Here is a 56,484-nt window from a genome sequence, read left to right as displayed (position 1 = left end):
CTATTGAGATATCAAACAACACACGCACACCCCACTCACCCCATTTTCGTGGGGCCCGCGAGGAGCTGATGTTCGCCGGAAGTTCACTCGACCTCTCGGCGCGAGTCACTAGCTTAGCAACCCTTTCCGACCCGGTCAAGTTGACTCACCGTGTTCCGTGCCACTCTTTACCGGATGCTCACCCGGGGTTCGTGCACGATCTTCACGGCGGCCACTTTCGGCCGCGGCTGGAAGTCGAATTTCTTCGGCTTCGCGAACCAACGAACAAAAACACTACGCGACCCCGCATCCCTGGTCAAGCCACTTAGGCACCCGCGTGCTCACCGCCACAATGCAAAGCGCCTGCGGCCCTTATCGAGGGCAGCAGGCGCTAAGTAGGCGTGTTCAGCAGCAGTTCACCGCGTGCTTAACTTGCAACTTTCACCATGGCGGCATTCTTCTTGCCGCGCCGCAGCAGCAGGTAGCCACCGGCAAGCAGGGTGTACGCGCCTAGCTCGGTCTCAAGAACGTCGACGTCGCCCGCAATCTTTTCGCCGTTAACCGAGAGGCCCCCTTCCTTGAGCGCCCTCCGCACTGCGCCGTTCGAGTTCAAAAGCTCGGTAGCTGTAAAGGCCTCGACGATGTTCGCCGTCGCGGGAAGCTCCACACACGGAAGCTCCCCTGCGATCACGGCAACCGTCGGACCATCGAGCTCACGCACATCTCCGCGCCCAAACAGCACCGATGCCGCCGACTTCGCCTGGGCCGTGGCCTGCTCGCCGTGAACGAGGGTCGTCATATCGTCCGCGAGAAGCTTTTGCGCCGCACGTTCATGCGGGCGCTCGGCCGTTGCCGACTCGACCGCTGCAATTTCTTCCTCGGGACGGAACGTAAAGTACCGCAGGTACTTGAGCACGTCGCGGTCGTCAGCTCCGAGCCAGAACTGGTGGAAGGCATACGGACTCGTGAGCTCGGGATCGAGCCACACGGCGCCGCCCTCGCTCTTACCGAACTTCGTTCCATCGGCCTTCGTCACGAGCGGGGTCGTGAGGGCATGCGTTTGCACGCCCTCGACCTTGCGGATCAGTTCTGCACCGCCAACGATGTTGCCCCACTGGTCATTTCCGCCGTACTGAAGCGTCACGCCGTAGCGTCGGTACAGCTCAAGGAAGTCCATCGCTTGGAGAATCTGGTACGAGAACTCGAGGTAGCTGAGGCCCTCTTCGGAGTTCAGTCGTTTCGCGACGATTTCCTTCGACAGCATCGTGCCCATGCGGAACTGCGAGCCGTAATCGCGAAGGAAACTCAGGACGTTGAGATCCTTGGTCCAGTCGTAGTTATTGACCATCGTGACCCCGAATTCGCCATCGGGATCGAGGAAGCGCTCAATCTGGCCGCGGAGCGACTCAACCCAGGTCGCCACGATGTCGGCCGAGTTCATTTTGCGCTCGCCCGACATGCGGGGATCACCCACGAGCCCCGTAGCGCCGCCGACGAGGGCGAACGGCTTGTTGCCCGCGAGCTGAAAGCGGCGCATGGTGAGGATCTGTGTGAGGTGCCCAACGTGGAGGGAGGACGCGGTCGGGTCAAAACCGCAATAGAGCTTGATCGGGCCCTCGTTTGCTGCGGTGCGGATCGCCTCGATCCCGGTCGAATTCACCAGCAGGCCACGCCATTCAAGCTCGTCAACGATGTTGACCATCGTGCCTCTCCATTCCTTTCGTCAGGGCGGCTCTCACACACCGCGCATCTTCTCCACAGTAGCGCACGCCCCCTAGAGAGGCTTCGCGAACTCCCGCAGTCCGCTCGAGGTCACTTTTGCGTGTCGAAGCTGGGCCGCGACGCTTTTTCGCCCCGTTCCCCCTTTCGAGGAACGCGAGTCGATCGATCCGAGGGTTGTGAGAACGCCGCGCACCTCGGGCTTGAGATAAGGCGAGACCGACGCGAGATCCTCGTCGCTCAAGTCCCACAGCTCTTCGCCTCGCGATTCTGCGAGTTGGACGCATCCGCCGGAAATCTCGTGAGCCTCGCGGAAGGGAACTCCCTGGCGCACGAGCCATTCGGCGATATCTGTTGCCAGGGCAAAACCGCGCGGCGCGAGATACGCCATTCGTTCGGTGTTGAAGGAGAGGGTACGCACCATGCCCGCGAATGCCGGCAGGAGCAACTCGAGCTGGTCGGTCTGATCGAACATCGGCTCCTTGTCTTCCTGCAGGTCGCGGTTGTAGGCAAGGGGCATCGCTTTGAGCGTTGCGAGCAGCCCGGCGAGATCGCCGATGAAGCGACCGGCCTTGCCGCGCGTAAGCTCGGCGACGTCGGGGTTCTTCTTTTGCGGCATGATCGATGATCCGGTCGAATAGGCGTCGTCCAGGGTCACGAAGTCGAATTCCTTCGTGTTCCACACGATGATCTCTTCAGACAGTCGCGAAAGGTCGACTCCGAGCATCGTGAGACACCACGAGTACTCGGCGTACACATCGCGCGCGGACGTGCCGTCAATCGAGTTTTCGCTCGCCGCATCAAAACCGAGTTCGACCGCGACTGCCTCGGGGTCAAGCCCGAGTGACGATCCCGCGAGGGCACCCGAGCCGTAGGGCGAGATCGCTGCGCGCGCGTCCAGGTCACGTAGCCTCTCGACGTCGCGCATGAGCGGCCATGCGTGGGCGAGAAGGTGGTGCGCGAGTAACACGGGCTGGGCGTGTTGAAGGTGGGTGCGGCCCGGCATGGGAGCCTCGGGGTATTCCGACGCTTGCTCGATGAGCGCGTCCACGACATCGAGCGTGAGTGCCGCAATCACTCGGGCGTGGTCGCGAATATACATGCGGCCAAGGGTCGCGACTTGGTCGTTGCGTGAACGGCCCGCGCGAAGTTTCCCTCCGAGGGCCGGGCCGGCGATTTCAAGAAGGCCCCGCTCGAGGGCGGAATGCACGTCCTCATCGCTCACGTGTGGCGTAAACTCCCTGGTTTCAACTCGTCGCCCGAGCTCGTCGAGGGCCGCGAGCATGTCGCGAAGCTCGCTCTCACTCAAGAGCCCCGCGCGTGCAAGGACGCGCGCGTGCGCCTTCGAGCCGCGCACATCGTACGGCGCGAGGCGCCAGTCGAAATCGGTGGACTTGGACAGGGCAGCCATGACATCGGCGGGACCGGAGGCGAAGCGTCCGCCCCACAGGGCAACGCGCTCGACGGATTCCTCCGGCGCATCTGTACGCCTGTGTTCCTCGTGTGTATCGCTCACGTGTCTCACTCCTCGCTAGCGCCGACGTTAGCCTCGAGGGAGGGTGCGTTGCCGAATTTTTCATCGCGAGCCGTTGCCTGCTTCGAGCCGAGACCGTAGATCTCAATGAAGCCTTTCGCATGCGATTGGTCGAAGGTGTCGCCTTCGTCGTAGGTCGCGAGATTGAAGTCGTAGAGACTGCTGTCGCTGCGGCGACCGGTTACCGTCGCGCGGCCGCCGTGCAAGCGCATGCGAATCTCGCCACTCACGTAGCGCTGGGTGTCGTCGATGAAGGCCTCGAGTGAGCGCTTGAGGGGGCTAAACCACTGGCCGTCGTATACGAGATCAGTCCAGCGGTCCTGCACCTCTCGCTTGAAGCGCCCCTGCTCGCGCTCGAGGGTCACACGCTCGAGTTCGCGATGCGCCTCGATGAGCGCCATCGCTCCCGGGGCCTCATAAATCTCGCGCGACTTGATACCTACGAGACGGTCCTCGACGATGTCGATGCGGCCAATTCCCTGAGCTCCAGCACGGCGGTTCATCTCTTGGATCGCTTCGAGCGGACTCACTGCACGAGAATCGATCGCGACCGGGATGCCGCGCTCGAACGTCACGACGAGCTCATCGGCGACCGGTGGAAATGCCGGGTCATCCGTGTAGTTGTACACGTCTTTCGTCGGCTCGTTCCAAATATCCTCGAGAAACCCGGTTTCGATCGCGCGTCCCCAAACGTTCTGGTCAATGGAGAACGGGTTGTGCTTCGTCGTGGTGATTGGAAGGTTGTTTTTCTCCGCGTAGTCGATTGCCTTGTCGCGAGTGAGTGCGAGGTCGCGCACGGGTGCGATGCACTGAAGTTCCGGGGCGAGCGAGGTAATTGAGACCTCGAATCGCACCTGGTCGTTACCCTTACCGGTGCAGCCATGCGCGACGGTGCTCGCACCGTATTTCTTCGCGGCCTTCACGAGGTGTTTTGCGATCACGGGGCGCGAAAGGGCGGAAACGACCGGATACGCGTCCATGTACAAGGCGTTCGCTTTGAGGGCGGGCATGCAGTATTCGCTCGCGAACTCCTCACGTGCATCGGCGACGTATGCTTCGACGGCTCCGCAGTCCAGTGCACGCTTGCGGATTACTTCGAGGTCTTCACCTCCCTGGCCAACATCCACCGCGCACGCGATGACGTCAGCGCCCGTGGCATCGTGGATCCAGCCGATAGCCACGGATGTATCGAGACCGCCTGAGTAGGCAAGAACGATGCGTTCTGTCATGGGATTTTTCCTCCTATGTCGAGTGGATCGGGGTGGCTCGCATCCGTGTTCTACGTGTGGTCGTCGGCTGTTATCCGGCGACCGTCGGCGAGCTCGCGCAGCGTAGACGCGAGTTCGCGCCCCTGCGCTGCGCCGCGAGCGACGATGAGGATCGTGTCGTCTCCCGCAACCGTGCCGAGGATCGAGGGAAGCACGGAGTGATCCAGTGCGCTCGCGAGATACTGTGCCGCCCCGGGCGGCGTGCGCACGACCACCAGGTTGTCGCTCGCCTCCGCGCTCACGAGCAGCTCTTCCGCAAGGCGTTGAAGCCTCGCCGCGTAGTGTTCTTGCGAGGGTGGGCGTCGCAAACTGTGAACCCGCTCGCCTCCTTCGGGAGGGAGCATGTACACGAGAGAACCGGAGCTCGAGCGCACCTTTTCGGCACGCAGCTCCACGAGGTCGCGCGACAGCGTCGCCTGGGTAACGCTCACGCCGTCTTTCTCCAAAAGCGCGAGAAGAGCGGTTTGCGATGTGACCTCGGTGCGGTTCAGGATGTCGACGATCTTGCGTTGGCGCGAGATCTTGGTCTGCGGTTGCTGCGGCTGATCGCTCATCGATGTCCTTTCATGCCGAGGGTCCTCGCGCGGGCGCACACCGCGCACCACCAAAGCATTCTATTGCAGTTGCATGCATGACTATACATAAAAAGCCTGAGCCCCGCCGCTCAATGCAAGCGACGGGGCTCAGGCCGACTGCTTACCCGCGAGGGGCGAAGTCCTTAGGCGCGCAGCTCACCCCCCACGGCCGATTCAACCGCGGCGATGGCTCGGGCACGAATCTCGTCGATCTCGGCGCCCTTGAGCGTCTTCTCATGAGGCCTAAGTCGCACGGCGAATGCGAGCGACTTCTTGCCCTCAGGGACCTGGTCACCGCGGTATTCGTCAAAGAGGCGAACCTCTTCCGCAACATCGCCAATCCCCACGATGAGGGCCGCACGCACGGCCTCGGCAGGCGTGTCGTCATTCACGACGAACGCAAAATCTTCCTTGGCGATCGGGAACGTCGAGATCGGCTCCGCCGGCACCACGGCGGGTGCGGACTCAATCACGGCTTCGAGATCAAGCTCAAACGCAGCCGCATTCTTCGGAAGACTGAACGCCTTGATGACCGCCGGGTGAAGCTCGCCGGCAATGCCCACACGCTCCCCCTCGATGGTCGACAGGATCGCCGTGCGACCCGGATGGAAAGCACTCGCCGTTCCCTGTTCGACCACGAGTTCGGTACCGGCAGCGGCAGCGACGCGACGCGCGAAGGCAATCGCATCGGCCCAGTCCCATGCACGAGGCTTGGTCAACGGTCCCGCAGCAGTGATGGGGCCGCCCGCCACGAGAGCAACGTGGCGATCTTGCTTTGCGAGCGAGGAAGCGATCTCCTCCAACTCGGCATCGCTGGGACGTGAGGAAGCGCTCGGCAGCGGAACGCGTTCGCCTCGCTTTTCGAAAACGAGACCGGACTCGAAGACCGCAACCGAATCCTCGCCGCGCGCGAGATTGCGCTGGGCAACGGGAAGAAGAGTTTCGAGAATCGCCGTTCGCATGAGCGGTTCATCGTCAGCGAGCGGATTGAGCAGTCGCACCGCATTGCGCAGCGGAGAATCCTCCGACAAACGAAGCTTCGCGAAAGTTTTGTCGTTCGTGAACGGGAAGCTCACGACTTCGGTCGCGCCCGCCTCAGCGAGGGCATTTGCGACCGCACGCCTCGCCCGCTGGGCGCGAGTGAGGCCGCGCCCGCCGGGGGCCGACGGCAGCCTCGACGCAATCGCGTCATAACCCTCGAGCCGCGCAATTTCCTCGACGAGATCCTCAGGGATGCGAAGATCGCCGCGCCACGTGGGCGGAACAACCGTGAGAGTTTCCTCTCCGTTATCTCCGCCGGCGGCGGAGGAAACGGTGCAGCCGATCTTCTCGAGCGATCCGACGACCTGCTCACGCGTGTATGCAACGCCCACAACACGCTCCGCGTAGTCAAGAGGCAGCGAAATTTCGGTCGCGACCTCCTTTCCGGCGCGCGCGTGCGTTCGGTTCGAGTCAAGCGTTCCACCGCCGTACTCGACGAGGAGCTGGGCGGCACGCCGGGCTGCAACCTCCACCAGCGCAGGATCGACCCCGCGCTCGCCACGCTTGCCGGCCTCGGACACGAGCTTGTGGCGGCGCGCGGTGCGCGCCTGAGTCGTCGGGTCGAAATGCGCAGCCTCAATCACGACGTCGACGGTCGAGGAGTCGACCTCGGTTTCGCTTCCGCCCATGACGCCCGCGAGCGCGACGGGACGTGCGCCGTGCCCGCCGGTCGAGTCCGCCACCACGAGGTCCTCGGGGTGAAGCGTGCGGGCCTTGTCGTCGAGAGTAGTGAGCACCTCGCCTTGCTTAGCGCGGCGCACCACGATCGGTTCCGTAAGCTTCGCGGCATCGAACATGTGCAGCGGCTGGCCGAGATCGAGCATGACGTAGTTGCCGACGTCGACGATGAGCGAGATCGGGCGCATGCCAGCGAGCGAAAGACGCTGCTGCATCCAACGAGGGCTAGGAGCCGAGGTGTCCACGCCGTTCACGCGCTGGGCGACATAGGAGGTCGCGCCGACGTTGCCGCGGATCGGGGCGTCATCTTCGAGGAGGACCTGAATGCCCTCACCGCTTGCCTCGGGCACCTCGATCTCAAGGGCGGGGTCGGTGAAGCGCGCCCCGGTCGCGTGGGAGTACTCGCGTGCAACGCCTCGCATCGAGAAACAGTAGCCGCGATCGGGCGTCACGTTGATCTCAACGACTTCCTCATCGAGGCCAAAAAGGGCGATCGCGTCATCGCCTGGCTTCGCTTCGATACCGTCGGCGATCCCGCGGCCGAGAACGATGATGCCGTCCTCGGGATCCTCGCCGAGGCCCAGCTCGCTGGTCGAGCAGATCATGCCGTCGGAAATGTGACCATAGGTCTTGCGTGCCGCAATCTCGAAGTTCCCGGGAAGAACGGTTCCGGGAAGTGACACCACGACGAGGTCACCTTCGACGAAGTTGTGCGCACCGCAAATGATGCCGCGGCTCGGCACTTCTTCGCCGGGCTGCGGATCTTTCGGGTTGTCGAGTGCTTCATTGTGAGCGTCGCCAACGTCGACGCGGCACCAATTGACGGTCTTACCGTTTTTGTGGGTTTCTTTGACGAGGTTCAAGACGCGGCCCACGACGAGGGGCCCCGTGACCTGAGCGCCAAAGATACCTTCTTCCTCGAGGCCGACGGAGACGAGCGAGGCTGCGACAGCCTCGGCGGTAGCGCCATCGGCAAGCTCAACGTGTTCGCCGAGCCATGAAAGGGGAATGCGAGGCATTGCTCAGATCTCCGTTCCGTAGGTCTGGGAGAAGCGCACGTCGCCCTCCACGATGTCGTGCATGTCCGTTACCGAGTTGCGCAGCATGAGGATGCGCTCAATTCCGAGGCCGAACGCGAAGCCGCGGTATTCACTCGGATCGATCCCGCAAGCGCGAAGCACAGCGGGGTTGACCATGCCGCAGCCGCCCATTTCAATCCAGCCCGTTCCGCTGCACACGCGGCACGCGGGATCCGCATCGGCATCGAGACCGTTCTTCGCCTCGCATTTGAAGCATCGGAAGTCCATCTCGGCGCTCGGTTCGGTGAACGGGAAGTATGAGGGTCGCAGACGCGTGATCGGCTTGCCGCCAAACAGAGCCTCGGCGACTTTGTCGAGCGTGCCCACGAGATCCGCCATCGTCAGATCCCGGTCAATCGCGAGCCCCTCGACCTGGTTGAACACGGGGGCGTGGGTGGCATCGAGTTCATCGGTACGGAAAACTTTGCCGGGGCAGGCGATGTAGAGGGGAACGCCGCGCTCAAGCAACGTGCGCGCTTGAACGGGAGAGGTGTGCGTTCGCAGCACCTGACCGCTTCCTTCGGGCGCCACGTAGAACGTGTCTTGCATCTGGCGCGCAGGATGGTCCTCGTCGAAGTTGAGCGCGTCGAAGTTGAACCACTCGGCTTCGATCTCTGGGCCCTCCGCGATTTCCCAACCGAGGCCAACAAATACGTCCGCGATGCGGTCCTGGAGGATTCCGAGTGGGTGGCGTGCACCGCGCGGAAGCCGGTCAACTGCTGTCGTGACATCCACGCGATCCTTCGCGAGCGCCTCGGCTTCCTCCTTCTCGGCGATCTTCTTCGAGCGCGCCGCGAGTGCCTGCTGCACGCGCCCCTTGGAACCGCCGATGAGCTTGCCAGCAGCGGCTTTCTTCTCGTTGGGTAGATCCTTAATGCCGCGGTTCGCGCGTGAAAGCGGGGAATCGTCCCCGACATGGGCGATGCGCACCTGCTTGATCTCGGCCGACGTCGTGGCCTCCGCAATCGCGGCGAGCGCAGAATCGACCGCGCGCGCGATCGCCTCCTCGCTCATATCCACACTGTTCGTCACATCTGACACGAATTCTCCACATCCTCACGTTGACACAGCACGCGCGCATGCCCGCACTCGATCGCCGCTGGCATCGGATACATACGCGGGGTGCACGTTCTTTGCATTAGCAATGATACGTGGGCGATACGGTGGGGCTTGCACGCCCTCTCAGCGCAAAGCTCCGCACCTGGCGGCGCACGCGCACCCATCCGGGCGTTCACCCACGCCTTGAACCGCGCGACAACAGAAAGGCTCCCCACATGCCCACGACAGTCCAAGGACTCGTCTCCTTCGCCGCACATGAACCCGCGAAGGTCGTCGACATTATGATTCCCGAGCCCGGCCCGCGCGACGTGATCGTCGACGTACACACGTGCGGGGTGTGCCACACCGACCTCGCCTACCGCAACGGAGACATCACCGACGACTACCCGTTTCTGCTCGGTCACGAGGCGACCGCGGTCGTAAGTGAGATCGGCGAGGATGTCACCCACGTCAAGGTTGGAGACACCGTCATCCTTAACTGGCGCGCCGTGTGCGGGCAGTGCCGCGCATGCAAAAAGGGCGAGCCGAAATACTGCTTCGACACCTTCAATGCCTCGAAACCGATGACCCTCACCGACGGCACCGAACTCACGGCCGCCCTCGGCATCGGCTCCTTCGCTGAAAAAACCCTCGTTCACGAACTCCAGTGCACGAAGGTCGATCCCAATGCCGATGCGGCAGGCGTCGGCCTCCTCGGATGCGGCGTCATGGCCGGAATCGGCGCGGCGCTCAACACGGGCGAGGTCCAGCGTGGTGAGTCGGTTGCGGTGATCGGCGCGGGTGGCGTCGGACTCGCCGCCGTTGCCGGCGCGAAACTCGGTGGCGCCACCACGATCATCGCTCTCGACCTCGACGACAAGAAATTTGACAAAGCACGCGCCCTCGGAGCCACCCACACGGTTGCCACGAAAGGGCTCGAACCCGAGGAGGTTGCCGAAAGAATCCGGGAGCTCACGGGCGGCTTTGGTGCCGACGTCGTCGTCGATGCCGTCGGTATCCCCGCCACGTACACCGCAGCCTTCTACGGGCGCGACCTCGCGGGGCGTGTTGTCCTCGTCGGCGTACCAAACCCGACCGCCGAAATCACGCTGCCCCTGATCGACGTGTTCAGTCGGGGCGGCTCCCTCAAGAGCTCATGGTACGGGGACTGCCTGCCCGAGCGCGACTTTCCTTACCTCGCTGATCTCTTCGCACAAGGCCGCCTACCCCTCGACGAATTTGTGAGCGAACGCATCGCGCTCACGGATGTCGAGGGCGCTTTCGAGCGTATGAAGGGCGGCACCATCCTCCGCAGTGTCGTGGAAATGCCACGCGCCTAAATCCAACCCTCACGCACATCACCGAAAAAGGACTTCATCATGAACCTCCGAATCGACCATGCCGTCACCGAGGGCACATTTACCCTCGACGGCGAGACATTCGACGTCGCCAACAACGTGTGGGTCGTCGGCAACGATGAGGACTGCGTCGTGATCGACGCTCCGCACGACATCGACACCATTGAAAAGCTCGTGGGCGAGCGGACGCTCCTCGCGATCCTCTTGACGCATGCCCACGACGACCACGCGCGTTTTGCCCCTGAGCTCGCCGAACGCTTTGACGCGCCCATGCTCCTGCACCCGGGCGATAAGAAGCTGTGGGCACTCACCCACGGGGATCTCGAATGGGATGCCGACCTTGAGGACGGCGACGCTTTCAGCATCGCGGACCACGAGCTCAACGTCATCCACACGCCCGGGCACTCCCCCGGGTCGGTGTGCTACCTCCTGCGCAGCACCACCGAAGGCGAGCCCGATCAAGTGTTCTCCGGCGACACGCTCTTCGAAGGGGGCCCCGGCGCGACCGGACGGTCCTACAGCGACCGAGGGCAAATTGAAGACAGCATCCGCGAAAAGCTCTTTAGCCTCGACGACGCGACCATCGTTCACACGGGCCACGGCCCGGATACAACGATCGGCGCCGAGCGTGAGCGCGCGAAGGGCGACTGGCTCTAAACGCCCCTCACGCCGCAATTACCGCGAAGCGAGCTGGTCGAGGGTCTCCTCGACCAGCTCTTTTTCTCGCGCTCCATACGTGCCAGCGAAAGCGCTGAGCGCCTCTCGGCCCGGCGGCATGCCGTGCGCGGCAGTACCTGCGACACGCGCCGCTGCGACGAGCTGAGCAAAATCGAGAGCCTCCCCGAGCTCACGCCCCGCGACCACCGCGGTCACGAGCGCCGCCACGAGCGTGTCCCCCGCCCCCGTCGCATTCGCACGCTCGACGACAAACCCCGGCCTCTCGAGCACCTGACCGCGACCCGCATCGATCGCGACAAGCCCCTTTCGGCCACGAGACACCACGACGAGCTCCACCCGATCGGCAAGTGCGCGCGCGGCCTCGAGCGCGGAATCGGTACGTGTGTAGCGCTTGGCCTCCTCGTCATTTGGGCAAAACGCGTAGCAGTGCTCGAGGTGGCGCAAGATCGCCGGATCCCACGCGCCCGAGTCATCGTGGCCAACGTCGGCCCAGATTCGCGTGCCGCGCTCCCGCTCCGCCGCAAGCAGAGGCATGGTGTCGCGCTCGAGCGAGACCGTGAGGTGCTGCGCTTGCTCGGCAAGAACATGCTCGGTCGTCGCGAGCGGAGCGCTCGGCAGGCCCCCCGTGTAGAACATGCGATCGCCTTCGTACGGGATCGCCGCTGTACACGGAACATCCCAGCCAGCGCGCCTCACGCTCGCTCCGAGTCCCACACCGTCGGCCTCGAGCATCGGCTCGACGAGTCGGGAAATAGGCCCTTCACCAAGCTCGGTTCCGAGCGTGACGTCCATATCGAGCGCCGCCGCGGCACGCGCAACGTTTGCCGCGCCTCCAACAGCGAGGGCAACGGACTGCGTATGACACTCCTCGCCAAGATCCGGGAGCTGGGTGAAAGGCGTGAAAAGGACATCGAGGAACACAGGTCCCACGCATGCGAGATCACGAAGCGATAGGGTCGTGGGTGCCGCATCGTTGCAGGCTAGATCTTGATTCAGGTTCGTCACGTAAAAAGGCTATGGCGCGCACGGGCGCCCGTCAAAGGCGCGAGTGCATCTCTCGCCGTCGTTCACACCACACCCATGAGGAGGCCCTCACATGAAACTCACGCTGCTCGGTGGAGGAGGCTTCCGCGTCCCGCTCATGGTTCGCACGCTCCTCAAGGACAGCTCCGAACAGCGGGTTCGCGCCCTCACCCTGTGGGACGCGAACGAGGAGCGCCTGCGCACGATGGCGCGGATCGTCGAAGCTATGACCGCCTCGGTCCCCCATGCGCCGAGCGTACGCATCGCTACCGATATGCGCGATGCGGTGCGCGGAGCCGATTTCGTTTTTAGTGCAATTCGCGTCGGTGGCACCGATGGCCGCGCGCAAGACGAGCGCATCGCGCATTCGTGCGGCGTGCTCGGCCAGGAGACGACGGGCTTCGGCGGCCTGAGCTACGCACTTCGCGGCATTCCCGTGGCGAGGGCCATCGCGGAGGCAATCCGCGATGAGGCTCCAAGCGCCTACCTCATCAACTTCACGAATCCCGCGGGAATCATTACCGAGGTCTCGAGCGAGATTCTCGGTGACCGCGTGATCGGCATTTGTGACTCTCCCGTGGGCCTCGCCCGCCACGCTCTCACGGCACTCGAAGATGCCGGCGAGGTCGATCCCGGCACGAGCAGTCGCATTTTCGAAACCGGCGGTCCGGTGCACATCGACTACCTGGGCCTCAACCACCTCGGTTGGGTACACCGCATCCTCGTGAACGGCCGCGATGTTCTCCCCACGGTTCTCGAGCGCCCCGACCTCATTGAATCGTTCGAGGAGGGCAAGCTTTTCGGCGCCAAGTGGGTTCAGCACATTGGCGCGCTGCCGAATGAGTACCTGCACTACTACTACTACGCGCGCGAGGCGCGCCTTGCCGACGACCGCGCGGAAGCAACGCGCGGGATCTTCCTCGCCGCCCAGCAGGCCGACTTCTATCGCGAGGCCGCGCAGCTCGACGGGCACGCGGCATTCGAGGCATGGAACCGCACGCGTGAAGAGCGCGAAGAAACGTATATGGCGACGAACCGCGAAGCCGCGGGTGGAATCGAGCGCGAGGCCGCGGACATCGAATCGGGCGGTTACGATCGCGTTGCGCTCGCCGTGATGAAGGCCCTCGCCTTCGATCAGGCGACCGAGCTGATCGTCAACACGCCCAATAGGGGCCGCATTCCGTCGCTCCCGGACGATGCCGTCGTCGAAGCTCCATGCCGCATCGACTCCAAGGGTGCGACGCCACTGGAGGTCACCCCGCTCACAGGCCACCAGCTCGCCCTCGTCACCCAGGTCAAGAACGCCGAACGCACCGTGATCGCTGCTTCCCGCGAGGGAAGCGCCGATCTGGCCGTCGAGGCGTTCTTCTCCCACCCGCTCGTCGACGGCGTCGGTGTCGCGCGCGAGCTGCTCGCGAAGGCCAAAGAGAGCTTCGCCGAGGACCTCGCCTACCTCCGCTGAGCGGAATCAGACTCATCGCCTACGTGCGTGCCCTCGCCATCCTGTAGGGCACGCAAGTAGGCGTTGTAGTTTTCGAGCTCAGCTCCACCGTCGCGCTCCGCCTTGCGGTCATAGTTACGGGCCGCCCTCTCTTCGCTGCGCGACCACTGGATTCCCGCGATGAGGGCATAGAACGCCGTGGGGACCTCGCTGATACCCCACATGATCGAGCCGCCCGCAAATTGCTGACGCTCAAGTTCAGCGCGCGGGAACATATTGAGAAGCGTGTACCAATCTCCGCCGATGAGCCAGGTCGCGCTCACGACAGCGATACCAAAGAAGGCGTGGAACGTGAGCGTCACAAGCAGCGTGACGAGCTTGAGCACGGGGCTTATGGGCTTTTGGGCGGGGTCGATGCCGATAATCACCCACGCAAACAGGTAGCCCGCAAGGAGGAAGTGGACGGTCATGAGGAGGTGACCGACGTGTTCGAACATCGCCCACGTGAAAAACGGGGTGAAATAAAACAGCACGAGCGAGCCCGCGAAGAGGAAACCGGCAATCGGCGGGCTTGAGACGACGGCCGCGTAGCGGGTGTGAAGGATCGCGAGGATCCACTCGCGCATGCCGCGCGAGCCGTCGCTCCTGGGCGTCGCGGCCCGGCTGAGCATCGTGACCGGTGCGCCGAGTACAAGAAGTGGGGGGACAATAACCATGAGCGCCATGTGCTGGGTCATGTGGGCATCGAAGCGCACGCGCCCGAAAGCGGCCGCACCACCGCTCATCACCCAGAAAAGTGCGAGACACCCCGCAAGCCAAAAGATCGTGCGCGAGAGCGGCCAGTGGTCTCCGCGTGCACGCAGACGGGCAAGCCCCATGAGGTAGAGCACGGCAAAGAGAGCAGCAACGCCCGTGAACATCCAGTCCATCTGCCATACGGTGATGAGGCTCAGGAGGGAGAACTCGCCGCTCGGAGGCTCGTATCCCACGAGAGAAAGTACGCGATAGGTCTCGGGCGGCACGTACTGGGGCACGGGCGGCTGGGAACGGCCGAGGGCACTTGAGGCGCCGAGAATGACGGCAGCAATGAGCACCTCCACGCGCGCGAGGCGGGCGAAGGCGCGGCGGGCTGCGCGCTCGGCATGCGCGTGGGCCGGTCCGACGGTTCCCTTCATCCTGTCGCCGCGCGCGACGGAGGTGTAGGTATTCACAAGCGGGGTGAGCGCGCGGCGTCGTTGCGCGTACCCAATCGCGGCGATGGCAACCGTAAGCAGGGCCTTGAGAAGCACGAGCCATCCGTAGCGAGTAGTGACGAATTGCGCCGGGTTTTCCAGCCGGATCGCGGCGTTGATGATCCCGGAATAGACGAGTGCGAGGATGGCAAAGAGAGCCCACGGGCTATAGCGCTTGAGCCACGTTGCGAGAATCGCGGTATCGGTTCGGTGTGCTTCGGCAAGGAACACGAGGAGCGGACCGAGCCACGTGAGAACGCCAAGGAGATGCGCGATCATGGCGTTGACGGCGTTGAGGTGGTCGGTCGAGTTGCCGGCGTGCCCGAGGAAGCCGAGGGCGATGACGCTCAGGGCAAGCAGTGCTGTGAGCCACCCCGCTCCGCGCAGGTGCCTCGTGAGGGCGCCGATTCCCGCGGATAGGAGGGCGAAGACGAGAGCCCACACAGTGGCGCGCCCCAGGTCGGTCCTCCACACGAAGTAGCCGAGCTGCTGCGGGGACATTGAGCCCCGCGCGTTGGCGTATGTGAGATAAGTGCCGAGCCCGAGGAGCAGCGCGTAGCCGAGGGTGAAGAGTACGGCGAGCCGGCGCTGCCGATCCTGCACATCGCTCAGGCGAGGACTCTTATGGCCGCGCGTGCGGCCAACACCCGGCTGAAAGAGGCTCAGCGTGAGTGCATAGCCAAAGGCGAGGGCAAGCGCCAGGTATTCGGCGCATTTGACGCCAATGATGAGGTCGTTGGTGATGGTGCCAAACGTGCTCGCAAGCGGTCCGTTTGCTTCACCGGTGAGGGCGAGACCAAGGACCCCGGCGAGGCCACCGGCAACAATGACGAGGACGCTCAGGGGCAAGAGAGTGCGCGAGAGCCCTTTCACCGCGCACCTGCTCGTGCGCGCGCCGACTCGAACAGACACAGGGTTGTGGCGGTTGCAAGGTTGAGAGATTCGGCGCTCCCGTAAATCGGGATGGCCACGCGTGTATCGGCCGCCTCGAGTGTTGCCTCGTCAAGACCGTGGGCCTCGTTGCCCATGAGCCACGCGAGGCGCTCGGGAGGAGTCCAGTCAAATAGATTCTGCGCGCCTCGCGGGCTCGTCGCCGCCGTTGCGATGTTGCGAGAGCGCAGCGCGTCGAGGAGTTCCCCCATGGGGACCTTGCGGGCGAAAGGGACGTGAAAGAGGCTTCCGGCACTTGCGCGTACAACCTTGGGCGCGAGCGGGTCGACGGAGCCCTCGGAAAAGAACACGGCGTGGGCGCCGGAGGCGTCGGCCGTGCGCATGACGAGCCCGGCGTTACCGGGGTCCTGAAGGCGCTCGCACACGACGATCGTCACGGGCCCCGCCCCCTGGGCATCGAGCAGATCACGCCAGTTACGCTCCACACTTCGCGCAACGGCGATGGCGCCCTGAGGATTTGTGACGCTCTGATGGCCCTGCTCGCGCACCATGGCGTCTATGACGTCGGGGGCGACGAGGCGCGGGCGCGCGCCGACCGTTTCAGCAAGCTGCTCGAGCTCCGGGTGGGCGTCGCGCGCTTTTGTCGTCAGGTAGAGCTCGTCGAGGATGCCGCCCCGCCCCTCGGCTCTGTCGCGAGCTTCGCGTTCGAGGAGCGCGCGTATCGCTTGGGGCCCCTCCACCCGGAATCGACCTTCGCGCTGACGCACTGAGCGCCCGGAAAGGGCGGCGATTTTTCCGACACGCGCACTGCGCGGCGTCAGCATCGCACCCTCCGGGCGCTCAGAGTGTGTCATTGGGTAGATCAGGCTACCGGTGCGTTGACGTCCTTCGGGAGGGCGTTCTTCGCGATGGTCACGAGCTGGGCGAAAGCAGCCGAGTCGTTCACGGCAAGTTCGGCGAGCATACGGCGATCAACCTCGACACCCGCGAGGCCGAGACCCTGGATAAAGCGGTTGTAGGTCATGCCGTTGGCGCGTGCCGCAGCATTGATGCGCTGGATCCAGAGGCGACGGAAGTCGCTCTTGCGAACCTTGCGGTCGCGGTAGCTGTAGGTACCCGAGTGGAGCACCTGCTCCTTCGCCTTGCGGTACAGGCGCGAGCGCTGACCGCTGTAACCGGAGGCCTGTTCGAGGATCTCCCTGCGCTTTTTCTTGGCGTTGACCGCCCTCTTCACGCGTGCCACGTGATTCTCCTTTGGTCGAAATGAAAAGTCTTATGGGGTGCTGAAAACTCAGCGGCCAAGCATGCGCTTGAGGTTCTTGACATCGCTCTTGGCAACGTCGGTCACGCCGGCGAGGCGGCGCTTGTGGCGCGAGGTCTTGGCCTCGGCCTTGTGGTACGCGTTTGCGCGTTGGCGCTGCAGCTTGCCGGAGCCGGTGATGCGGATGCGCTTCTTCGCACCGGAGTGCGTCTTGTTCTTCGGCATAGTGCCTGTTCTCCTTCTGATTAAGCGCCCTATTCGGCGCTGGCTTCCTTCGCTGCGGCCTTTTCCGCATCGCTCTTGCGCTTGCGGGCTTCGGCGCGAGCCTGGGACTTCTTCTTGTGCGGTCCGAGCACCATGACCATCGTGCGGCCATCGACGCGCGGGTGGGATTCGACGAAGCCAGCTTCAGCGACGTCTTCAGCCATTCGCTGCATGAGCTTCATGCCCATTTCGGGGCGCGACTGCTCACGGCCGCGGAATCGAATCATGACCTTGACCTTGTCGCCACCGTTGAGGAACTTCTCGACGTTGCGCTTCTTGGTCTCGTAGTCGTGCGTGTCAATTTTGAGGCCCATGCGAATTTCCTTCTGCTGGGCATTGACCTGGTTCTTGCGCGCCTCGCGAGCCTTGAGCTTCGCTTCGTATTTGAACTTTCCGTAGTCCATGAGGCGTGCGACCGGCGGGTTCGCACCCGGAGCAACCTCGACGAGGTCGAGATCGGCTTCGTTCGCGAGCCGCAACGCGTCTTCGATACGGACTTCCCCGACCTGTTCACCGTTGGGCCCCACAAGAAGGACCTTGGGCGAGCGGATCTGCCCGTTGATTCGCTGTTCGCTGATGACTGCTCCTCACACAATAGAAATGCCTGGAACATCAAAAAAGGCCCCCGTGCATGCGGAGGCCCGACTCGCGCGACGGCGCGAGCACTGTACTGACCCGCCAGCCGCAGCCGATCGGGTGGGAGTGGGCTCCACTTGTAAGGGAACGCGGATGTTCCGAGTGACAACACTAGCAGGCGGCGAGATTGGGCGGAAGGGGTGGGCGCACCCGTGTGGCAGGCCTTACAAGCCCGACGCTACCCACCCCCTACGACTTTCCCATTCACCACACCGCTCACACATCACCAATTAAGAAATCCTGATTTTGCATAATCGGCGCGACTTCTGTAAGGATAGGGCAGCCTTACCTCAGTCGATAAGCGGCCGAGGTCGACACAGAAATGAGAACGCATGATGTCCATGACGCGCCGAGAACTCGGACTTTTCGCCCTTGCCGCCAGCGCCGCGGGGGCCCTCGCTTCGTGCAGCTCCGCTTCATCACAAAGGGGCGGTTCGTCCGGTAACGACTCGGGGGCGAGCGGAACACGGACCGTCACCGACGCTCGCGGCAGCGTCGAAGTTCCCACCTCCCCCAAGCGAATCGGGGCGACCGACAATCGCATCTTCCGCACGCTCGAGGCCTGGGGGATCGAACTCGTCGTTGCACCGCGCGACCTCATGCCAGAGGGCGTCAGCTACCGGGATGACGAGAAAATTCTCAATACTGGCTCGCACCGCGAGCCCGATCTCGAGCAGTTCGTCGCGGCTGACCCCGATCTCGTGCTCAACGGCCAGCGCTATGCGCAGTACTACGACGACATCAAGGCTCTCGCACCAAAAGCGGCGATCGTCGACACCGATATCGACATCGAGAAGAAACCGCTCGACGACGAGCTCAAGCGCCAAATCACACTTCTCGGCGCAACCCTTGGACACGAAACCGAAGCTCAAAAACTCATCGAGGCCTTCGAGGCCGCGATCGAGCGCGTCAAGGCGGCATACTCCACCGACGATACGGTCATGGGCCTCGTGACCTCGGGCGGAACCATCAACTATGCGGCGCCGAAGACCGGTAGGGCGGTGGGCCCGTTGTTCCCCGTCCTCGGTCTCACTCCCGCGCTCGAGGTCGAAGGCACGAGCGATCACAAGGGCGATGACGTCTCTCTCGAAGCCATCGCCGCCGCGAACCCCGACTGGATCATCGTCATGGACCGCGACGCAGCCATTGCCGCTGACGAGGAAGGCTACCGCCCCGCCGCGGAGCTCATCGAAAAGGCCGAGGCTCTCTCGCACGTCACGGCCATTACCGAGGGTAATGTCGTCTACATGCCCGCCACGTTCTACACGACCGAGGACATCCAGGCCTATACGGAAGTTCTCGACACATTTGCGAGCGCTCTCGAGGCGAAGAAAAACTAAGGCCTCTTCCACATGAGCGCGAGCGAGACCTCCCACTCACGGACAGTCGCAACGCCCGCGAGCGCCACGTCGCTCGCGGGCCCTTGGCGCAACCGCGTCGCACTCATCTGTGCGATCGTCGCGACCCTCGCTCTTTTGGTGCTCTCCCTTTTCGTGGGCGTCTACGACATCACGGGCGGCGAGCGTGGCTGGGACATTTTCCTCATCACTCGCGTTCCGCGCACGCTCGCACTCGTCCTATCCGGCAGTGCGATGGCCTTGTGCGGCCTCATCATGCAGCTGCTCACGCAAAACAAGTTCGTTGAGCCGTCCACGACGGGGACAACCGAATGGGCGAGTCTCGGCCTGATCACCGTTATGATCCTCTTCCCCACGGCCGGCCTCGTCCCGCGCATGATCGGCGCGATTATGTTCGCGCTCATCGGCACGCTCGTGTTCTTCGCATTTCTCGAGCGCGTGAGCCTCAAGAGCTCTCTCATCGTGCCCATCGTCGGCATCATGCTAGGCGCTGTCGTCGGATCACTGACAACCTTTATTGCCCTCGAAACCGACACGCTGCAAAGCCTCGGCATCTGGTTCACGGGAAGTTTCACGGGTCTTGTCCGCGGCCGCTACGAGCTTCTCTTCCTCGTGCTCCTCGTTCTCGTCGCGGCGTTCATCGTCGCGGATCGCTTCACGGTCGCGGGCCTCGGCAAGGATGTCGCCACTAACGTGGGCCTCAACTATCGCGCCGTCGTTTTTCTCGGTGTCTTCCTCGTCGCAGTGGCCACCGGAATTGTCACCGTGATCGTGGGGCGCCTGCCCTTCCTCGGCCTCATCGTCCCGAACATGGTCTCAATGATCCGCGGAGACGATCTGCGCTCAAACCTTCCCTGGGTCATGCTGCTCGGGGTGTGGGTCGTGACGGTCTGCGACCTCATCGCACGCACGATCATCGCCCCATTCGAGATGCCCGTGAGCGTCGTGCTCGGCATCATCGGCGCGGCAGTTTTTCTCGCCCTTATCGTGAGGAGGAACCGTCGTGGACGATAGCACCCGCGAGCCCACCCTCCATCCGAGCGCGGCAACTCTCAAGGATCCCTCGCTCGCGACCGTCACCGACATTCGCGACGTCGAGAAAGCACAGGAGCAGCGCACACACAAGGGCATTCCCAATCTGCTGGCAACCGTCGGACCAGCGCGCGTAAGCGCGTGCGCTCCCGAACGGCACTCCGGTCCCTTCATCACCCGTTCCTCACGCACCCGATACGCGCTCCTGCTCGCGAGTCTCGCCACGATCGCGGTGCTGACGACCACCGGAATCTTGGCGTGGAACAACCCGCTGCCCTTCGGAAGCGAGGGTTTCTGGCGGATCGCGACGATGCGCGCGAGCGCGATCGTCGTCATGGCGGTGGTCGCCACGTGCCAGGCATTCGCCACCATCGCCTTCCAAACGGCGACGGCGAACCGCATCATCACGCCCTCGATCATGGGCTTCGAGTCGCTGTACGTCCTTTTGCACACGTCCGCGGTATTTTTCCTTGGCGCGGCGGGGATTACGCAGCTCACGGGTACCGGGCAGTTCTTCCTTATGGCGGCCCTCATGGTGGGCTTCTCCGGGCTCTTGTACGGCTGGCTGCTCAACTCAAAGACGGGCAGCATTCACGTCATGCTCCTCGTGGGAATCGTCCTCGGCGGCGGCCTGGGTTCGCTCTCAACGTTTATGCAGCGGCTGCTTGATCCGAGCGACTTCGACATCCTCACAACCCGCATGTTCGGCAATATCTCAAACGCCGAACTCACCCACCTCCCGTTCGTGATCCCGATTGTCGTGCTCACCGCAGCACTGTTGTTCGCTTACTCGCCTCGCCTCAACGTTCTCGCACTCGGGCGCGAAACGGCGACCAACCTCGGCGTTCACCACAAGCGCGCAACGATCCTCGTGCTTCTTCTCGTCTCGATTCTCATGGCGATGACGACCTCGCTCGTCGGCCCGATGACCTTCCTCGGCTTCCTCATCGCCGCCCTCACCTATCAGCTCACCGACACCTACGACCACCGGCTCCTGTTTCCCGCGGCAATCCTCATCGGCTACGACGTCATGACGCTCGCCTACTTCATCCTCCGGCACGTCTTTAACGCGCAGGGCGCGGTCACCGTCATCATCGAGCTCATTGGCGGGCTCGCGTTTTTGCTGTTCATTCTCCGAAAGGGGCGCCTGTGATTCGCGTAGAGAACCTCACGAAAAACTATGGGCAGGGCGTACAGATCGGTCCCGTCAACGTCGAGATTTCGAGCGGCCTCACCGCTCTCGTGGGCCCGAACGGCGCGGGCAAATCTACTCTCCTGACCATGATTGGCCGCCTGCTCGAGCCGGATTCGGGCACGATCACGATCGACGAGCGCGATATCGCTACGATGCCCTCGCGCGAGGTCTCGACGATGCTCGCGATCCTCCGCCAAGACAATCACTTCGTCACTCGCCTCACGGTGCGCCAGCTCGTCGCTTTTGGTCGCTTCCCGTATTCGCGTGGCCGGCTCACCGTCAAAGACGAGCGAATCGTGTCCGAAGCGATCGATTTCGTGAACCTCACGCCGCTCGAGAATCGCTTTCTCGACGAGCTTTCGGGAGGCCAGCGCCAGCGCGCATACGTCGCGATGGTGCTCGCGCAAGACACCGAATATCTGCTGCTCGATGAACCACTCAACAACCTCGACATGCAGCACAGCGTGCAAATGATGAAACAGCTTCGTCGCGCGAGCGACGAGCTGGGGCGCACGGTCGTGATCGTCGTGCACGACATCAACTTCGCGGCCCACTACGCGGACCACATCATCGCGATGAACGACGGCAAGGTCACCGTCCAGGGCTCACCCACCGAAATCGTGTGCGGCGAAACCCTCTCGCGCGTGTTCAAGACCGACGTCGACGTCGTTGACGGGCCGCGCGGGCCGCTCGCCGTCTACTTCTAAACCTGCCGCGCACGCCACCCGAGGGAGGAAATCCGGCGGGGCGGGCCGGGAATGAGGGCACGTCAGGCGGCTGCCCGAACCGTTCTGGGGCCGACGGTCACCTAGGCCGCCTCGATACCGAGTTCTTGTGCTGCGCGCGCCCTCACGCGCGAGCGGTGCACGCGCATGGCCACGAGCCCGCACACGGCGACGACGAGACCGAACGCACCCGCGGAAAAGAACGCCGCGCCGGCGCCACCCGCGTCGATGACGACGCCCACGATTGGGCTGCCAAGGCTCGAGCCGATCGTCATGGCACTACCGTGCCAGCCCATGGCCTCGCCGCGCGCAATCTCGGGAACGCGCCGCGAGATCGCTTCGCCCGTTGCGGCGATGCTCGGCGCGATCCCGAGCCCGGATATGAAGCACAGGATGAAGGCCGTGGGAAGGTTCGATACAAGCGCGATGGGCATGGTCACGATCGACAGCCAGAAGAGCACCCACAGCGGGTGAAGATCGTTTTTCATGGCACCGTAGGCGAGGCCACCGATCGCGCTGCCGAGGCACCAGATCGCGACGACGGGGCCGATGAAGTCTTTGTGATCGAGTTCTTCCATGAGGGCAACGATGCCCAAGTCCCCGGTGACGAGGATGACGCTGCCCACCGCCGTCGCGATGAGGATCGCGATGCCGCCGAGCGAGAGGAGTTGCCTGCGCGCGAGGGAGCGGGCTTCGTCGAGCGCTCGCGACGTTTCGGGAGAGGTCTCGTCGAGGTCGGCCTGGGACAGAGCAGTGATTTGACCGGTTTGTGTGTTCTCGAAGGCGATGCGCTCAGCGACCGCTGCGGGCGAGCGCTCGAGGCCGCTCTCGGCAACTTCGAGCGGCTCGGGCATACGTGTCGGCAGCACGATCTGCTCGCTCGAGAGGGGCGGGTCAACGATCATGAGCCCGATGCCGGCGATGACAACCGCGCCCCCGATCACCCACATCGCCACGTACGAGCCCCACGTGAAGACAAGGACGGTTCCCGCAGCCGGGCCGAGCATGAACACGAACTCGGTGATAACGGAGTCCAGAGCGAACGCGGATTTACGAATCTTTGCGGGGATGACAACCGAAAGGGAGGTACGCACGATCGAAAAGACCGGGATCGAAAACAGCCCCGCAACAAAGACCGCTGGGAGGAGAAGTCCGAACGGCAAAAACGGCGCGATCGCCCAAAAGACGAGGTTGACGATGATCGGCGGAATGAGGGTGCGCGCAAGCCCCTTCGTATCCATGAGCCGCCCTCGCCACGGCGCCGAGATCGCCGCACCAAGAGTCGAAGAGGTCACGACGAGACCGGCCATCATGTAATTCTGGCCGAGGCTCATGACGGTGTGGAGCGTCAGCACGAGACCCGTTGCAGAAAACGGGAAGCGTGCGAGGAACCCAAGGAGATAAATGGAGGGTGCCTTGGGAACCTGGAGAACCTCGCGGTACGTCGAAAGAGCCACCAGACGATCCTATCGCCGCGCCGGGACCACGGTGATTTTCAGGGAACTGACTCGCTCCGCGATGACCTGGGAGTGGGCGAGGTAGGTGCGGACCCGCGCCATGAGTGCATCGAGCTCTGCTTGCTCGAGGCCGGGAGTGAGGCCGAGCTTCAACTCGACTTCGCGCTCCTGTCCTGCCAGCACTTCGGCACCGTCAACTCCGTCGATGGCAGCCACGAGTGCCTCAACTTCGTCGAGCACCGTCGAGTCTTTGTACGGCGCGCACCAACGCCTGCCCTGCGCGATTGCCCACAGCGCCGATCGGCGAAGAACGAGCGGTGCGCCGTCGCGTCCGAGGTCGAGGGCGAGGCACGTGCATCCTTCCGCGACGGCCGACTGAGCTGCCTGTTCGAGCACCATCGGCACGGGTCGGGCCTCGGGGCTCCACGCGGATAGAGCCGCGACGCTTGTGAACACGGGAAGCGCCATCTGCCCATCGCGCAGTTGAAGCTTGAGCATAGCCATGTCGGAGGCGTTATCGGCGTGCAGCCCGCTCGCAGTTGTCGCGGTCTCGGTTGCGATCGCTTGGATTGGAATGAGCACACGAGTGCCGGCTAGGGCCTCAACGAGCTTTTCGCGTGTGGGGTCCTGCCCCGCATCGCACGCGTCGAGCGCCTTGGCGACGGCCTCTTTTCGCTCCCCCACATCACCGGGGAAGTGTGAGGGCGTGAGATCGCGCCCGTGCCACGGTGTTCCCGCGGTGTCCGCGCGCTGATCCTTCGTTGCGAAATGCGGGGGTAGCGTGCGCGCGACCTTGGGATCTTGTCTCCGAAGGCTCATTTTTTCCTTTCCGACGGTTGCTCGGCACCCTCGTTTTCGGCTCTCTGCACGCACGCGAGAGCCTCCGCGAGACCGAAGCGCCCTTCGAGGAGGGCGCGGCCCACGATGGCCCCTGCCACTCGGGTGTGGCCGGCAAGCAGCGCGAGGTCCTCGATGTCTTTCAGATCCGCGATTCCTCCCGATGCGATGAGTTCGGCGTCGGTCGCTCTCGAGACGCTCTCGAGGAGGGCAAGGGGCGGGCCTGCGAGAGCGCCGTCGCGATCGATCTCCGTGACGATAAGGCGAGCGCAGCCCGCGTCGTTGAGAAACGCGAGGATGTCCGTGAGCTCCCCGATGGGGTCCTCGCTTCCGCGAGGGTGAACGAGGGGTCCGCGCACGTCGACGCACACGGCGAGGCGATCTGCGTGCGCATGAATCGCCTCTCGCACAAAGCCACGGTCCGCGAGAGCGGAAGCGGAGAGATTGACGCGCGCACACCCGGTTGCGAGCGCCGTGGCGAGGGCATCGGGAGAGTCGATACCGCCCGAACACTGGGTGCGAACCCCGAGGTTCTGTGCGCCGCACACGATCTCGGCGAGCAGCGTGTCATTGCTCCCTGTCCCAAAAGCCCGATCGAGGTCAGCAAGGTGAATCCACATGGCACCGCTGCGCGCGAAGAGGCGGGCAGCCTCGGCTGGGTGCAGGCCGTCGTGCCCGCGCGGTGCGCGCGCGAGGGCGCCACCTGCGATGTCAATAGCGGGCAGAAGGGTGAGCTGAGACATGCTCCAGTCCTAGCCCATCCGGATACGCCAAAAGGCGACGAGAACGCACGCCAGGCCCGTAACTGCGAGCGCGATGACGGCGAGAACCGGCTTCTTTTGCTTCGTGAACGAGTAGGCGCCGCCGAGGAGAATCCCTCCGAAGGCAAGCATGACGTAGGCGAGAATCACTTGCGTCGCCCGCCCGCGATCCACTTAACCGCTTCGAGGCGGCTGATGCTCGAGGGATCGTACGTCTCCTCGAGATCCTCGAGCGCATCGACGCCGAGGAGAAGATCCTCGACCTCCCCCGCGAGCGCGCCGAGCACGAGTGCCGGTGAGGTCTCCCCTTCGTTGCGACCCGCGCGGTAGCGGAACGCAATCATTCGATCACCGCGGCGCCAAAACATCACGACGCCTTGGCGCTGAAGCCCGAGGGACACGAGGCGGGCAAGCGTGTGTGCCTCTTCCTCATCCACATGGCCCGTTAGGATCGCGCCCGTTTCCGCCTGCGCAGTGACGGCTCCCTCGGGAAACGGCGTGCGATCGTCTTCAGCGGCGAGCGCAAGACGCACCACGCCCGCAAGCGCCTTCGCCGACGCGAGTGGGGTTGCGACAATGGCGATCGGGGTGGGGGCTGCCGGGTCTTCGGCCGGCGCGGAATCATGGAGGGTCGAGAGATCGTCAGGAACCTCCACGTCATCGCCGCTTCCGCCGGGCGTCGCTGGAGTGGGGCCCGTGAGCGAGCCAGCGCTTCCCGGCGTGTTGGGTCCCGTTGGCTTGCGCAGACTGCCTGGAACCGCGTATCCGGTGGGTGGTTCATCCCCTGAGCCTAGGATCGAATCGTCGATGTCGATCCCCCGCATCATCGCCTCGAACTCGGCATCGATTTTCGCCTTATCGCGATCGCTCTCGCCGTTCTCGCCGTTGCTGGGGGTCGCGGTCATCGTGCGGGCCTTTCGTCGACGTCGGTGGGCGGGTCCGTCACCTTCACGGACCCTCACGTAATTTTACGCCCCGCCAAGGGGCTAGGGTGGCGGGGTGAGAAATTACTACAGGGCCCTCGCGGCCGACGCTTTCCTCGTTGTCCTCTTTTCCGTACTCGGAACTCTGAGCCACAACGGCGCGCTCACGCTCGTGAACCTTGCGCGTGTCGCGTGGCCATTCCTCGCGGGACTCGTGCTCGCCCACCTCGTGCTGCGCGCGTGGCGTGTCGAACCGTGGCGGCTGTGGCCCCACGGCGTGTTCATCGTTGCCATCACGGTCGTGACCGCGATGCTTCTGCGCACCCTCACGGGCGCGGGCACCGCGCTGCCGTTCGTTCTCGTCTCCTTCGCCGTCAACGCGCTCTTCCTCCTGGGCTGGCGTGTGATCGCGGGGCTTGTGACGCGACGGAAGCAGGCAGACGTCGGACACAGCTCCACGCACTAAACCCGCGGCCGCACCCCGAGCGCCCCTAGTTCAAGCACTGCGCGCCCAGCAAGGTCTTGAGGGAGGCAAAAAGGGCAGGCGAAGGCGCCACCGACAGTCGACGGTCCACGCGCATAAGCGTCGATCGGCCGGGCTCGGTAAGACGCAGACGCACTTCGCTCCCGCCCGGGTTGTCCTCGAGAATCCCGCGGAGCTGTTGGGCGACCTCGCTCGTCATGCGCGAATCGGGAACGGTGATCATCAGGGGACCGTCGGACATCGCCCCGGACGTGTCAAGCACCCGCATCTCCTGCACGCGCATCTCGGGTGAGCCCTTCGAGTTGTCGACGCGCCCCTTCATCGAGACAACGAGATCACCCGCGAGCTCCGTCGCAACTTGCTGATACGACTGCGGGAACATGAGACAGTCGATAGCGCCCTCGAGATCTTCGACGGTGACGATCGCCCACGTGTCGCCTTTCTTCGTGATCTTGCGCTGAATACTCGTGATGAGACCCGCGATCGTGACCATCCCAAGCGAGTCCGTATCCTCGGCTTCCGCGAGAGCTGTGATCGAATGCGAGCTCGCCTGCGCAATAACGTGCTCAAGGCCCTGAAGGGGATGATCGCTCACGTAGAGGCCAAGCATCTCGCGCTCAAACGCGAGCTTCTGCTTACGATCCCACTCGGGAAGCTCCGGAATCTGAATCGTCGCGGCGCTACCCGACGCATAGTCGTCGCCGAACATGCCGCCGCCGAAAAGGTCATCCTGCCCCTGAGCTTCCTTTCGTTTGACGTCCACGATGCCGTCAACCGCGTCCTCGTGCACGAGGACGAGCGAACGGCGGTTGTGACCGAGCGAGTCAAACGCGCCGCCCTTGATGAGCGAATCGATCGTGCGCTTGTTGCACACCGAAAGCGGAACCTTGTCGAGGAAGTCCGTGAATGACGTGAACTCGCCCTTCTCCTCACGCGTCTTGATGATCTCTTCGACGACGTGCGCGCCGACATTCTGAATCGCCGACAGCCCGAAGCGGATATCAGAACCGACGGCCGCGAAGTTCATGAGCGAGGAGTTCACGTCCGGCGGAAGCACGGTGATGTGCCGGTGGCGGCAATCGCCGAGGTAGAGGCCGAGCCGGTCGCGGTTGTTCTGGGTCGACGTGAGAAGCGCCGCCATGTATTCGGTGGGATAGTTTGCCTTGAGGTAGGCGGTCCAGTACGACACGACCCCGTACGCCGCCGAGTGCGACTTGTTGAACGCGTAGTCCGCGAAAGGAAGCAGCACATCCCACAGGGCCTGCACGGCGGAATCGCTATAGCCGTGGTCGAGCATGCCCTGGCGAAAGCCCACGTACTGCTTATCGAGTTCTGCCTTCTTCTTCTTGCCCATGGCTCGACGAAGAATGTCAGCTTGACCAAGCGTGAAGCCCGCGACTTTCTGCGCGGTCTGCATGACCTGCTCCTGGTACACGATCACGCCGTAGGTCTCGGCGAGAATGTCGTGAAGCGGCTCCTCGAGCTCCGGGTGGATCGGCGTGATCTCCTGGAGCCCGTTCTTCCTGAGCGCATAGTTCGTGTGCGAGTTCATGCCCATCGGGCCCGGACGATACAGGGCCGACACGGCGCTAATGTCGCCGAACTTATCGGGTTTCATCTGGCGAAGCAGGGAGCGCATGCCCGCACCATCGAGCTGGAAAACGCCGAGAGTATCGCCGCGTTGAAGCAGATCGAATGTCGCCGGATCTTCGAAGCCAAGGTGGTCAAGGTCGGGGACCTCTTTGCCGTTCGACTCGATGTTCTCAATCGCGTCGGAAATCACCGTAAGGTTACGCAGCCCAAGGAAGTCCATCTTGAGCAGGCCGAGGGTTTCACACGTCGGATAGTCGAACTGCGTGATGATCTGCCCATCGGAAGGGCGACGCATCATCGGGATGATGTCGGTGAGGGTCTCGCTCGACATGATCACCGCGCACGCGTGCACACCCCAGCCGCGCGTGAGGCCTTCGACGCCCTGCGCGATATCCATGACGCGCTGCCACGAAGGATTCTCGCGATACTGACGGCGGAAATCCTCAGCCTCCGCGTAGCGCTTATCGTTCTCGTCGAAGATGCCCTTGAGCGTGATGTCCTTGCCCATCACGGCGGGCGGAAGCGCCTTCGTCATCTGGTCGCCGAGCGCATACGGCTCGCCGAGCACGCGCGCCGAGTCCTTGATCGAGTTCTTCGTTTTCATCACGCCGTACGTAATGACCTGAGCGACCTTGTCGTCTCCATAGCGTTCGGTCACATACTCGAGCACCTCGCCGCGACGGCGATCGTCGAAGTCCACGTCGAAGTCGGGCATGGACACGCGATCCGGGTTGAGGAAGCGCTCGAAGAGAAGCCCGTGAGGAAGGGGGTCGAGATCGGTAATTCGCATCGCGTACGCCACCATCGAGCCCGCACCGGAGCCACGGCCCGGCCCCACGCGGATACCGCGTTCCTTCGCCCAGCGGATGAAGTCGGAGACGACGAGGAAGTATCCGGGAAAGCCCATGCGCGTGATGATGCCAACCTCGTAGTCGGCGCGTTCCTGCACTTCGTCGGGGATCCCGCTCGGGTACCGCTCGTGAAGACCCTTTTGGACTTCCTTCACGAACCAGGAGTGCTCGTCCTCTCCCTCGGGAACCGGGAAGCGCGGCATGTAGTTCGCGCCCTCCGCGGTCGTCGTGAACTGCACGTCGCACATTTCGGCGACCCGGAGAGTGTTATCGCACGCCTCGGGTAGCTCACGAAAAAGTTCGCGCATCTCACGTGCGCTCTTGAGGTAATAGCCCGAGCCATCAAACTTGAAGCGCCCCGGCGTATCGAACGTCGAGCCCGAGTTGATGCACAACAGGGCGTCCTGGATTTTCGCGTCATCTTCGTACACGTAATGCAGGTCGTTGGTGGCAAGAAGAGGCGCGCCAATCTTCTTCGACAGTTCGATGAGGTCTTTCGTGACGCGCCGCTCAAGCTCAAGACCGTGATCCATGAGCTCAACGAAGTAGTTCTCCTTGCCGAACATGTCCTGGTATTCGCCAGCGGCCTTGACGGCTTCGTCCCACTGCCCGAGGCGAATACGAGTCTGGATCTCACCGGATGGGCAGCCCGTGGAGGCGATCAGACCATCGGAATACTTCGAGAGAATCTCGCGGTCCATGCGGGGCCACTTGCCCATCTGGCCATCGAGCGAAGCGAAGCTCGCGAGCCGGAACAGATTGTGCATGCCCGCGGTCGTGCGGCTCAGGAGCGTGAGGTGGGTGTAGGCACCGCGCGCCGAAACGTCATCGCCGGCATCCTGCTGCGCCTTCGTGCCCCACTGCACGCGCGATCGATCGTGGCGGCTCGTTCCGGGCGTCACGTACGCCTCAACACCGACGATGGGCTTCACACCCGCGGCTACAGCGTTCTTGTAAAACTCGTAGGCACCAAACACGTACCCGTGGTCGGTGATCGCGATTGCCTTCTGGCCGGCTTCAGCGGCGGCGTTCACGAGCTTGCTGATCTTCGAGGCCCCATCGAGCATCGAGTAATCAGTGTGGACGTGAAGGTGAACGAAATCCTCTGAAGCCATGCCCACGATGGTAGTCGGCCGAGCGCAAATAGGCGGCCTCAGAAACCCGCACGTGCGATCCTGCTCTTAGCTTGAGCGCAACACTTCGAGCGCGTGCTCAAGATCCGTCGGGTACGGGGCCTCGAACGTCACGCGCGTATGCCTCGTGGGGTGCTCAAACGCGAGCGCTCGCGCGTGCAGCCACTGCCGCACGAGGCCAAGCTTCTCGGCCAGTTTCGGATCGGAACCATACTGCGGGTCTCCCGCAAGGGGATGCCCGGCGGCACTCATATGCACGCGGATTTGGTGGGTCCTGCCGGTCTCGAGTTTGATGTCGAGGAGGGAAGCGCCCGGGAACATCTCAATCACGTCGTAGTGTGTGACCGACGGCTTTCCGCTTGCCATAACGGCGAACTTGTAGTCGTGCTTCTGGCTGCGCCCGATAGGCGCGTCGATTGTGCCCTTCATGTTGTCGAAGTGCCCCTGGGCGAGAGCGTGGTAGCGCTTGTCGACGAGCCGATTGCGGAACGCGTTCTTCAAGACCGAGTAGGCGACTTCGCTCTTCGCAACAACCATGAGGCCGCTCGTGCCTACGTCGAGGCGAGAGACGATACCGCGACGCTCCTGCGCGCCGCTGGTCGTGATAGCCACGCCCGCGCCGAGCAGGCCGCCAAGAACGGTTGGGCCTTCCCACCCGACGCTCGGATGCGCGGCAACGCCCACGGGCTTATTGACCACAACGATGTCGGCATCCTCGAAGACGATGTCCATACCGTCCACCTTTTCGGGGGCAACATCGGCGATGTCGCGCACCTCGGGAAGCGCCACCGCGAGCTCCTGGCCCTCGCTCACGCGTTCCGAGCGAGCGGGGACCTCACCGTCGATGAGGACGTTGCCCGACTGCACGAGGTCCGCGACCTTCGTGCGCGAGAGCCCCAGGAGGCGGGAAAGAGCGACGTCGACGCGCTCCCCTTCGAGCCCACCGGGGACGAAGAAAAGTCGCTCGCCACTCACTCGCTCACCTCGACCTTCTCCCCCGCATCCAACGGGACGTTGACAAGGGTGAGGAGCACGAGCAGACCGGCTCCACTCGTGACGGCGATGTCCGCGACGTTAAAGATCGGCCAGTGCGGGAGCTCGAGGAAATCGACAACGTGACCGGTGAGCGGCCCCGGGTCCCGAAAGAGGCGATCGACGATGTTTCCGAGTGCGCCCCCGAGAAGAAGCGAGAGCGATATCGCCCACGCGCGCGAGCGCACGGAGCGGACGAGAACGAAGACAACGGCGAGCGCGATCCCGATCTGAACACCGGTGATGATCGGGGTGATCGAACCGCCGAGCCCGAAAGCAGCACCCGAGTTATAGATGAGGCGGAGTTTGAGGATGTCCCCGACGAGGGGCTGCGCGACGTTGTGCTCGAGGGTGTTTTCGGCCCACAGCTTCGACAGCTGGTCGAGCACAAAGACGATCGTGGCGATCGCGAACGCCACGATCAAGGTGGAACGGGCGGAAGCGCCGGCCGCACGTGCGGTTCCGGCGCTTCCCTTCATCGTGTTGCCGCTCACAGGCCGTAGTTGGCGGCCTTCTCCTGGCTTTCGCCAGTGTCGAGATCGCGAAGCTGGTTCTCGAGGTAGTTACGCAGGCGAGTGCGGTAGTCACGCTCGAAGGTGCGCAGCGATTCGATTTCCTTCTCAAGTTCGCTCTTGGTGCCTTCGAGGCGCTCAAGCGTGGTGCGCGAGGTCTCGTTGGCCTCGTTGATGATGCGCTCGTGCTCGGCGGTACCCTCGCTGATGAGACGATCGCGCTCGGCCTGACCGTTCGCGACGTGCTCGTCGTGGAGGCGCTGCGCGAGCGCGATGAGCTCAGAGGCGGAATCGGTTTCGCCAACGCGAGTCGCGCCTGCGGCCGCACCGGGAGCTACGGCAGCGACAGCGGTTTCGGTCTCCGGCTCGGTCGCGGGGGCCTCGGTCGGCTCATCGGCGCTTTCGGTTCCGACGGCTGCCGGTGCGACGGCACCGTCGCCTTCCTGGTTGACGCGGGCCTCGAGTTCGACAACGCGGCTCTGTGCTTCCTCGAGCTCGCGCTTCAGGCGGTCGTTTTCCTCGATGAGTTCACGAAGGCGGGGAATGACGTCGTCGTCGAGGTACTTGTCGACCTCGTCCATGTCGTAGCCCTCGGTAAAGCGCACGGGAGTAAAGCGCTTGTCTTCGAGATCCTTTGGCATAAGAGCCATGGGTTCCACCTCTTGTCGTTTGAACAGATGATGACCATTTAACTCTACCTGAGAGTGCGGGCGCACCCTGAAAACACGGATCGTTTCCCGCAGCTACGCTCACAGCACGAAGGGAGCGACGAGCATCGAGATGATCGAGCACGCAAAGAAGATCACGAGGACGCTCACATCGAGCGCTACATCACCGAGTCTCAGTGGCGGAATCACGGACCTCAGGGCCTTCACCGGAGGGTCCGTCACCGTATAGATCAACTCGCATACGACGAGCACAAAGCCGCGCGGCTTAAACGATCGCGCGTACGACTGGATCATCTCGAGGCCAATCCGCACGAGCAGAAGAATCGAGAAAACATACGCCGCGAGGTAGACGACAGAGGCGAGGATCGCCATGTTCAGCTCTGGTTGTAGAACGTGCCCTCGTCGGTGCGGGACTCACCCTCAACTTCGATGAACTCCGGCGATAGCAGGAACACCTTGGTGGTCACGCGCTCAATCGTGCCGCGAAGACCAAACACGAGGCCCGCCGAGAAGTCCACCATGCGCTTGGCGTCAGCTTCACTCATATCGGAGAGATTGAGGATAACGGGAACGCCATCGCGGAACGATTCACCGATGCTCTTGGCGTCGTTGTAGGAGCGGGGGTGAATCGTCGTGATGCGCTGCATGGTCTCCGGTGCGGCCGGCGCAAGCGAGACGCCAGTCTGGTGCGGACGAAGCGGGGTCACGTTTGCCTCCTGGACCTTGGGCTCCACGGTGCGCTCCGGGACACGCGCAGCGTGCGTGTCCTCGGCCGCGTAGCTCTGAGTGTCGTCGTAGTAGGTGTCCTGTTCTTCGGCGAGCCCAACGCTCACCATCAAGTTGCGCAATGCGCCCATCGAAGTTCTCCCTATAAAGAAGCCGGTTGTTCGCCCCTGGGGAAGCACGGGAGTGCGGGGTCTTTCTTGAAACTACCGCAGGAAACCCTGGCGCCGCGGAATTTACACGCGTGTCGCACGTTGCGCTTAGGCGCGATTCTCACACGGCCCGGGGGCTTCGCGTAATGACGCCCGCAAAGCGCCCGGTTCGTGGATCACGGCGGTAGGAAAAGAGTTCTTCGCTTTCAAGCGTGCACCGCTCGAGAACCTCGATCCCCTCGGCCGCAAGACCCGCGTCACGCAGCGCGGCGACAGCACCGGCTGGCAGGTCGAGCGCCGGGGTATTCCACGACGTGCGCGAGGCTAGCGCAGGCTGAATCTCGACCGATTCCCGGAACATCGGCTCGGGAACCTCGTAGCATCGTCCGCACACCGACGGGCCGATAAGTGCGCGGATATTCGCGGGGCGTGCACCGAGGCCCACCATCGCCTCAACACTCGCACCGAGGACTCCGCCGAGAAGGCCGCGGCGCCCCGCATGGGCTGCAGCGATCACGCCACGCTGTTCATCGGCGAGCAGCACCGGAACGCAATCGGCGACCATGATCGCAAGGGCGACGTCGGAACGGTCCGTCACGAGCGCATCCGCGACGTGCGCCCGCTCCCGCATGGCATGGACGTCCCGCTCGCTGCGCACGATAGCGACGTCCGCGGAATGCACTTGTTCGACGAAAACGAGAGGCACCCCGAGTTCGCGCTCCAGAACCTCCCGACGCGCACGCACCTTATTCGGGTCATCGCCTACATGCAGCGCAAGGTTGCCTTCAGCAACGCCCGTGAAAAGGGCGCGGGCCCCCGACAAGTCGAAGGCCCGCGCACATGATTCGCTGCTCATGGTTCAGCGAAGGAACTGGGGAATATCGAGGTCGTCGTCCGGGTTCGAATCCTGCTGGATCGAGGGAACGTTGGGCACCTGCGGCCGTTCAACCTGGACTGCGCCTTCCGCCTCAGCTGGATCCTGCTGCGCACCCTGAGCCTGTTCGGTATTGACCTGCGGCGAGCGAGCCGGGATGTAGCCCTGGCCCTGCGCGGGAGCCGACACCCAGTCGCGGCTCGAGCTTTGCTGCTCGGGCTGGGCAGGGGCGGCCTGCGGGGCGCTATTCGGCACCCCCTGCTGCTTCTGCTGCGCGGCATCCTCTGCGCGCTCGGGCTTCGGGTCGAAACCAGCGGCGATCACGGTCACGCGCACTTCGTCGCCGAGGGCATCATCGATGGCGGTACCGAAGATGATGTTCGCGCTCGGGTGAGCGGCTTCCTGGATGAGGCGCGCGGCATCCGACACTTCGACGAGGCCGAGATCGCTGCCACCCTGAACCGACAGGAGCACGCCGTAGGCGCCGTCGATCGACGCTTCGAGCAAGGGGCTCGAAACCGCGAGTTCAGCGGCCTGGAGGGCACGGTCGTCACCGCTCGCGGTGCCGATGCCCATGAGCGCAGTGCCGGCATCCTTCATCACGCTCTTGACGTCAGCGAAGTCGAGGTTGATGAGGCCCGGGGTGGTAATGAGGTCAGTAATGCCCTGCACGCCCTGAAGGAGAACCTGATCGGCGAGCTTGAACGCGTCGATCATCGACACCTTGACATCGGCAAGTTGGAGCAGCTTGTCGTTCGGGATGGTGATGAGGGTGTCGACCTCAGCCTGGAGAGCATCGATGCCCGAATCGGCCTGGGTCGAGCGGCGGCGGCCCTCGAACGTAAACGGACGCGTCACCACGCCGATTGTGAGAGCACCGAGCGAGCGGGCAATCTTCGCGACGACAGGCGCGCCGCCCGTTCCGGTGCCGCCACCTTCACCAGCGGTCACGAACACCATGTCGGCGCCTTCGAGCGCCTCGGCGATCTCGTCGTTGTGATCTTCGGCAGCCTTGCGCCCGACCTCCGGGTCAGCGCCGGCGCCGAGGCCGCGGGTCAGTTCCTTGCCAACATCGAGCTTGACGTCGGCATCCGACATGAGCAGCGCCTGGGCATCGGTGTTAATGGCAATGAACTCGACGCCCTTGAGGCCGGACTCAATCATCCGGTTCACGGCGTTGACGCCGCCGCCGCCGACACCGACGACCTTAATGACTGCGAGGTAGTTCTGCGATCCGTCCACGTGGATGTCCTTGCTTTCGTTGCTCCAGCTCCACCCCATCACACTGCCTAGTGGGCCTCCCGCGCCCGGCGCGGACAGGACAGAAGAGACATGGAGTGGCACATTTGTCTCGTACTCGACGCTATTGCCTGACAGGCGTCTAGGGCAACATTGTCGGGCGCGTGTCTTACACGAATGTCATTTTCTCGTCACAGCCTCCACGGAACGTGGGAACGACGCGCGCGTAGTTGGGCGTACGTGCTTCCCTTTAGCGAATCGTCGGGGCCTCCGGCGAAGAGACGTCAATCACCGCGCCAGGCTGGCTGAGAAGTGCCTCGAGCACCTTCGCTTTGAGCTCGGAATCCTCGGGGCCTCCCCACACGACCGTGCGAGGGCCCGCTTCCGTGGAAACTTCGAGTGTCACGTTCGACGGCGCGCTCGCCGTGGCCTTCGTGAGGGCGGCACGCAAATTCGGCGGGAGTACGCGCACGATCTCGAGGAGGGCCGCTTCGGTCGCCTTCGTATTCGCCGATGCCGGATCGACAACAAGGTGCGGCAGATCCGCCGGGTTCGCCGCAGTCGAGGGAAGCGCGGTGCCCGAGCCATCCACGAGCACGCTGCGGCCGCCCGAATCGAGGTTGGCGATCGCGGTCCGCTCCGTGACGACGACGCGAATCGTGCTCGGCCAGTGACGCGATGCCTTCGCCTCCTTGACCCCTGGAACAGCGGCGAGGTCCTTTTCGAGAGAGTCGAGGTCGGCAAAGGCGAGAGCCTGACCCTCACGGGCGCTCCCAATCTGTTCCAGGGCGCTCGCATCGACGTACGTTGCGCCAGCCACGCGCACCTCGGAAACCTTGAGCTGCGGGAGAAAGGCCAGGGCGAGCAACGCGAGAACGACAAGCGCCACAATCGTGCCGACGGTGAGAGTAAGCCAGTGCCGGCCCTGCTGCCACGGCTTCCTCCGCACGCGACTCGTGAACCTCTCCCTTGCATCGACAATCGGCCCGTCCGAGGGTCTCGTTCGGGAAGGCGCGTGGGCACCAACGGGAGTCTTTTTTTTCTTCCGACGGTTGCCGAGCGCACGCCAGGGCTTTGGGACTTGGCTGCTCTTTGCCTTCTTATCCCCCGCGCGTTCGGGATTCACGGGCGGACGAGGGTGTGCACCCGAGCGAGGCTTTGCCACGACTCGAGACTGTTGGGCGGATTCGTGGGAAGCTTCGGCGCTCGCGTTCGGCGCGGCCTTCGCACCTGAACGGGCTGAGTGTTCCGTCCTGCGCGTGGGGCGCACGGGGCGCGGCGGGCGTTTTGCTGGGCTCATGCGCCCCTCGCCTTGAGCGCCTCGAGCACGCGCGGGCTCACATCCACGATGTCTCCGGCCCCCATCATGAGGATCACGCGCGCGTCATGCGCGTGCTCAGCGAGGTAGTTGGGCACATCGCCCGCCTCCAAAACGCGGGCACCGCCGTCCACGAGAGCGGCGATGTCCTCGCTTCGAATACTCGGATCGAAATCCTCGCGTGCCGGGTAGATCGGCAGGAGAACGGCTTCATCTGCGAGGCTCAGTGCCTCGGCAAACTCGCGCGTAAACGCTTTCGTGCGCGAGAACAGATGCGGCTGAAAGACGGCAACGAGCCGCCCGCCCTCTGCACGCTCGCGGCCCGCCGCAAGCGCAGCCGCGACCTCGCGCGGGTGGTGCGCATAATCATCGATCACGGCGACATCATTCACTTCGCCCGCAACCTGGAAGCGACGATCCGCCCCCTCGAACTCGGCGAGTCCGCCAAGGGCGCTCTCGCGCTCAATGCCCAGGACGTCGAGAGCGGCGAGCACGCCGAGGGCGTTGAGGACGTTATGTCGGCCTGGAACGCGCAAGGCGAGGTCGACGTTCTGCCCGTTCGGTGCGACGACCTGGACGTGAGCGCCGGAAGCATTCGAGTGATCGGCGACAATCCGCCACGTCGCTTCGGGGTGTTCGCCATACAGCACGACGCGAAGGCCTGCGTCGCGCGCGTCCAGGGCAAAGGCGTGCGCGCCGGGGTCGTCCGCGCACGCAACGAGCGTGCCGTTCGTCTCTGAGAGCCTCGCGGCGAACGCCGAGAGCACCGCGCGGAGGTTCTGTTCGGTGCCGTGGAAGTCGAGATGGTCGGCCTCGAAGTTCGTGAGCACGAGAACCGAGGGAGCGAAGGCGACAAAGGAGCCGTCGGACTCATCCGCCTCCACGACCGCATATTCACCCGCGCCCTGGCTCGCGTTCGCACCGAGCTGCGCGACCGCCGCACCAACCGCCCAGGCGGGCTCGGCACCCGCTGCGCGCAGGGCCAGTGTCGCCATCGCACTCGTCGTAGTCTTGCCGTGAGTGCCCGCGACAGCGATGATCGCATGCGTGCCGAGGAGACCCGCGAGCCCCGCCGCCCTGTGAATCACGGGGATAGACAGCTCGTGCGCGCGTCGTACTTCGGGGTTATCGGCACGTACGGCAGTCGACACGATCACGAGATCGGTGTCCTCTTCTACGGAGTCAGCGTCGAAACCGACGGTGATACGTGCACCGAGTTCGCGCAGGGGCGGCAGGAACCGACCCTCTTGGGATTCGGAGCCCGTAACTTCGAGGCCCGCTTCGAGCGCGAGGCGCGCGACGGCGCTCATACCCGCCCCGCCGATGCGGATCACGTGGACCTTCCTGACGCTCTCTTCGGGCCACTCGGCAGCAGTCACGACTGCGCCGGGCCTCAGCATAGTGCGCACCTCCCCCGGGGAGAACGGGCGAAGGTGAGAGAGAAAATCGCTCGACGTGGTCATCGGGCACCTCCTTTGGGGCGCTGAGTCGCGAGCGCCGGAATCGTCGCAGCGATGCGGTCGGCGACCTTTTCAGCAGCATCCCGCTTGCCGAGGGAGAGAGCCGCTTTCTCCATCCGCCCGCGCACTTCGGTATCGAGCAGGCATTCACCGACGGTCTCGACGAGAAGCTCGGGGGTAAGGAGCGCATCCTTGATCATGCGCGCGCCGCCGGCCGCGACCATGTCGGCCCCGTTGAGCGCCTGTTCGCCATTGCCGATGGGGAGCGGCACGAACAGCGCGGGCAGCCCGACGGCGGCGAGTTCACACACGGTTCCCGCTCCCGAGCGTGTGAGCGCGAAATCGGCGGCTGCGTAGGCGCCTTCCATGCCGTCCACGTACTCGACCTGCACGTAGTGTTTTCCCCGAGCCGGGATCCGCTTGCCCTTGCCGGTGACGTGGAGAATCTGCACGCCGAGGCCCTCGAGCGGGCCCATAGCCGCGATCAAGGTTTCGTTGAGGCGCTGCGCGCCGAGCGAGCCGCCCGTCACGAGAAGGGTCGGCTTGTCGGGGTCAAGGCCGAACGACTCCCGCGCCTCGGCCCGCTTTGCCTCGCGATCGAGATGCGCGATTTCGGGTCGCATGGGCATTCCTACCCACTCTGCCTGTGAAAACGGCCCCGACGTCCCGCTCATATCGAAAGCGGTCATGGCGCGCGCCCCGAGCCGCACCCCAAGCTTGTTGGCCATTCCGGGCCGTTTATTGGCTTCATGGACCACTAGCGGAAGCTTGGCGTGCCTCCCCGCAAGGTAGGCGGGCGGACACACGTAGCCACCAAACCCCGCGATCGCATCGACGTGCTCGGTGCGAATGAACCGCCGAACATCGCCCAGTCCGCGACCGAACTCGCGCGGAAATCGCAAGGCTGCGGCGTTTGGACGGCGAGGGAATGGCACCTTATCAATCGTGAGGAGCTCGAAGCCCGCCGCCGGAACGAGATCCGCTTCGAGGCCGACCTTCGTGCCGAGGGCGACCACTCGCACTCCCTCATAGCGCTCCGTTAGTGCTCTGGCAACCGCGAGCATGGGCGAGACGTGTCCCGCGCTTCCGGCGCCCGCGACGAGAACGGTTGCCTCGGCATCTGCCTGGATGCTGGGTTGAGGTGTCATGAGCGCGATCCCTTCGTGGCACGTGTTTCCGACGCCGGCTTCGCGACCACCGTCGCCGACTTCTTCGAGTAGTTCGCGTGCGCCCGAAGTGCCTCGGCCGCACCGGGTTCCGATTTCGCAAAGGCGAGTAGCACGCCGAGCGCGAGCATCGAGGCAATGAGCGCCGATCCACCAGCCGACACAAAAGGTAGCGGCACGCCAAGAACCGGCAGTAGGCCCGTCACAACGGCCATGTTCACGAACGCCTGCGCGAGAATCCACGACGTGATGCCCGCGATCGTGATCTGTACGAAGGGATCGCGCAGGCGGACCATCATGCGGTACAGCACGAGAGCGAGCAGCGTAAAGAGCACCACGATCAAAAGTGTGCCGAAAAGTCCGAGTTCCTCGCCGATGATCGAAAAAATGAAGTCATTGTCGGCCTCGGGCACACGCCCCCATTTTTGGCGGGACTGCCCGATACCGACGCCCCACCAACCGCCTGTCGCGAGCGCCATGAGGCCGTTGTCGGCCTGGTAGCACGAATCGCCAGCGCACTCTCCGTGCAACCAGTTGAGAGCGCGCGCCATGCGGTTAGGGCTCGCGAGGACGAGTCCTATGACGATCGCGGCGGCACCGCTACCAGCGATGAGGAACCAGCGTTTTGGCACGCCGGCAACCCAGAAGGCTCCCGCGGCGAGAATGCCCACCATCATCATCGTGCCGAGGTCTCGGCCGAGAATAATGAGTCCGAGCGCCGCGCTCGTTCCCGCGATAGCGGTTGCGAGCACGGGAAGTTCGCGCAGCCGGTCGCGGTTCTTCGACAAGAACGCGCCGAGCCACACCGCGAGTGCAAGCTTGAGAAATTCCGACGGCTGGCCACGGATCGGGCCGATGTGGATCCAGTTCCTATTGCCGCCCTTGCCGAGCCCGAGAGGCGTGAACACGAGCGCCTGGAGGAACAGGCCGAGAACGAGCAGCAGCGTCGCAACGCCGATGTTCTTGTACCACCTCACCGGAGTGAGCGCCGCGGCAATCAGCAGTACAAGGCCGATGACGGCAAATGCTCCCTGGGTCATGAATGACGCGTACGGGGAGTTGCCTTTCGCGATATTGGTCACCGAGGAGCTGGACAGCACCATCACGAGACCAACCGTGATGAGAATACCGCCGATCACGGCGATCGCGTAGAAATCAAGCGCGGGCGACTGGAGCCAGCGGCCGAGCGTTGATTTCACTTCGCCGCCAACGTCACCGAGCGGGTTTTGCTCGCTCTGGCGTTGCGGCGTGCGTGCGCCTCGCTGCCGTGCGCGCTCGCTCACGGCGTGCCCCCGAGCCCCCGAGCAGCTTCCGCGAACAGGTTCCCCCGCTCGGCGTAATTCGTGAACTGATCGATGCTCGCAGCAGCCGGCGCCAAAAGCACAACGTCACCGTCGCTCGCGTGCGACGCCGCTTCGGTCACGGCCGCCTGCATAAGCGCACGCGTGTCCCCGTATTTTTCGGGGTCAATCCAGACACGAGGGACATCCGGGGCGTTGTCATTAAGCGCCGCGGTGAAAGGCTCCGGATCGCGGCCAATGAGCACGACCGCCTTGAGCCTCTCGGCCTGCGCGGCGACGAGACTGTGGAGGTCCGCCCCCTTAGCGTCGCCGCCGGCGATCCACACCACTGACTGCGCGGCGCTGAGCGCCGCCGCTGCAGAATCGGGGTTCGTCGCCTTCGAATCGTCGATGAAGGCGACGCCGCCCTCAACGTGGACGATTTCGCTTCGATGCTCGCCGGCGCGATAAGCCGCGAGACCTTCGCGCACGTGGATCGGTTCGACGCCAAACGAGCGCGCGAGGCCGGCGGCAAAAAGGGCGTTGAGTGCAACGTGCGGCGGGGCGCCGTGGGGACCGAGGTGCGCAACGGTATCGAGGTTCGCGATCTCCGCTGCCTGAGAGTACCGGCTCTCGCAAAAAGCGCGATCCACGAGGAGATCCTCGACAAGGCCAAGTTCGCTCGGCCCCGGCGAGGAAAGCCCAACGCCTATTGCGCGGCAGCCTTCGACCACATCGGCATCCTCAAGTGCACGGAGCGTCCTTTCGTCGGCTTTGTTGTACAGGCACGCGTGCTCAGTCCCGGCATAAACCTTCGCTTTTGCCTGCGCGTAGGCGTCCATCCCCCCGTGCCAATCGAGATGATCGGCACCGATGTTCAGGATTGCACTCGAATGGGCGCCGAGGTTGTCCGTCCAGTGAAGCTGGAAACTCGACAGCTCCAACGCAATCGCCTCGAAGCCCACGGGATCGAGGGCCGCTTCGATGAGCGGGAGCCCGACATTGCCCGCTGCGACCGCCCGAACACCGGCATGCTGCAGAATCGACTCAATCATCGTGACGACCGTGGTTTTCCCGTTCGTCCCCGTGACCGCGAGCCACGCCGGGCCATCGGCCTTTTGCATGCGACGCGCGAGCTCGATCTCCGACCAGATCTCGATGCCTTCGTTCTGCGCGGCAACGAGAAGCGGGTGGTCGGGCCGCCACCCGGGAGACGTGACAACGACGTCGAAGGGGGAACCGTCGGCGTTCGTGGGAAGCGCGCGAGTGTGCTCTTCGCCGAGCAGGATCCGGGCTCCGAGGGTCTCGAGCACCTTGGCACGCTCGAGGTTCGATTCTGATCGCGACGCGTCCACGGCGGTGACGTGCGCTCCTCGCTGAAGGGTCTGGTCCACGATCGCGTAGCCCGAGACTCCAAAACCCGTCACGAGAATGCGGGCGCCCGACACGTCGAGACCCGGGAAGGGGCGCTCGGGAAGTCGCTTAGATGTTTCAGATGCAGTCACGCGATGCCACCTGGCAATTGGTCGAGAACGGACGTGGGTTAGATAAAGCGCAAAGCGTCAAGGTAGAACAGGCCGAGGCCGAACGCCGCGAACACCCCCGCGATGATCCAGAAGCGCACGACGATCGTCACCTCATTCCAGCCTTTGAGCTCGAAGTGGTGCTGGAGAGGCGCCATTCGGAAAACGCGCTTGCGCGTCAGCTTGAAGCTCGTGACCTGAATGATCACGGACAGCGAGATGATGACGAAGAGGCCGCCAATGATTCCGCCGACGAGCTGCGTGCGCGACAGGATTGTGAGGGCCGCAAGCACGCCGCCGAGAGCCAGCGAACCCGTGTCGCCCATAAAAATGCGTGCGGGCGAGGTGTTCCACCACAGGAAGCCCACGCACGCCCCGAGCACCGCGGCAGCGACAATCGCAAGGTCGAGCGGATCCCTCGCGGCATAGCACGAGCGAATCTCTTCGATGCCGCACTGCTGGCGCCACTGCCAAAATGAAATCAGCACGTAGGCACCCGCAAAGATAATCGTGGCCCCAGAGGCCAGACCGTCGAGGCCATCCGTGAGGTTGACCCCGTTCGACCACGCGGCAACAAGGAAGTTGGACCAGATCGCAAACAGGACAATGCCGACGGCCGTACCGGCAAACGCGAGATTCAGCCACGGGATGTCGCGCACGAATGAGATGTGCATCGAGGCAGGCGTGTGCCCCCAGCGATCGGGGAACTGGAGAGCAAGAACGGCGAAGGCGGTACCGATCAGTCCTTGCCCCACAAGTTTTGCGCGTGGAGAAAGACCGAGCGACTGCTTCTTGGCAATCTTGGCGTAATCATCCATGAAGCCGAGCACGCCGAGCCCGACCATGAGCAAGAGTGCAAGCAGGCCCGACACTGACGGCGCGCGAAGAATGCTCAGGTGCCCCATGCCGTAGCCGATGAGGGTCGCGAGGATGATCATGACGCCGCCCATCGTGGGCGTTCCACGCTTGGTCGCGTGGGTCGTGGGGCCGTCGTCGCGCACAAACTGCCCGTACTGCTTCTTCACGAGGAAGCGAATATAAAGCGGGGTCAGGGAGAACGACAGGACCGCGGCTACGGCCCCCGCGATCAAGATTCCGATCATGCCTTTTCTCCTGCGTCTTCCGCTTTCGTGGGCTCAGCTGCCCACGTGCGCACGAGGGACTCACCAAGTTTCGCGAGACCCGCACCGTTCGATGATTTGAGCAAGAGGGTACTTCCGGGCCTCTTCACCGTTTCTAGCACAGCGGGCGCATCCTCGAGGCGTTCGACATACACCGCGCGCTCGTTCTCACCGCGGGTTTCGGTCACACCTTGGTGGATCGCATGCGCCCCGCACCCAATCGTGACAATGACGTCGATCCCCTGCTCTACTGCGAAAACACCCATATCCCGGTGTGCCTTCTCGCTCTCGGGACCGAGTTCGAGCATTTCGCCAAGGACCGCAACGGTGTGGCGTTCATGACCAAGAACCGCAAGGGCGCTCAAGCCCGCGCGCATCGAATCGGGGTTCGCGTTGTAGGCGTCATTGATGAGTGTCACGTCGCCCGGCAACTCGCTCACCTGCATGCGCCCTGGGGAGCGCTGTTCGGCGGAGCGAAGCCCTGCGACGACGTCCTCAAAGCCCACCCCAGCAGCTGCGGCCGCGGCCGCGGCTGCAAGAGCGTTTTTCACGTGATGCTCGCCCGTGAGCGTGAGAGAGACGGGCGCCTTCTTACCGCCCATATGGAGCATGAAGCTCGCCCTAGCGGCGCCATCAAGGCCGACATCGCTCGCGTAGGCTTCCGCGGAGTCGTCAGTAAGGGAAAAGTGCACGACTCGAGCGCACGTGCGCGACTGCATTGCCTTTACCCGCGCATCGTCGGCATTAAGCACGGCGGTTCCGGTTTCCTCGAGAACCTCGACGAGCTCCCCTTTCGCGAGGGCGATGTTGTCGAGGCCTCCGAACTCGCCCACGTGGGCCGAGCCGACGTTAAGAACAAGGGAAATATCGGGGCGCGCGATGTGCGTGAGATGGGCGATGTGCCCAATGCCCCGTGCCCCCATCTCGAGCACGAGAAAGCGCGTCGTTTCGCTGAGCTCGAGGACGGTGAGGGGAAGACCCAGCTCGTTATTGCGGCTTCCAATGGGTGCGATTGTGTCCCCGACTGGCGCGAGGATTGCGTGAAGCAGATCCTTCGTGCTCGTTTTACCGTTCGAGCCTGTCAGCGCGATCACGATCGGCGGCCTCGCACTCGCACGTGCTTCGGCCAACTCGTGTCGTGCGAGGATTTCGAGCGCCTCGAGAGGATCCGCGACCTGAATAGCGGGAAGCTCGAGACCGGGGACAGCCTTCGTCACGAGAGCCGCAGCGGCACCGGCCCTCGCGGCCGCGCCCACATAGTCGTGACCATCGACGTGCTCGCCTTCGAAGGCGACAAACAGGTCTCCTTCACCGATGACACGCGAATCAACGCTCGCCTTTCCGTGGACGCTTTCGTTGCCGTGAGCGCCACCGACGAGTCGGCCGCCCACGAGACGCGCGATTGCGCCAACCGTCGTCTTACGCATCGCGCACCTCCGTCGTCAGGTCCGCCTTATGTGCACGCTGCCACGCCGCTAGCGCCGTGCGTGCGTGGACCCGGTCGTCGAACTCAATCGTGCGATCGGCGAGTACCTGTCCACTTTCCGCGCCTTTGCCCGCGATAAGCACGACGTCACGCGCGTCCGCTTCGCCGATCGCTCGTGCGATCGCTTCGGCACGATCTCCCACGTTCTCGACGTCGGCACGGCACGTCGTCGGAATGCCCGCGAGCACATCGCGCCTAATCGATGCCGGATCCTCATCGCGCGGATTGTCGTCCGTGACGAACACGCGATCAGAAAGTCGCGCAGCGATCTCTCCCATGATCGGTCGTTTGAGCGAATCCCTGTGCCCACCCGCACCGAAAACCGTCACGATTTTTCCGACGCCCTCGAGGGTGTGGAGCGTCTCGAGAGCCTGCTCAAGCGCGTCCGGAGTGTGCGAATAGTCCACGACGACGCGCGGGCAAGCGTCGGACTCGGCGACCCTCTCCATGCGCCCCGGGACCGTGCCCGCCACCGCAAGCGCCCGACGCACCGCCTCCCCCTCGAAGCCGAGCGCTCGAAGGACGAGTGCGACCGCGAGGGTATTGGCTACGTAGTGGGTTCCCGGAAGCGCGCTTTCGAGCGTAAAAGGTTCGCCTTCCGACGGTTGCACGGTGAACACCGTTCCGTACTCTCCGCGGCGGATCTCCCCCACCGTGAAGTCGGCTTCGTGTCCTTTTGCGGAGTACGTCGTCACCGGAACGCTCGCATGGGCTGCGAGACGACGGCCCCACTCGTCGTCGACACACACGATTCCCCGCTTCGCATGCGCGGGCGTAAACAGTGATGCCTTCGCCTCGAAGTACTCCTCCATGTCCTTGTGAAAGTCGAGGTGGTCCTGGCTGAGGTTCGTAAACACCGCAACCTCGAACTGGACGGCGGCTACTCTGTGGAGCACCATCGCGTGGCTCGATACTTCGAGCGCGGCACACGTCATGCCCTCGTCGACCATGTGGCGCATAAGCGCGTGGACGTCAGTCGCCTCGGGGGTCGTGCGCTCCGTCGGAATTTGCTCCTCGCGCCCGCCTGCCCAGGCGAGAAACGTCCCGTTCGTGCCGACGATTCCGGCACTTTCACCGAGCTCTTGGAGCGTGCGCGCACACATCGTCGTGACCGAAGTCTTGCCGTTCGTTCCGGTCACACCGATTAGCGGGATGGCATGCGAGGGCTCGCCATACACGAGATTTGCGGCGAAGCCCGCGAGCGCGCGGGGATCCTCGCACACGAGCACCGAGTAGTCGCCCCCCGGATGCGCGTCGTTCACGATCGCAGCGCCCGCTTCGTCCGTGAGAATTGCGGCGCAGCCCTGGCTGAGCGCCGCCTTGGCGTAGGTCGCTCCGTGCGCGTTTTCACCCTGAACGGCGACGAAGAGAGCGCCGGTTCCCGCCTTGCGGGAATCGATCGTCACGGATGAGATCGGCACACTCCTACCGCGCAGCTCGAGTACGCCCGCTCCAGGCGCCCCTTCGAGCTGCCGGGCGAGATCTCCCAGCATGAGATCGGTGCGATCACTCACGAGTTTCACTTCCATTCGTTCTGAAGTTGAGTTCCAGGCTCGCCGGAGGGGGCGATGCCGCGGCGTTGAAGAGCGTAGCCAAGGAGTTCGGAAACCGCGGGGCCCGCCACGACCGAGCCCGACTTGAACCCCTTAATTCCGTAGACGAACACGCCGACGACGAGTTGCGGGTCATCCATCGGGGCCATCGAGATAAACGATGAGGTGTACGTTCCCCCGGGCACCTGCGCCGTTCCGGATTTTCCACCGACCGCGTAGCCCGCGACGCTACCGGCAGCCTTGCCATCATCATCGACGTCGTTATCCATGAGGGCCCTCATGGTCGCAGCGGTCTCACTCGAGACCACGCGAGTGTGCTCTCCCTCGGGCTCCGGGGTGAAAGAGCCGTCATTAGCGACGCGTCCCTTGACGATGCGCGGCTGAATGTGCACACCGTCGTTCCCAAACGTCCCCACCGCCGAGGTGATCTGTAGCGCGGTGACGGCGTATCCCTGGCCAAAGGCCGTAGCGTACTGCGTACGCCCGCGCCAGTCCTTCGCCGCGTGGAGGATGCCTGCGGATTCACCGGGGAGGTTCACTGCAGTTTTCGCGCCGAACCCAAACCCCCGCAAGTACTCTTCCCGCTTTTCCTTCGGGACCCGCTCAGCGATTTCGACCGTGCCGACGTTGGAGCTGTGCTTCAGGACTCCGGCGAGCGTGTAGTGCGCTACGGGGTGCTCGTGCGAGTCCTTGATACTCTCTCCGCCAAATTCCTTGCGGTAGGGGATCGTGAAGTGGTCGTCGACCTTTGCCTTGCCCTCGTTGATCACCGTAGCCACGGTGAACAGTTTGCCTGTGGAGCCGGGCTCGAAGACGTTGGAAACGGACTGGTTTCCGCGGTACTTTGCGTCGGACGCGCCCGGGTTGTTCGGATCGTACGTGGGGTAGTCCGCGAGCGCGAGAACATGGCCGGTCTTGGGATCGATCACCACGGCCGAACCGCCGCTGCCACCAAAATCCTTGACGCGCTGCGCAAGAATTTCCTGGGCGCGGTATTGAAGGTCTCGATCGATCGTGAGCTCGATGCTTTCACCGTCGATCGCTTCTTTTTCATGGACCTTAGCCGAGGGGATGAGTTGGCCGCCCGCACCCCGCTCGTACTGGCGTTCGCCGTCGGTCCCTCGCAGAATCTTGTCGAATGACAGCTCAGCGCCCGCGAGGGCCGTGCCGTCGGAGCCCGTGAAGCCCACGATATTACCGGCGACCTGGCCCGCCGGGTACAGACGCTCGGCGACTCGCTCCGAGGTGACACCACCGATCTTGAGTTGCTTGACGGCAGCCTCAACCTCCGGACTCACGTCTTTCGCGAGGACGGTGTAGCCCGATTTACCCGTGAGCTTCTCTTCGAGCTCCTCCACGCTCATCTGCAAAAGAGGTGAAAGCTCCATCGCGACGGCCTTGACTCCCTTGACCGTCGCCGTTTGAGACTTTGCTCGGTACTCGGGCATCTGACGCTGGTCCACAATGATCGTGTAGCGCTCGGTGCTCGTCGCGAGCACCTGCCCGTTCGCGTCGAGAATATCGCCGCGTAGAGCTGGAACTGGCTCGGTGTGCAAGCGCTTCGCCCGGGCCTCAGCCGCGAGCTCCGCCGAGTTGATGCCCTGAATCCACACCAGGCGCAGGCTGATCGCGAGGGCCGCAATCAGCATGAGCGCCACGATCACGCGGTGGCGGCGATAAGGCTCATACCCGTTCCGGGCACGCGCGGCGCCGGCCGATTGACGGGAAGCGTGAGAACGCCCGTCACGCACGGTGCGCGGCGGGCGGCTGCGAGAATCTCGCGGCGGACGGGAATTCGGCACGTCTAGCGCGCCCTCTCGTTACCCATGCCGTAATCGTAAAGATTCTTCGGCGCTTTTGTGACGTGCGGAACGAGCGCGGCCGCTCCCTGCGTCGCGGCCGCAGCCTCACCGATGATGCTGCCGTTCGCGAGATCGATGTAGGCGACCTTCCCTGCAGGCACCATCCCGAGCTCACGTGCCTGGCGCTCAAGCTCCTGTGGTGTTCCGAGAAGATCCGACTTCTCCTCGAGGATCTGCGTCTGCTCGCTCAGTTCACGCGATTCGCGCTGGAGCTTCGCGACCTCGTAGCTCATGTTCGTCATCGAAATGTTGAGCAATAGGGTCGCGACCACGGCGCCGAGCAGCACGAGGGTGCACAGCACCGTGAACGGGATGGAGCTGCGTTGGATGTGCGGGCGCGAGACAAGCGCGAGGTTCGCCTTGCGCGCATGAGCAGGGGCGAAGCCAGCACGCCTGCGTGAGGCGGGGGATGCAGCGAGCTGTGCCATAGCTATGAGATCTCCGGTGGTGTTATGCGTTCAATGGCGCGCAAACGCACGCTTGCGGAACGGGGGTTGGTTTCTTGCTCGCTCGCTGGCGCCTTCATGGCGCCACGCTTCACGAGCGAAAAATCGGGGGCAAACTGAGCGAGGTCGACGGGCAATCCTTCGGGGGTCTTCGACGAGCTCGCCGCGGTGAAGGCTTCCTTGACCATTCGATCCTCGAGAGAGTGGTACGACTCGATCACGAGCCTCCCTCCCGGCGCGAGGGCCGCGAGAGCGTTGTCGAGCGCGCCGTGCAGGATGTCGAGTTCCTCATTCACGGCGATGCGCAACGCCTGGAAGGTGCGCTTGGCCGGGTGACCGCCTGAGTGGCGGGACTTCGCGGGAATGGACTTTTCGATCGCACTGACGAGCTGAGGGGAGCGCTCGAAGGGTTCCGACGCTCGTTCCTTCACGATCGTGCGCGCGATGCGCCTGGAAAACTTTTCTTCGCCGTAGCGGTAGAGGATGTTCGCAATGTCCTGCTCCGACCACGTGTTGAGGATGTCCGCCGCGGTGAGCGCATCTCCATCGGGGTTCATACGCATATCCAGCGGGGCATCTGCGCTGTATGCAAACCCGCGTTCGCGCGTATCAATCTGAAAACTCGAGAGCCCGAGGTCCATGAGGATGCCGTCGGCCCTATCGCGCCCCGCGTGTGCGAGCGCGTCGGCAACGCGATCGTACGTGGTGTGTACGAGAGTGAAACGCCCCTCGAAGCCTTCGCTCGTGAGCCGCTCACGCGCGAGACCAAGCGCGGCGCGGTCGCGGTCGATACCGACGAGATGCGCATGCGGGAAGGCTTCGAGCACCGCACAGGCGTGGCCAGCCATTCCAAGGGTGCAATCCACGTAGGTGGATTCTTCCCGCTCAAGCGCCGGTCGAAGGAGTTCGAGGCACTCCTCGCGCATGACGGGTGCGTGAAGCTGGGATGCGTCCATGCCGTGCCTCCCTTCGCGCTTCGCTTACTTTCGCCGTTGCGGCGCCGATGTCGTGGTCGTTTCGCGGGTGACGTCATACCGTCAGACATCTCCTCGCTTGCGTCCCGCCACCGGGGAAGATGCGTCGGGGCGCAAGCGAAGAGATGCCTCGCGGCACGTCGTCTAGAACAAACCTGGAACGATTTCGGTTGCCGTTTGAGCGAAGGCCTCCTCGGTCTGTCCCAGATATGTCTCCCACGCCTCGCTCGACCAGATCTCGATGCGATTACCGGCACCAATAACCGTGCATTCGCGATCGAGTCCCGCATACGAGCGAAGGTGCGAAGGAATGGTCACGCGCCCCTGCTTATCCGGCACGACGTCTTCCGCTCCCGAGAGGAGCACGCGGAGGTAATCGCGCGCGTCCTTGCTCGTGACCGGCGCCTGCCGCAACTGCTCGTGGAGACTCTCAAACTCACGCATGGGATACACCGTCACGCAGTGTTCCTGGCCGCGGGTCATGACGAGTCCAGCCGCGAGCTGGTCACGAAACTTTGCCGGAAAGATGAGCCGCCCCTTGTCATCGAGCTTGGGCGTGAAGGTGCCAAGAAACATGGGCACCTCCATTCCCCCGTTCAATTCGGGTGGACCTCTCCTTACGCCCCCACTTTACCCCACTTCCCACCACAAACAACACCCCCTCCCCCACTTTGTCACGAAATCGGCATAAAACTGCAGTTCATGGCAGTGGAGGCAAGTGGAGGAGATTCCCCGCACAGCTCTTCAAGCACCCAAAATCGGAGGGTTTTCCCAGACTCACCGCACTACCCGCAAGGAAATTGCGCGACACCGACCGAGACGCATTTACACACAAAATGCCTGTTCAGAACAGCTAATTGGCGCAAAGAGTGCACCGTCGCACCAAGGTCGCAAGATCCTGGAGGGCAACGCGGGTGGAGGAAAGTGGGGAGAGTGGAGGGAAGTGGAGGAGGCAGTGGAAAGTCGAGGGCGAGGGAAGCACGCTCTAGGACTTAGAACCTAAGGAATGCAGTAGAGAGCCGGGATCGAAGGACGATGCCGGTTTCCTTTATCGCTGGCGCTTGCCTACACAATAAACCGGCTTCCCTTTCGTGAAGCCGGTTCCTACAGGACGATCCGGGCAACGGCGCCCGGGAAACGCTAGCGCTCGCGACCGCGTTCGTCCCAGCGATCTTCGAGTTTCTTCATGAAGCTCGACTGCTGAGACCCCTTGGAATTCTTCCCCGCAACTCCCTGCGTGAAGGACGGGTGCATCCGTCGAGGGTCATCGAGGGGGATGGTCTTCGGCTTTTCCGCTGAAAGACACACGAATGCCCCGACGACCATGACGATAAAGGCAAGAACACCGAGCCACACTGCCGGCAGCGACACCGCAAAAATCAGAAGCGCGAGACCACCGACGATGACGCCGCCACCGAGTGCGATGCGGCGAGGGTTAAACGACGACGACTTTTCAGCCCCACCGAACTGGTGCGCAAGCGTGGGGTCATCGCTCGACAGCTGCTTTTCGAGCTCGTCGAGGATCCTCTGCTCTTTTTCGGAAAGTGGCATTGGTGCCTCCTTACACCGAGACAAAGTAGGCCCTATCCACGCACGAGAGTGAGGGGCGCTGCTCGGCGGATCGTCGTGCCTTCAGTGTAGGCAGCAAACCTGAGATTCGGAAAACGCACCGCTATCGAGAGCCCCCGCCTCGCGTCTCGCCTGTGCCCGCATCCGTGCCGTCCTTCGCCTCAAGGTCACGTTTGTCGAGCCCGGACGCTCTGGCGAGCGACCTGACGCCGAAGCGTTCACGAGCACGGTCCATCGCCCGATCCACATCGCTCCACGTCGCCGATCGCCCTTCGAGATCACCTTGCGCATGCACACTCGAGGCAGGCACGAGGTGCTCGGCCCGCACTCCGAGCAGGCGTACGGCACCCACCCCCTCGAGGGCACGCTCGCACACGACGAGGGCGCGCTCACGAAACTCCTCGCTCTCCTGAACCGGAATGGGGAAGCTACCCGTTCGCGTGAGGCTCGACCAATCGGGGCGACGAACCTTGATGGAGACGCTCTTCGCGGCCAGGCCCCGCCTGCGCAATCGGAACGAGACTTCGTCGGCCATGCTCGTCGCGATCGAGCGCAGCCGCACGGGATCAGCGATATCGGTCGAGAACGTACGCTCCTTTCCGATGCTCTTATCTTTCGCACTCGCGCCGACGGGACGCGGATCCTCGCCGCGCGCGAGCGCAAGCAGCGCGGGGGCGGCGGAGCCCACGGCTCTGCTCACAACGCTCGGAGGGAGGGCCGCGAGATCTCCGACGGTGACGACACCGAGGTTCGTGAACTTCTTCTGCGCGACGGGGCCCACGCCACCGATGGCGGAAAGCGGAAGCGGCGCAAGGAACTCAGCCGTGCGTTCAGGCTCAACGACGTCAATGCCGTGGGGCTTGGCGCGCGAGGACGCGATCTTCGCGACGGATTTTGAGATACCAACGCCCACGGAGCAGGTCAGGTGGACTTCGTCCCATACAGCCTGGCGGATGTCTCTCGCGATCGTTGCCGGCTCCCCTAGCAGACGCTGCACCCCGGAGATATCGAGATACGCCTCGTCCACGCTTACCGCTTCGCGAACGGGCGTAAACCGGTCGAGAACAGCCATGATCTGCGCGGACACGTCCCGATAGTGGGCGTGCCGACCGGGCAAAACAATCAGATCGGGGCACAGTGCACGCGCGCGGCTCATGGGCATCGCCGAGTGGACCCCGTATCGGCGTGCCTCGTAACTAGCGGTCGCGACGACTCCCCTGGGCCCATCGCCACCAACCGCAAGGGGGCGGCCCCGCAAACGCGGGTCGTCGCGAACTTCGACGGAGGCGAAAAAGGCATCCATGTCGACATGCGCGATCGCGCGCTGCCACGGCTCACCGTCCATGCCGCACCTCCCAACGCTTGGCACTTAAGCCTACGCGGTCAGGCAGCGGCAAGAGCCTCAAGCCCGAGGAGCTCTTCCTTCACCGAGTGAACATAGGCGAGGGTCTGTTCGGCGTGCTCCTGCACGTCCTGCTGGGAGATTCGACTCGTGTGCTCCCAGTAGTGCTCCGCGCTACGGCGAAGCTCGACAAAACGCGCCGCCTCCCGTGCGCGCGCCCTGTGCATTCCGCCCATGCGCTCAAGCGCCACCCACACGTTCAGGGGCAGCTTGCGTTTCCTTTGAGTGTTTGCTCGGCGAATCGCGAGCCCCGCAATCTTGAGCGCCGCACGGTGGACGCGCTCGAATCGTTCAGCGGCGCTCACGCCTGCCTCATTGAGGCTCGCGTGGATCTCGGCTTCGAAAGTCTCCAAACGATCCAGATCCGCGTTAAGTTCCCGAATTTCGCGCAGCGCCGCAGGCGCCGCCACTGTCATGGTCGATGTCATGATTCTTCCCCTTTCTCGACACTCACGACGATAGGAAGGGGGTGAGACATTTAAACTCGAGTCATGGCACGCAACCGTCGATCGAACCGGCTCCCCCTCCACCTCCCCTTCTTCGAGGACATTCCCACTAGCCACTCAGTCGTGCGGTTGGAACCCGAAACAGACGGTTCCTACACCGTGATCATCGATGGCATGGAGAGCTCCCACATCCACCCCGATCCCGAACACCTCGTCTTCGAATACATGCGGTGGATCGCCCTGATCATGACGACGACGTACCCCCGCGAGACGGCACTGAACATCGCCCACCTCGGCGGCGGAGCCGCCTCACTCCCCCGAGCCCTCGCCCATCATTTCCCCGCCTCCCGGAACTCCGTCATCGAACTCGACGCACAACTGATCAACTTCGTTCGCGAATGGGTGGACCTTCCTCCATCGCCTCGCGTCGCCATCCGCGAGGGCGATGCCTTCACCGTTCTTCCCACCCTGCGCACGGCACGCTTCGACGTAGTAATACGCGATGTCTTCTCCAACTCCCGCACGCCCCTCGCCATGCGCAGCCTCGAAGCAGCACGCGAACAGCGACGAATCCTCAACGACGACGGCATGTTTCTCGCCAACATCGCCATGGATCGAGACCAGCGCGAACTCGCCGATGAGATCGTCACGCTGCGCGAAGTCTTCGGCGAGATCGAGCTCATCGCGGAACCGAGCGCCATCAAGAAACGCCGCCGCTCTAACTGCATCGCCGTCTACGCACCCGGCGGGCTCAGCGACGATACCCGCCGAGCGATTCGAACCGACGCGGTGACAGTGCGCACTCTCGACAAAAAGACCGTCGACAAACTCGCCAGTGGCGGCAGCGTTGTTGAGCTCGGCGGCGACGCGAACGCAGCCACCGTCGGACATTAAAAAAGTTCCGCACCCTGCACGGGTGCGGAACGAAAGCCTAGCGAGGCAAACCTACGCGAGCGAACGAACGTGCGCGGCCTGCGGGCCCTTGTCGCCGTCGACAACCTCGAACTCGACGCGCTGGCCCTCATCGAGGGTGCGGAAACCGTCCATGTCAATGCTCGTGTGGTGAACGAACACGTCAGCGCCGCCACCATCAACCTCGATGAAGCCGAAACCCTTTTCGGCGTTGAACCATTTAACTGAGCCCTGTGCCATGCGTGGACTCCCCTAACTTCTCGTACCAAACTGCGCGAAAACACGCGCACGTACCATCATTCCACGCTCGGCATTCACGCGCCCAGTTTCCCTTCAGCGTGTCGAGCAGATTCCCGCTAACCGCGCGAGCGCACACCCGGCTTGGAACGCACATGAAAAGCGACCATAATGGAATGTCGCTTCTGCCTCCCGCGAAGGGACGCACGCGAATCGTGACCCATCCTGGAAGGACCCCACGTGGCTTCCTCTGACGAGCAAATCGCCCTCGAACAGCGCTACGCCGACCGAGTCTACGCACGCATCGACGAACAAATCGCGCGCCTAGAAACACAACTCACTGACGTCATCGGCGCCCAAACCGCGAGCACGCACCAAAACCGCAGCGAGCGAGACTCCTTCGCGACGTTCTACGAGGATCGGATCGGACTGCTGAGGTCCGTCTCATCGAACGCTATTTTTGGCCGGCTCGACAGGTCCGACGCCACCCGACACTACATTGGGCGCATCGGCGTGTTCACCGCTGAAGGCACCCAGCTCCTGGTCGACTGGCGCGCCCCCGCAGCCGCCGCGTTTTACCAGGCAACGCCGAGGCACCCGCAGAGCGTTCGCTTGCGTCGGCACCTCGTCACTTCGGGACGAACCGTGACCGATATCGAAGACGACGTTCTCGACGGCACGCTCCTCGACTCAGATGAGCACCATTCGAGTCTCCAGGGAGAAGGAGCACTCCTTGCGGCGGTCTCCGCGAAACGCACGGGCCGCATGGGCGATATCGTCGCGACAATCCAGGCCGAACAAGATCGCATTATCCGCCACGAAACACGCGGCGCGCTCGTTGTGCAGGGAGGCCCCGGCACCGGCAAGACTGCCGTCGCCCTCCACCGCGCGGCATACCAGCTTTATACGCACCGTAAGAGGCTCGAGCATTCGGGCGTTCTCATCGTTGCCCCCACGCGCGGCTTCCTGCGCTACATCGAGCGCGTGTTGCCCAGCCTCGGCGAAACAGGCGTCGTCACCCTCACGCCTGGCGAACTCGTTCCGGGCGTGCGGGCAGACACACACGATTGCGACGACGTCGCCCGCGTCAAAGGGTCCCTCGCGATGACGAAGGTGCTACGCCGCGCCGTCAAGGCGCGCCAGCAAGTCCCCAAGGGTCCTATCGACCTCAATATCGACGGGGTCCACATCACTCTTACTCCGGGCGATGTCCGTGCAGCACGCGCCGAAGCCCGCGCGACGGGCAGGCCGCACAACCATGCACGCACAACCTTCGTACGCGCCGCACTCGACCGCCTCGTTGAGGCCTATGTCGCCGAGCTCACGCGCCTCGAACGCCCGTGGGCAGAGGAGGACCGCGCGGATCTCCTCCACGATCTGCGAACGAACCACGACGTCAAAGTCGCCCTCAACCGGTGCTGGCTGCCATACAGCCCGCAATCCTTCGCCCGTTCATTCTTCGCGAGCATCGAGCGGCTGGTTCACGCGGCGGGCGACCACATGAGCGCGCGGGAGATCAAGCTTCTTCACCGCCCGAAGGACGCCGAGTGGACGATCGAAGACGTCGCCCTCCTCGACGAAATCGCGGAACTCCTCGGCGATGACGACACCGCCGCGCAGCGCGAGCAAAACAAGGCTCGCACCACCGAACGCTCGAACCTCGAGTACGCCGAAAAGGTGCTGTCCATGATTGATTCCGAGGGGATCGTCAGCGCCGCCGAGCTCGCCGCTCAGGTTGGGGCGCGGCGCGACAGCCGCACTCTCGCCGAGAAAGCCGCAATGGATCGCACCTGGACCTACGGCCACATTGTGGTCGACGAGGCACAAGAGCTCTCACCCATGATGTGGCGTGCACTCATGCGTCGAAACCCCACGAAGTCGTTCACGATCGTGGGCGACGTGGCGCAGACCTCCTCGGTCTCCGGCGCCGACTCGTGGGATCACGCACTTTCGCCATTTCTTGAGGATCGGGCCAGCATCGAGGAGCTCACCGTCAACTACCGCACGCCGTCGCGGATCATGCGTCACGCCTCCGCACTCGCTGCCGCACACGGCTTGCGAGTGACGGAGGTCAAGAGCGTGCGCGAAGGTGAACACGACGTCCGCTTCCGGCGCACACGTTCCGACAGGGTCATCGAGGAAGCAGTTCACGACGCACGCACGCTTGCCGACCTCACGCAGGGCCGCGTGGCGATCCTTTGCCTCGCCGAGGATCTTGATGCCCTCTTGGCGGGAGCTTCGGCCGTATTCGGCGCCTCGGCAGTGGGCCGTGGTTCGATCGGTGTGGACCGAGAAGTTTCCGTGATGACTCCGACGGATGCCAAGGGACTCGAGTTCGACGCGGTCGTCATCGTGCGCCCCGCCGAGATTCTCACGAGCCATGATCGCGGCGCTAACGATCTGTACGTCGCGCTTACGCGGCCGACTCAGGCACTCAGCGTGGTTTATTCGGGAGTTCTCCCCGCCGGATTAGGCGCGTAGGGCC

The 56,484-nt window shown here is 63.7% G+C and carries 51 protein-coding genes; 10 read left to right on the top strand and 41 right to left on the bottom strand.

Annotated features, from left to right (window positions below; all coding sequences use genetic code 11):
- Nucleotides 1-406: 406 nt before the first annotated feature.
- The 6 genes from tyrS to pheS form a co-directional block, all read right to left on the bottom strand.
- Nucleotides 407-1,681 carry a tyrosine--tRNA ligase gene (gene tyrS, locus HMPREF3157_RS06130; protein WP_070435824.1) on the bottom strand — a complete coding sequence of 425 codons (1,275 nt, stop codon included), beginning with the start codon at nucleotides 1,679-1,681 and terminating at the stop codon, nucleotides 407-409.
- A 72-nt stretch (nucleotides 1,682-1,753) separates the two neighbouring features.
- Nucleotides 1,754-3,214 (bottom strand): argininosuccinate lyase, encoded by a 1,461-nt coding sequence (gene argH / locus HMPREF3157_RS06125; protein ID WP_070435823.1) that lies wholly within the window; start codon nucleotides 3,212-3,214, stop codon nucleotides 1,754-1,756.
- A 5-nt stretch (nucleotides 3,215-3,219) separates the two neighbouring features.
- Nucleotides 3,220-4,461, bottom strand: a complete 1,242-nt coding sequence (locus tag HMPREF3157_RS06120; protein WP_070435822.1) for an argininosuccinate synthase — start codon at nucleotides 4,459-4,461, stop codon at nucleotides 3,220-3,222.
- Nucleotides 4,462-4,511: 50 nt separating this feature from the next.
- Nucleotides 4,512-5,054, bottom strand: coding sequence for an arginine repressor (locus tag HMPREF3157_RS06115; RefSeq protein ID WP_061212217.1), 543 nt, complete (start codon nucleotides 5,052-5,054; stop codon nucleotides 4,512-4,514).
- A 164-nt stretch (nucleotides 5,055-5,218) separates the two neighbouring features.
- Nucleotides 5,219-7,813, bottom strand: a complete 2,595-nt coding sequence (gene pheT / locus HMPREF3157_RS06110) for a phenylalanine--tRNA ligase subunit beta (RefSeq protein ID WP_070435821.1) — start codon at nucleotides 7,811-7,813, stop codon at nucleotides 5,219-5,221.
- Nucleotides 7,814-7,816: 3 nt separating this feature from the next.
- Nucleotides 7,817-8,887 carry a phenylalanine--tRNA ligase subunit alpha gene (gene pheS, locus HMPREF3157_RS06105; RefSeq protein ID WP_070435836.1) on the bottom strand — a complete coding sequence of 357 codons (1,071 nt, stop codon included), beginning with the start codon at nucleotides 8,885-8,887 and terminating at the stop codon, nucleotides 7,817-7,819.
- Between the two features lie 260 nt (nucleotides 8,888-9,147).
- Here pheS and HMPREF3157_RS06100 point away from each other — a divergent pair, with 260 nt between their 5' ends.
- Both HMPREF3157_RS06100 and HMPREF3157_RS06095 read left to right on the top strand, forming a co-directional pair.
- Nucleotides 9,148-10,251 carry an S-(hydroxymethyl)mycothiol dehydrogenase gene (locus tag HMPREF3157_RS06100; RefSeq protein ID WP_070435835.1) on the top strand — a complete coding sequence of 368 codons (1,104 nt, stop codon included), beginning with the start codon at nucleotides 9,148-9,150 and terminating at the stop codon, nucleotides 10,249-10,251.
- A gap of 39 nt (nucleotides 10,252-10,290) precedes the next feature.
- On the top strand, nucleotides 10,291-10,926 hold the full coding sequence (locus tag HMPREF3157_RS06095; protein WP_061212220.1) for an MBL fold metallo-hydrolase: 636 nt from the start codon (nucleotides 10,291-10,293) through the stop codon (nucleotides 10,924-10,926).
- Between the two features lie 18 nt (nucleotides 10,927-10,944).
- Here the strand turns inward: HMPREF3157_RS06095 and HMPREF3157_RS06090 are convergent, their stop codons facing one another.
- On the bottom strand, nucleotides 10,945-11,952 hold the full coding sequence (locus HMPREF3157_RS06090; RefSeq protein ID WP_083288080.1) for a carbohydrate kinase family protein: 1,008 nt from the start codon (nucleotides 11,950-11,952) through the stop codon (nucleotides 10,945-10,947).
- A gap of 91 nt (nucleotides 11,953-12,043) precedes the next feature.
- Between HMPREF3157_RS06090 and HMPREF3157_RS06085 the strand changes: the two genes are divergently transcribed.
- The gene (locus tag HMPREF3157_RS06085) at nucleotides 12,044-13,432 is read left to right on the top strand and encodes a family 4 glycosyl hydrolase (protein ID WP_070435819.1); all 1,389 of its coding nucleotides are present in this window, start codon (nucleotides 12,044-12,046) and stop codon (nucleotides 13,430-13,432) included.
- On the opposite strand, the gene HMPREF3157_RS06080 is transcribed toward HMPREF3157_RS06085, so the two are convergent.
- Genes HMPREF3157_RS06080 through infC form a run of 5 tightly spaced genes read right to left on the bottom strand, consistent with a single transcriptional unit; the run spans nucleotide 13,420 to nucleotide 17,622 of the window.
- On the bottom strand, nucleotides 13,420-15,516 hold the full coding sequence (locus HMPREF3157_RS06080; RefSeq protein WP_070435818.1) for a bifunctional copper resistance protein CopD/cytochrome c oxidase assembly protein: 2,097 nt from the start codon (nucleotides 15,514-15,516) through the stop codon (nucleotides 13,420-13,422). The two genes, HMPREF3157_RS06085 and HMPREF3157_RS06080, sit on opposite strands and share 13 nt — an antisense overlap.
- Nucleotides 15,513-16,388 (bottom strand): TrmH family RNA methyltransferase, encoded by an 876-nt coding sequence (locus tag HMPREF3157_RS06075; protein ID WP_070435817.1) that lies wholly within the window; start codon nucleotides 16,386-16,388, stop codon nucleotides 15,513-15,515. The genes HMPREF3157_RS06080 and HMPREF3157_RS06075 overlap by 4 nt, the downstream gene beginning before the upstream one ends.
- An 8-nt stretch (nucleotides 16,389-16,396) precedes the next feature.
- Complete coding sequence (gene rplT, locus HMPREF3157_RS06070) at nucleotides 16,397-16,777, bottom strand: 50S ribosomal protein L20 (RefSeq protein WP_016662963.1); 381 nt, start codon at nucleotides 16,775-16,777, stop codon at nucleotides 16,397-16,399.
- A gap of 48 nt (nucleotides 16,778-16,825) precedes the next feature.
- Nucleotides 16,826-17,020, bottom strand: coding sequence for a 50S ribosomal protein L35 (rpmI, locus tag HMPREF3157_RS06065; protein WP_016662964.1), 195 nt, complete (start codon nucleotides 17,018-17,020; stop codon nucleotides 16,826-16,828).
- Nucleotides 17,021-17,049: 29 nt separating this feature from the next.
- Complete coding sequence (gene infC, locus HMPREF3157_RS06060; protein WP_226998187.1) at nucleotides 17,050-17,622, bottom strand: translation initiation factor IF-3; 573 nt, start codon at nucleotides 17,620-17,622, stop codon at nucleotides 17,050-17,052.
- Nucleotides 17,623-18,027: 405 nt separating this feature from the next.
- Here infC and HMPREF3157_RS06055 point away from each other — a divergent pair, with 405 nt between their 5' ends.
- The 4 genes from HMPREF3157_RS06055 to HMPREF3157_RS06040 are packed head-to-tail and all read left to right on the top strand — an operon-like array spanning nucleotide 18,028 to nucleotide 21,987.
- The gene (locus HMPREF3157_RS06055) at nucleotides 18,028-19,035 is read left to right on the top strand and encodes a siderophore ABC transporter substrate-binding protein (RefSeq protein WP_070435816.1); all 1,008 of its coding nucleotides are present in this window, start codon (nucleotides 18,028-18,030) and stop codon (nucleotides 19,033-19,035) included.
- 12 nt (nucleotides 19,036-19,047) lie between these two features.
- Nucleotides 19,048-20,067 (top strand): ABC transporter permease, encoded by a 1,020-nt coding sequence (locus tag HMPREF3157_RS06050; RefSeq protein ID WP_070435815.1) that lies wholly within the window; start codon nucleotides 19,048-19,050, stop codon nucleotides 20,065-20,067.
- A complete protein-coding gene (locus tag HMPREF3157_RS06045; protein ID WP_016662968.1) occupies nucleotides 20,057-21,238 on the top strand; it encodes an iron chelate uptake ABC transporter family permease subunit in 1,182 nt (393 codons plus the stop codon). Before HMPREF3157_RS06050 ends, HMPREF3157_RS06045 begins: the two co-directional genes overlap by 11 nt.
- A complete protein-coding gene (locus HMPREF3157_RS06040) occupies nucleotides 21,235-21,987 on the top strand; it encodes an iron ABC transporter ATP-binding protein (protein WP_016662969.1) in 753 nt (250 codons plus the stop codon). Before HMPREF3157_RS06045 ends, HMPREF3157_RS06040 begins: the two co-directional genes overlap by 4 nt.
- 101 nt (nucleotides 21,988-22,088) lie before the next feature.
- Here the strand turns inward: HMPREF3157_RS06040 and HMPREF3157_RS06035 are convergent, their stop codons facing one another.
- Genes HMPREF3157_RS06035 through HMPREF3157_RS06020 form a run of 5 tightly spaced genes read right to left on the bottom strand, consistent with a single transcriptional unit; the run spans nucleotide 22,089 to nucleotide 25,965 of the window.
- A complete protein-coding gene (locus HMPREF3157_RS06035; protein WP_016662970.1) occupies nucleotides 22,089-23,462 on the bottom strand; it encodes an MFS transporter in 1,374 nt (457 codons plus the stop codon).
- Between the two features lie 9 nt (nucleotides 23,463-23,471).
- Nucleotides 23,472-24,281, bottom strand: coding sequence for an SseB family protein (locus tag HMPREF3157_RS06030; protein ID WP_070435814.1), 810 nt, complete (start codon nucleotides 24,279-24,281; stop codon nucleotides 23,472-23,474).
- Nucleotides 24,278-25,042, bottom strand: a complete 765-nt coding sequence (locus HMPREF3157_RS06025; protein WP_070435813.1) for a HisA/HisF-related TIM barrel protein — start codon at nucleotides 25,040-25,042, stop codon at nucleotides 24,278-24,280. The genes HMPREF3157_RS06030 and HMPREF3157_RS06025 overlap by 4 nt, the downstream gene beginning before the upstream one ends.
- Before the next feature lie 9 nt (nucleotides 25,043-25,051).
- On the bottom strand, nucleotides 25,052-25,210 hold the full coding sequence (locus tag HMPREF3157_RS10545) for a hypothetical protein (RefSeq protein ID WP_016662973.1): 159 nt from the start codon (nucleotides 25,208-25,210) through the stop codon (nucleotides 25,052-25,054).
- On the bottom strand, nucleotides 25,207-25,965 hold the full coding sequence (locus tag HMPREF3157_RS06020) for a hypothetical protein (RefSeq protein WP_016662974.1): 759 nt from the start codon (nucleotides 25,963-25,965) through the stop codon (nucleotides 25,207-25,209). The genes HMPREF3157_RS10545 and HMPREF3157_RS06020 overlap by 4 nt, the downstream gene beginning before the upstream one ends.
- Nucleotides 25,966-26,059: 94 nt before the next feature.
- On the opposite strand from HMPREF3157_RS06020, the gene HMPREF3157_RS06015 reads away from it, so the two are divergent.
- The gene (locus HMPREF3157_RS06015; RefSeq protein WP_016662975.1) at nucleotides 26,060-26,449 is read left to right on the top strand and encodes a DUF3054 domain-containing protein; all 390 of its coding nucleotides are present in this window, start codon (nucleotides 26,060-26,062) and stop codon (nucleotides 26,447-26,449) included.
- A gap of 25 nt (nucleotides 26,450-26,474) precedes the next feature.
- On the opposite strand, the gene dnaE is transcribed toward HMPREF3157_RS06015, so the two are convergent.
- The 23 genes from dnaE to HMPREF3157_RS05900 all read right to left on the bottom strand — a co-directional run bounded on the left by dnaE (nucleotide 26,475) and on the right by HMPREF3157_RS05900 (nucleotide 52,832).
- Nucleotides 26,475-30,026: a DNA polymerase III subunit alpha gene (gene dnaE / locus HMPREF3157_RS06010; RefSeq protein ID WP_070435812.1), complete on the bottom strand. Its 3,552-nt coding sequence runs from the start codon at nucleotides 30,024-30,026 to the stop codon at nucleotides 26,475-26,477.
- Nucleotides 30,027-30,092: 66 nt separating this feature from the next.
- Complete coding sequence (locus HMPREF3157_RS06005; RefSeq protein ID WP_016662977.1) at nucleotides 30,093-31,019, bottom strand: RluA family pseudouridine synthase; 927 nt, start codon at nucleotides 31,017-31,019, stop codon at nucleotides 30,093-30,095.
- Entirely contained in the window at nucleotides 31,016-31,570 is a 555-nt protein-coding gene (lspA, locus tag HMPREF3157_RS06000; RefSeq protein WP_197736220.1) for a signal peptidase II, read from the bottom strand. Before lspA ends, HMPREF3157_RS06005 begins: the two co-directional genes overlap by 4 nt.
- On the bottom strand, nucleotides 31,567-32,238 hold the full coding sequence (locus HMPREF3157_RS05995; protein ID WP_070435811.1) for a DivIVA domain-containing protein: 672 nt from the start codon (nucleotides 32,236-32,238) through the stop codon (nucleotides 31,567-31,569). The genes lspA and HMPREF3157_RS05995 overlap by 4 nt, the downstream gene beginning before the upstream one ends.
- A gap of 99 nt (nucleotides 32,239-32,337) precedes the next feature.
- Nucleotides 32,338-32,628 (bottom strand): YggT family protein, encoded by a 291-nt coding sequence (locus tag HMPREF3157_RS05990; RefSeq protein ID WP_016662980.1) that lies wholly within the window; start codon nucleotides 32,626-32,628, stop codon nucleotides 32,338-32,340.
- 2 nt (nucleotides 32,629-32,630) lie between these two features.
- The gene (locus tag HMPREF3157_RS05985; RefSeq protein ID WP_016662981.1) at nucleotides 32,631-33,113 is read right to left on the bottom strand and encodes a cell division protein SepF; all 483 of its coding nucleotides are present in this window, start codon (nucleotides 33,111-33,113) and stop codon (nucleotides 32,631-32,633) included.
- A 139-nt stretch (nucleotides 33,114-33,252) separates the two neighbouring features.
- Nucleotides 33,253-33,987, bottom strand: a complete 735-nt coding sequence (gene pgeF / locus HMPREF3157_RS05980) for a peptidoglycan editing factor PgeF (RefSeq protein WP_070435810.1) — start codon at nucleotides 33,985-33,987, stop codon at nucleotides 33,253-33,255.
- A gap of 3 nt (nucleotides 33,988-33,990) precedes the next feature.
- The gene (gene ftsZ, locus HMPREF3157_RS05975) at nucleotides 33,991-35,247 is read right to left on the bottom strand and encodes a cell division protein FtsZ (protein WP_040386615.1); all 1,257 of its coding nucleotides are present in this window, start codon (nucleotides 35,245-35,247) and stop codon (nucleotides 33,991-33,993) included.
- A 247-nt stretch (nucleotides 35,248-35,494) separates the two neighbouring features.
- Entirely contained in the window at nucleotides 35,495-36,193 is a 699-nt protein-coding gene (locus HMPREF3157_RS05970; protein WP_168161694.1) for a cell division protein FtsQ/DivIB, read from the bottom strand.
- 347 nt (nucleotides 36,194-36,540) lie between these two features.
- Nucleotides 36,541-38,025 carry a UDP-N-acetylmuramate--L-alanine ligase gene (gene murC / locus HMPREF3157_RS05965; protein WP_016662985.1) on the bottom strand — a complete coding sequence of 495 codons (1,485 nt, stop codon included), beginning with the start codon at nucleotides 38,023-38,025 and terminating at the stop codon, nucleotides 36,541-36,543.
- The gene (locus tag HMPREF3157_RS05960) at nucleotides 38,022-39,170 is read right to left on the bottom strand and encodes a UDP-N-acetylglucosamine--N-acetylmuramyl-(pentapeptide) pyrophosphoryl-undecaprenol N-acetylglucosamine transferase (RefSeq protein ID WP_016662986.1); all 1,149 of its coding nucleotides are present in this window, start codon (nucleotides 39,168-39,170) and stop codon (nucleotides 38,022-38,024) included. The genes murC and HMPREF3157_RS05960 overlap by 4 nt, the downstream gene beginning before the upstream one ends.
- Nucleotides 39,167-40,471 (bottom strand): FtsW/RodA/SpoVE family cell cycle protein, encoded by a 1,305-nt coding sequence (locus tag HMPREF3157_RS05955; RefSeq protein ID WP_070435808.1) that lies wholly within the window; start codon nucleotides 40,469-40,471, stop codon nucleotides 39,167-39,169. The genes HMPREF3157_RS05960 and HMPREF3157_RS05955 overlap by 4 nt, the downstream gene beginning before the upstream one ends.
- Nucleotides 40,468-41,973, bottom strand: a complete 1,506-nt coding sequence (murD, locus tag HMPREF3157_RS05950; RefSeq protein ID WP_016662988.1) for a UDP-N-acetylmuramoyl-L-alanine--D-glutamate ligase — start codon at nucleotides 41,971-41,973, stop codon at nucleotides 40,468-40,470. Before murD ends, HMPREF3157_RS05955 begins: the two co-directional genes overlap by 4 nt.
- A gap of 38 nt (nucleotides 41,974-42,011) precedes the next feature.
- Nucleotides 42,012-43,094 (bottom strand): phospho-N-acetylmuramoyl-pentapeptide-transferase, encoded by a 1,083-nt coding sequence (gene mraY, locus HMPREF3157_RS05945; protein WP_016662989.1) that lies wholly within the window; start codon nucleotides 43,092-43,094, stop codon nucleotides 42,012-42,014.
- Nucleotides 43,091-44,539 carry a UDP-N-acetylmuramoyl-tripeptide--D-alanyl-D-alanine ligase gene (gene murF / locus HMPREF3157_RS05940; protein ID WP_016662990.1) on the bottom strand — a complete coding sequence of 483 codons (1,449 nt, stop codon included), beginning with the start codon at nucleotides 44,537-44,539 and terminating at the stop codon, nucleotides 43,091-43,093. The genes mraY and murF overlap by 4 nt, the downstream gene beginning before the upstream one ends.
- Nucleotides 44,532-46,112, bottom strand: coding sequence for a UDP-N-acetylmuramoyl-L-alanyl-D-glutamate--2,6-diaminopimelate ligase (locus tag HMPREF3157_RS05935; RefSeq protein ID WP_016662991.1), 1,581 nt, complete (start codon nucleotides 46,110-46,112; stop codon nucleotides 44,532-44,534). The genes murF and HMPREF3157_RS05935 overlap by 8 nt, the downstream gene beginning before the upstream one ends.
- 5 nt (nucleotides 46,113-46,117) lie before the next feature.
- Nucleotides 46,118-47,953, bottom strand: a complete 1,836-nt coding sequence (locus HMPREF3157_RS05930; RefSeq protein ID WP_232049669.1) for a peptidoglycan D,D-transpeptidase FtsI family protein — start codon at nucleotides 47,951-47,953, stop codon at nucleotides 46,118-46,120.
- A 2-nt stretch (nucleotides 47,954-47,955) separates the two neighbouring features.
- Nucleotides 47,956-48,441, bottom strand: a complete 486-nt coding sequence (locus HMPREF3157_RS05925; RefSeq protein ID WP_070435807.1) for a cell division protein FtsL — start codon at nucleotides 48,439-48,441, stop codon at nucleotides 47,956-47,958.
- Between the two features lie 2 nt (nucleotides 48,442-48,443).
- Nucleotides 48,444-49,415 carry a 16S rRNA (cytosine(1402)-N(4))-methyltransferase RsmH gene (gene rsmH / locus HMPREF3157_RS05920; protein WP_016662994.1) on the bottom strand — a complete coding sequence of 324 codons (972 nt, stop codon included), beginning with the start codon at nucleotides 49,413-49,415 and terminating at the stop codon, nucleotides 48,444-48,446.
- A 162-nt stretch (nucleotides 49,416-49,577) separates the two neighbouring features.
- A complete protein-coding gene (gene mraZ, locus HMPREF3157_RS05915) occupies nucleotides 49,578-50,009 on the bottom strand; it encodes a division/cell wall cluster transcriptional repressor MraZ (RefSeq protein ID WP_016662995.1) in 432 nt (143 codons plus the stop codon).
- Between the two features lie 564 nt (nucleotides 50,010-50,573).
- Nucleotides 50,574-50,984 carry a DUF3040 domain-containing protein gene (locus HMPREF3157_RS05910; RefSeq protein ID WP_070435806.1) on the bottom strand — a complete coding sequence of 137 codons (411 nt, stop codon included), beginning with the start codon at nucleotides 50,982-50,984 and terminating at the stop codon, nucleotides 50,574-50,576.
- 121 nt (nucleotides 50,985-51,105) lie between these two features.
- Nucleotides 51,106-52,347 (bottom strand): DNA polymerase IV, encoded by a 1,242-nt coding sequence (gene dinB, locus HMPREF3157_RS05905; protein WP_034370168.1) that lies wholly within the window; start codon nucleotides 52,345-52,347, stop codon nucleotides 51,106-51,108.
- Between the two features lie 38 nt (nucleotides 52,348-52,385).
- A complete protein-coding gene (locus HMPREF3157_RS05900) occupies nucleotides 52,386-52,832 on the bottom strand; it encodes a hypothetical protein (RefSeq protein ID WP_070435805.1) in 447 nt (148 codons plus the stop codon).
- Nucleotides 52,833-52,895: 63 nt separating this feature from the next.
- On the opposite strand from HMPREF3157_RS05900, the gene HMPREF3157_RS05895 reads away from it, so the two are divergent.
- Complete coding sequence (locus HMPREF3157_RS05895) at nucleotides 52,896-53,744, top strand: spermidine synthase (RefSeq protein WP_070435804.1); 849 nt, start codon at nucleotides 52,896-52,898, stop codon at nucleotides 53,742-53,744.
- A 51-nt stretch (nucleotides 53,745-53,795) separates the two neighbouring features.
- Here HMPREF3157_RS05895 and HMPREF3157_RS05890 read toward each other — a convergent pair whose 3' ends face one another.
- Entirely contained in the window at nucleotides 53,796-54,002 is a 207-nt protein-coding gene (locus HMPREF3157_RS05890; protein ID WP_016663000.1) for a cold-shock protein, read from the bottom strand.
- A 237-nt stretch (nucleotides 54,003-54,239) separates the two neighbouring features.
- Between HMPREF3157_RS05890 and HMPREF3157_RS05885 the strand changes: the two genes are divergently transcribed.
- Nucleotides 54,240-56,480 carry a HelD family protein gene (locus HMPREF3157_RS05885; protein ID WP_070435803.1) on the top strand — a complete coding sequence of 747 codons (2,241 nt, stop codon included), beginning with the start codon at nucleotides 54,240-54,242 and terminating at the stop codon, nucleotides 56,478-56,480.
- The last annotated feature ends 4 nt before the right edge of the window (nucleotides 56,481-56,484 follow it).

The sequence above is a fragment of the Dermabacter sp. HMSC06F07 genome (assembly GCF_001807345.1).
In the GTDB taxonomy this organism is placed as follows: domain Bacteria; phylum Actinomycetota; class Actinomycetes; order Actinomycetales; family Dermabacteraceae; genus Dermabacter; species Dermabacter hominis.
Note: the sequence above shows the minus strand (reverse complement) of the source record. Positions and strands in the feature narration are given on the sequence as shown.

Bases quoted from the DNA above. Each gene is read 5' to 3' on its own strand.
- tyrS (WP_070435824.1), bottom strand. From the start codon at position 1,681: ATGGTCAACATCGTTGACGAGCTTGAATGGCGTGGCCTGCTGGTGAAT.
- HMPREF3157_RS06120 (WP_070435822.1), bottom strand. From the start codon at position 4,461: ATGACAGAACGCATCGTTCTTGCCTACTCAGGCGGTCTCGATACATCC.
- HMPREF3157_RS06115 (WP_061212217.1), bottom strand. From the start codon at position 5,054: ATGAGCGATCAGCCGCAGCAACCGCAGACCAAGATCTCGCGCCAACGC.
- pheT (WP_070435821.1), bottom strand. From the start codon at position 7,813: ATGCCTCGCATTCCCCTTTCATGGCTCGGCGAACACGTTGAGCTTGCC.
- pheS (WP_070435836.1), bottom strand. From the start codon at position 8,887: ATGAGCGAGGAGGCGATCGCGCGCGCGGTCGATTCTGCGCTCGCCGCG.
- HMPREF3157_RS06100 (WP_070435835.1), top strand. From the start codon at position 9,148: ATGCCCACGACAGTCCAAGGACTCGTCTCCTTCGCCGCACATGAACCC.
- HMPREF3157_RS06095 (WP_061212220.1), top strand. From the start codon at position 10,291: ATGAACCTCCGAATCGACCATGCCGTCACCGAGGGCACATTTACCCTC.
- HMPREF3157_RS06085 (WP_070435819.1), top strand. From the start codon at position 12,044: ATGAAACTCACGCTGCTCGGTGGAGGAGGCTTCCGCGTCCCGCTCATG.
- HMPREF3157_RS06075 (WP_070435817.1), bottom strand. From the start codon at position 16,388: ATGACACACTCTGAGCGCCCGGAGGGTGCGATGCTGACGCCGCGCAGT.
- rpmI (WP_016662964.1), bottom strand. From the start codon at position 17,020: ATGCCGAAGAACAAGACGCACTCCGGTGCGAAGAAGCGCATCCGCATC.
- HMPREF3157_RS06055 (WP_070435816.1), top strand. From the start codon at position 18,028: ATGATGTCCATGACGCGCCGAGAACTCGGACTTTTCGCCCTTGCCGCC.
- HMPREF3157_RS06050 (WP_070435815.1), top strand. From the start codon at position 19,048: ATGAGCGCGAGCGAGACCTCCCACTCACGGACAGTCGCAACGCCCGCG.
- HMPREF3157_RS06030 (WP_070435814.1), bottom strand. From the start codon at position 24,281: ATGAGCCTTCGGAGACAAGATCCCAAGGTCGCGCGCACGCTACCCCCG.
- HMPREF3157_RS06025 (WP_070435813.1), bottom strand. From the start codon at position 25,042: ATGTCTCAGCTCACCCTTCTGCCCGCTATTGACATCGCAGGTGGCGCC.
- HMPREF3157_RS06020 (WP_016662974.1), bottom strand. From the start codon at position 25,965: ATGACCGCGACCCCCAGCAACGGCGAGAACGGCGAGAGCGATCGCGAT.
- dnaE (WP_070435812.1), bottom strand. From the start codon at position 30,026: ATGGCTTCAGAGGATTTCGTTCACCTTCACGTCCACACTGATTACTCG.
- HMPREF3157_RS05995 (WP_070435811.1), bottom strand. From the start codon at position 32,238: ATGGCTCTTATGCCAAAGGATCTCGAAGACAAGCGCTTTACTCCCGTG.
- HMPREF3157_RS05990 (WP_016662980.1), bottom strand. From the start codon at position 32,628: ATGGCGATCCTCGCCTCTGTCGTCTACCTCGCGGCGTATGTTTTCTCG.
- HMPREF3157_RS05985 (WP_016662981.1), bottom strand. From the start codon at position 33,113: ATGGGCGCATTGCGCAACTTGATGGTGAGCGTTGGGCTCGCCGAAGAA.
- pgeF (WP_070435810.1), bottom strand. From the start codon at position 33,987: ATGAGCAGCGAATCATGTGCGCGGGCCTTCGACTTGTCGGGGGCCCGC.
- murC (WP_016662985.1), bottom strand. From the start codon at position 38,025: ATGACCACGTCGAGCGATTTTCTCTCTCACCTTCGCCCGTTCTCCCCG.
- HMPREF3157_RS05960 (WP_016662986.1), bottom strand. From the start codon at position 39,170: ATGACACCTCAACCCAGCATCCAGGCAGATGCCGAGGCAACCGTTCTC.
- mraY (WP_016662989.1), bottom strand. From the start codon at position 43,094: ATGATCGGAATCTTGATCGCGGGGGCCGTAGCCGCGGTCCTGTCGTTC.
- murF (WP_016662990.1), bottom strand. From the start codon at position 44,539: ATGCGTAAGACGACGGTTGGCGCAATCGCGCGTCTCGTGGGCGGCCGA.
- HMPREF3157_RS05925 (WP_070435807.1), bottom strand. From the start codon at position 48,441: ATGGCACAGCTCGCTGCATCCCCCGCCTCACGCAGGCGTGCTGGCTTC.
- rsmH (WP_016662994.1), bottom strand. From the start codon at position 49,415: ATGGACGCATCCCAGCTTCACGCACCCGTCATGCGCGAGGAGTGCCTC.
- mraZ (WP_016662995.1), bottom strand. From the start codon at position 50,009: ATGTTTCTTGGCACCTTCACGCCCAAGCTCGATGACAAGGGGCGGCTC.
- HMPREF3157_RS05910 (WP_070435806.1), bottom strand. From the start codon at position 50,984: ATGCCACTTTCCGAAAAAGAGCAGAGGATCCTCGACGAGCTCGAAAAG.
- dinB (WP_034370168.1), bottom strand. From the start codon at position 52,347: ATGGACGGTGAGCCGTGGCAGCGCGCGATCGCGCATGTCGACATGGAT.
- HMPREF3157_RS05900 (WP_070435805.1), bottom strand. From the start codon at position 52,832: ATGACATCGACCATGACAGTGGCGGCGCCTGCGGCGCTGCGCGAAATT.
- HMPREF3157_RS05895 (WP_070435804.1), top strand. From the start codon at position 52,896: ATGGCACGCAACCGTCGATCGAACCGGCTCCCCCTCCACCTCCCCTTC.
- HMPREF3157_RS05890 (WP_016663000.1), bottom strand. From the start codon at position 54,002: ATGGCACAGGGCTCAGTTAAATGGTTCAACGCCGAAAAGGGTTTCGGC.